General features: G+C 59.5%; 48 protein-coding genes, 1 tRNA gene, 1 pseudogene and 1 riboswitch (1 of these 51 running past the window's edge). Of the genes and pseudogenes, 28 read left to right on the top strand and 22 right to left on the bottom strand.

Going from position 1 to position 57,671, the window contains the following annotated elements; translation table 11 throughout:
• The 6 genes from GOB85_RS10750 to GOB85_RS10725 form a co-directional block, all read right to left on the bottom strand.
• Positions 1–448 carry the 5' portion of a M20 family metallo-hydrolase gene (locus GOB85_RS10750; protein ID WP_173577488.1) on the bottom strand. Its footprint begins 845 nt before the window's first position, so 448 of the gene's 1,293 nt are visible here — the first part of the coding sequence; the start codon lies at positions 446–448; the stop codon falls past the left edge of the window.
• 47 nt (positions 449–495) lie between these two features.
• Entirely contained in the window at positions 496–1,773 is a 1,278-nt protein-coding gene (gene preA / locus GOB85_RS10745; RefSeq protein WP_173577487.1) for an NAD-dependent dihydropyrimidine dehydrogenase subunit PreA, read from the bottom strand.
• A gap of 11 nt (positions 1,774–1,784) precedes the next feature.
• Entirely contained in the window at positions 1,785–3,152 is a 1,368-nt protein-coding gene (locus GOB85_RS10740; protein WP_173577486.1) for an NAD(P)-dependent oxidoreductase, read from the bottom strand.
• 128 nt (positions 3,153–3,280) lie between these two features.
• Positions 3,281–3,910, bottom strand: coding sequence for an NUDIX hydrolase (locus tag GOB85_RS10735; protein WP_173577485.1), 630 nt, complete (start codon positions 3,908–3,910; stop codon positions 3,281–3,283).
• A 436-nt stretch (positions 3,911–4,346) separates the two neighbouring features.
• Positions 4,347–4,910, bottom strand: a complete 564-nt coding sequence (locus tag GOB85_RS10730; protein ID WP_173577484.1) for a DsbA family protein — start codon at positions 4,908–4,910, stop codon at positions 4,347–4,349.
• Between the two features lie 147 nt (positions 4,911–5,057).
• Positions 5,058–5,729 carry a hypothetical protein gene (locus GOB85_RS10725; protein WP_173577483.1) on the bottom strand — a complete coding sequence of 224 codons (672 nt, stop codon included), beginning with the start codon at positions 5,727–5,729 and terminating at the stop codon, positions 5,058–5,060.
• A gap of 330 nt (positions 5,730–6,059) precedes the next feature.
• Between GOB85_RS10725 and GOB85_RS10720 the strand changes: the two genes are divergently transcribed.
• Positions 6,060–6,287 (top strand): DUF3126 family protein, encoded by a 228-nt coding sequence (locus GOB85_RS10720; protein ID WP_173577482.1) that lies wholly within the window; start codon positions 6,060–6,062, stop codon positions 6,285–6,287.
• A 67-nt stretch (positions 6,288–6,354) separates the two neighbouring features.
• On the opposite strand, the gene GOB85_RS10715 is transcribed toward GOB85_RS10720, so the two are convergent.
• Positions 6,355–6,966 (bottom strand): DUF2939 domain-containing protein, encoded by a 612-nt coding sequence (locus GOB85_RS10715; protein WP_173577481.1) that lies wholly within the window; start codon positions 6,964–6,966, stop codon positions 6,355–6,357.
• Between the two features lie 154 nt (positions 6,967–7,120).
• Here GOB85_RS10715 and GOB85_RS10710 point away from each other — a divergent pair, with 154 nt between their 5' ends.
• From GOB85_RS10710 to thiD, 6 genes are all read left to right on the top strand, one after another.
• Entirely contained in the window at positions 7,121–7,900 is a 780-nt protein-coding gene (locus GOB85_RS10710) for a molybdopterin-synthase adenylyltransferase MoeB (RefSeq protein ID WP_173577480.1), read from the top strand.
• The gene (locus GOB85_RS10705; RefSeq protein ID WP_173577479.1) at positions 7,897–8,292 is read left to right on the top strand and encodes a DsrE family protein; all 396 of its coding nucleotides are present in this window, start codon (positions 7,897–7,899) and stop codon (positions 8,290–8,292) included. The genes GOB85_RS10710 and GOB85_RS10705 overlap by 4 nt, the downstream gene beginning before the upstream one ends.
• 77 nt (positions 8,293–8,369) lie before the next feature.
• Positions 8,370–9,392 (top strand): SH3 domain-containing protein, encoded by a 1,023-nt coding sequence (locus GOB85_RS10700; protein ID WP_173577478.1) that lies wholly within the window; start codon positions 8,370–8,372, stop codon positions 9,390–9,392.
• A 188-nt stretch (positions 9,393–9,580) separates the two neighbouring features.
• Positions 9,581–11,014 carry a pyruvate kinase gene (gene pyk, locus GOB85_RS10695; RefSeq protein ID WP_173577500.1) on the top strand — a complete coding sequence of 478 codons (1,434 nt, stop codon included), beginning with the start codon at positions 9,581–9,583 and terminating at the stop codon, positions 11,012–11,014.
• A 112-nt stretch (positions 11,015–11,126) separates the two neighbouring features.
• Positions 11,127–12,485 (top strand): phosphoglucosamine mutase, encoded by a 1,359-nt coding sequence (glmM, locus tag GOB85_RS10690; protein WP_173577477.1) that lies wholly within the window; start codon positions 11,127–11,129, stop codon positions 12,483–12,485.
• A gap of 3 nt (positions 12,486–12,488) precedes the next feature.
• Entirely contained in the window at positions 12,489–13,304 is an 816-nt protein-coding gene (thiD, locus tag GOB85_RS10685; RefSeq protein ID WP_173577476.1) for a bifunctional hydroxymethylpyrimidine kinase/phosphomethylpyrimidine kinase, read from the top strand.
• A gap of 5 nt (positions 13,305–13,309) precedes the next feature.
• Here thiD and ctrA read toward each other — a convergent pair whose 3' ends face one another.
• A complete protein-coding gene (ctrA, locus tag GOB85_RS10680; RefSeq protein WP_242011448.1) occupies positions 13,310–14,071 on the bottom strand; it encodes a response regulator transcription factor CtrA in 762 nt (253 codons plus the stop codon).
• A 171-nt stretch (positions 14,072–14,242) separates the two neighbouring features.
• Here ctrA and fliI point away from each other — a divergent pair, with 171 nt between their 5' ends.
• From fliI to addA, 5 genes are all read left to right on the top strand, one after another.
• Complete coding sequence (gene fliI / locus GOB85_RS10675) at positions 14,243–15,640, top strand: flagellar protein export ATPase FliI (protein ID WP_173577475.1); 1,398 nt, start codon at positions 14,243–14,245, stop codon at positions 15,638–15,640.
• A gap of 60 nt (positions 15,641–15,700) precedes the next feature.
• Complete coding sequence (locus GOB85_RS10670; RefSeq protein WP_173577474.1) at positions 15,701–16,129, top strand: flagellar FliJ family protein; 429 nt, start codon at positions 15,701–15,703, stop codon at positions 16,127–16,129.
• Between the two features lie 96 nt (positions 16,130–16,225).
• Entirely contained in the window at positions 16,226–16,726 is a 501-nt protein-coding gene (tsaE, locus tag GOB85_RS10665; protein ID WP_173577473.1) for a tRNA (adenosine(37)-N6)-threonylcarbamoyltransferase complex ATPase subunit type 1 TsaE, read from the top strand.
• Complete coding sequence (gene addB, locus GOB85_RS10660; protein ID WP_194298752.1) at positions 16,723–19,800, top strand: double-strand break repair protein AddB; 3,078 nt, start codon at positions 16,723–16,725, stop codon at positions 19,798–19,800. The genes tsaE and addB overlap by 4 nt, the downstream gene beginning before the upstream one ends.
• Positions 19,797–23,336: a double-strand break repair helicase AddA gene (addA, locus tag GOB85_RS10655; protein ID WP_173577472.1), complete on the top strand. Its 3,540-nt coding sequence runs from the start codon at positions 19,797–19,799 to the stop codon at positions 23,334–23,336. The genes addB and addA overlap by 4 nt, the downstream gene beginning before the upstream one ends.
• Positions 23,337–24,105: 769 nt before the next feature.
• Here the strand turns inward: addA and GOB85_RS10650 are convergent.
• A complete protein-coding gene (locus GOB85_RS10650; RefSeq protein ID WP_173577471.1) occupies positions 24,106–25,059 on the bottom strand; it encodes an ArsR/SmtB family transcription factor in 954 nt (317 codons plus the stop codon).
• 65 nt (positions 25,060–25,124) lie between these two features.
• A riboswitch (cobalamin riboswitch) is annotated at positions 25,125–25,324 on the top strand.
• Between the two features lie 129 nt (positions 25,325–25,453).
• Between GOB85_RS10650 and metE the strand changes: the two genes are divergently transcribed.
• Both metE and metF read left to right on the top strand, forming a co-directional pair.
• Positions 25,454–27,715, top strand: a complete 2,262-nt coding sequence (metE, locus tag GOB85_RS10645) for a 5-methyltetrahydropteroyltriglutamate--homocysteine S-methyltransferase (protein ID WP_456304244.1) — start codon at positions 25,454–25,456, stop codon at positions 27,713–27,715.
• A 101-nt stretch (positions 27,716–27,816) separates the two neighbouring features.
• Complete coding sequence (gene metF / locus GOB85_RS10640) at positions 27,817–28,743, top strand: methylenetetrahydrofolate reductase [NAD(P)H] (protein ID WP_173577469.1); 927 nt, start codon at positions 27,817–27,819, stop codon at positions 28,741–28,743.
• A 5-nt stretch (positions 28,744–28,748) separates the two neighbouring features.
• Here the strand turns inward: metF and GOB85_RS10635 are convergent, their stop codons facing one another.
• The 5 genes from GOB85_RS10635 to GOB85_RS10615 form a co-directional block, all read right to left on the bottom strand.
• Positions 28,749–28,841, bottom strand: a complete 93-nt coding sequence (locus GOB85_RS10635; RefSeq protein WP_173577498.1) for a helix-turn-helix domain-containing protein — start codon at positions 28,839–28,841, stop codon at positions 28,749–28,751.
• Between the two features lie 97 nt (positions 28,842–28,938).
• Positions 28,939–29,832, bottom strand: a complete 894-nt coding sequence (locus GOB85_RS10630; RefSeq protein WP_173577468.1) for a transporter — start codon at positions 29,830–29,832, stop codon at positions 28,939–28,941.
• A 62-nt stretch (positions 29,833–29,894) separates the two neighbouring features.
• Positions 29,895–32,351, bottom strand: a complete 2,457-nt coding sequence (locus GOB85_RS10625; RefSeq protein WP_173577467.1) for a membrane-bound PQQ-dependent dehydrogenase, glucose/quinate/shikimate family — start codon at positions 32,349–32,351, stop codon at positions 29,895–29,897.
• A 641-nt stretch (positions 32,352–32,992) separates the two neighbouring features.
• A complete protein-coding gene (gene glnA / locus GOB85_RS10620; protein WP_173577466.1) occupies positions 32,993–34,438 on the bottom strand; it encodes a type I glutamate--ammonia ligase in 1,446 nt (481 codons plus the stop codon).
• Between the two features lie 163 nt (positions 34,439–34,601).
• The gene (locus GOB85_RS10615; protein ID WP_173577465.1) at positions 34,602–34,940 is read right to left on the bottom strand and encodes a P-II family nitrogen regulator; all 339 of its coding nucleotides are present in this window, start codon (positions 34,938–34,940) and stop codon (positions 34,602–34,604) included.
• Between the two features lie 303 nt (positions 34,941–35,243).
• On the opposite strand from GOB85_RS10615, the gene GOB85_RS10610 reads away from it, so the two are divergent.
• Positions 35,244–36,443 (top strand): aminotransferase, encoded by a 1,200-nt coding sequence (locus tag GOB85_RS10610; RefSeq protein ID WP_173577464.1) that lies wholly within the window; start codon positions 35,244–35,246, stop codon positions 36,441–36,443.
• A 79-nt stretch (positions 36,444–36,522) separates the two neighbouring features.
• A tRNA-His gene (locus tag GOB85_RS10605) sits at positions 36,523–36,599 on the top strand.
• Positions 36,600–36,799: 200 nt separating this feature from the next.
• Here the strand turns inward: GOB85_RS10605 and GOB85_RS10600 are convergent.
• Positions 36,800–36,973, bottom strand: a complete 174-nt coding sequence (locus tag GOB85_RS10600) for a hypothetical protein (protein WP_173577463.1) — start codon at positions 36,971–36,973, stop codon at positions 36,800–36,802.
• A gap of 419 nt (positions 36,974–37,392) precedes the next feature.
• On the opposite strand from GOB85_RS10600, the gene GOB85_RS10595 reads away from it, so the two are divergent.
• From GOB85_RS10595 to GOB85_RS10570, 6 genes are all read left to right on the top strand, one after another.
• A complete protein-coding gene (locus GOB85_RS10595) occupies positions 37,393–37,866 on the top strand; it encodes a hypothetical protein (RefSeq protein WP_173577462.1) in 474 nt (157 codons plus the stop codon).
• Between the two features lie 106 nt (positions 37,867–37,972).
• Positions 37,973–38,830 (top strand): KPN_02809 family neutral zinc metallopeptidase, encoded by an 858-nt coding sequence (ypfJ, locus tag GOB85_RS10590; RefSeq protein ID WP_173577461.1) that lies wholly within the window; start codon positions 37,973–37,975, stop codon positions 38,828–38,830.
• Between the two features lie 180 nt (positions 38,831–39,010).
• A complete protein-coding gene (locus GOB85_RS10585) occupies positions 39,011–40,336 on the top strand; it encodes an MFS transporter (protein ID WP_173577460.1) in 1,326 nt (441 codons plus the stop codon).
• A gap of 165 nt (positions 40,337–40,501) precedes the next feature.
• Positions 40,502–41,155, top strand: a complete 654-nt coding sequence (tmpT, locus tag GOB85_RS10580) for a thiopurine S-methyltransferase (protein WP_173577459.1) — start codon at positions 40,502–40,504, stop codon at positions 41,153–41,155.
• A 161-nt stretch (positions 41,156–41,316) separates the two neighbouring features.
• Positions 41,317–41,565: a hypothetical protein gene (locus tag GOB85_RS10575; protein WP_173577447.1), complete on the top strand. Its 249-nt coding sequence runs from the start codon at positions 41,317–41,319 to the stop codon at positions 41,563–41,565.
• A gap of 19 nt (positions 41,566–41,584) precedes the next feature.
• Entirely contained in the window at positions 41,585–41,914 is a 330-nt protein-coding gene (locus tag GOB85_RS10570) for a transposase (RefSeq protein ID WP_242011446.1), read from the top strand.
• Between the two features lie 100 nt (positions 41,915–42,014).
• On the opposite strand, the gene GOB85_RS10565 is transcribed toward GOB85_RS10570, so the two are convergent.
• Both GOB85_RS10565 and GOB85_RS10560 read right to left on the bottom strand, forming a co-directional pair.
• Positions 42,015–42,896 carry an NUDIX hydrolase gene (locus GOB85_RS10565; RefSeq protein ID WP_173577457.1) on the bottom strand — a complete coding sequence of 294 codons (882 nt, stop codon included), beginning with the start codon at positions 42,894–42,896 and terminating at the stop codon, positions 42,015–42,017.
• Between the two features lie 600 nt (positions 42,897–43,496).
• Positions 43,497–45,752, bottom strand: coding sequence for an amylo-alpha-1,6-glucosidase (locus tag GOB85_RS10560; protein ID WP_173577456.1), 2,256 nt, complete (start codon positions 45,750–45,752; stop codon positions 43,497–43,499).
• 231 nt (positions 45,753–45,983) lie between these two features.
• On the opposite strand from GOB85_RS10560, the gene GOB85_RS10555 reads away from it, so the two are divergent.
• Positions 45,984–46,370, top strand: coding sequence for a glycerol dehydrogenase (locus tag GOB85_RS10555; RefSeq protein WP_173577455.1), 387 nt, complete (start codon positions 45,984–45,986; stop codon positions 46,368–46,370).
• Positions 46,370–48,568, top strand: coding sequence for a pyrroloquinoline quinone-dependent dehydrogenase (locus GOB85_RS10550; RefSeq protein ID WP_173577497.1), 2,199 nt, complete (start codon positions 46,370–46,372; stop codon positions 48,566–48,568). Before GOB85_RS10555 ends, GOB85_RS10550 begins: the two co-directional genes overlap by 1 nt.
• 377 nt (positions 48,569–48,945) lie before the next feature.
• Here GOB85_RS10550 and GOB85_RS10545 read toward each other — a convergent pair whose 3' ends face one another.
• The 5 genes and pseudogenes from GOB85_RS10545 to GOB85_RS10525 all read right to left on the bottom strand — a co-directional run bounded on the left by GOB85_RS10545 (position 48,946) and on the right by GOB85_RS10525 (position 53,907).
• Entirely contained in the window at positions 48,946–49,566 is a 621-nt protein-coding gene (locus GOB85_RS10545) for an endonuclease/exonuclease/phosphatase family protein (RefSeq protein WP_173577454.1), read from the bottom strand.
• A gap of 150 nt (positions 49,567–49,716) precedes the next feature.
• Positions 49,717–50,247, bottom strand: coding sequence for a type 1 glutamine amidotransferase domain-containing protein (locus tag GOB85_RS10540; RefSeq protein ID WP_173577453.1), 531 nt, complete (start codon positions 50,245–50,247; stop codon positions 49,717–49,719).
• A gap of 266 nt (positions 50,248–50,513) precedes the next feature.
• On the bottom strand, positions 50,514–51,731 hold the full coding sequence (locus GOB85_RS10535) for an NADP-dependent isocitrate dehydrogenase (RefSeq protein WP_173577452.1): 1,218 nt from the start codon (positions 51,729–51,731) through the stop codon (positions 50,514–50,516).
• Between the two features lie 616 nt (positions 51,732–52,347).
• A pseudogene (locus tag GOB85_RS10530) lies at positions 52,348–52,690 on the bottom strand (transposase); the annotation flags it as partial.
• Between the two features lie 158 nt (positions 52,691–52,848).
• A complete protein-coding gene (locus GOB85_RS10525) occupies positions 52,849–53,907 on the bottom strand; it encodes a glycosyltransferase (protein WP_173577451.1) in 1,059 nt (352 codons plus the stop codon).
• 102 nt (positions 53,908–54,009) lie between these two features.
• On the opposite strand from GOB85_RS10525, the gene flgF reads away from it, so the two are divergent.
• The 4 genes from flgF to flgH are packed head-to-tail and all read left to right on the top strand — an operon-like array spanning position 54,010 to position 57,312.
• Positions 54,010–54,750, top strand: coding sequence for a flagellar basal-body rod protein FlgF (gene flgF / locus GOB85_RS10520; protein WP_173577450.1), 741 nt, complete (start codon positions 54,010–54,012; stop codon positions 54,748–54,750).
• Positions 54,751–54,779: 29 nt separating this feature from the next.
• The gene (gene flgG, locus GOB85_RS10515) at positions 54,780–55,565 is read left to right on the top strand and encodes a flagellar basal-body rod protein FlgG (protein WP_173577496.1); all 786 of its coding nucleotides are present in this window, start codon (positions 54,780–54,782) and stop codon (positions 55,563–55,565) included.
• Entirely contained in the window at positions 55,562–56,560 is a 999-nt protein-coding gene (gene flgA, locus GOB85_RS10510; protein WP_173577449.1) for a flagellar basal body P-ring formation chaperone FlgA, read from the top strand. Before flgG ends, flgA begins: the two co-directional genes overlap by 4 nt.
• A gap of 29 nt (positions 56,561–56,589) precedes the next feature.
• Positions 56,590–57,312 carry a flagellar basal body L-ring protein FlgH gene (flgH, locus tag GOB85_RS10505; RefSeq protein WP_173577448.1) on the top strand — a complete coding sequence of 241 codons (723 nt, stop codon included), beginning with the start codon at positions 56,590–56,592 and terminating at the stop codon, positions 57,310–57,312.
• Positions 57,313–57,671 lie beyond the last annotated feature (359 nt).

Genomic DNA, 57,671 nt, shown 5'->3' with positions numbered 1-57,671 from the left:
GGGTGAAACGCGCCCCCTCCTCGTTGGTCCAGTTGATGAGTTCGATCGGGTGGCGGGTGGTGTAGCCGGATGCGTGCAGGGCGCGGAGGACGGAGAGGCCACCGATTACGCCGAGGATTCCGTCGAATTTGCCGCCAGTAGGCTGGGTATCGAGATGGCTGCCCATCGTAATGGGCGGCAGGGTGTTGTCCTGGCCGGGGCGGCGGGCGAAGAGGTTGCCCATGGAGTCAAAGGTGATGGTGCAGCCGAGGCTTTCGCAGGTGCGTGCGAACCAGTCCCGCACTTGCCGGTCTTCGTCGGTCAGGGTCAGGCGTTTGATTCCGCCTTTTGCGGTAGCGCCAAACCGGGCGGTTTCCATCAGATCCGACCAGAGCGCCTGTCCGTCTATCCGCAGATTGCCGCCACTACTCTTGCTGCCACTCCCGGAGATATCGGTCTGTTTTGTCATTCGTGTCTCTTTTACATCTGAACTGGCCGAAGACGCGGGCCGGCGTATCAGGAAACAGCGGCCACCACCCTGTTCGGGTTATTGGGATGCTCCGGCCAGGTCAGTTCACCGTCAACAGGCTGTGGCTGCATTGTGATGCAATCATCGACGGGGCAGACATGCGCGCAGAGGTTGCAGCCGACGCATTCCTCTTCGATGATTTCGTAACGACGTTCGTTCCCGACGAGAGATTTCGAGATCGATTGATGCGACGTATCCTCGCAGGCGATGTAGCACAGGCCGCATCTGACGCAGGCTTCCTGGTCGATATTCGCGATGGTCCTGAACTTCAGGTTCAGTTTATTCCACGGAACGAAGTTCGGGATGGCGCGACCGGTGACGTCTTCGAGTGTGGCGTAGCCTTTTTCATCCATCCAGGCGGACAGGCCGTCGATCATGTCGTCCACGATACGGAAGCCGTAATGCATGGCGGCGGTGCAGACCTGAAGGGTGGACGAACCCATCGCAAGGAATTCGGCGGCGTCACGCCAGGTGGAGATACCGCCGATGCCGGAGATGGGGATGCCGCACAGTTCCGGATCGCGGGCGATGTCACCGATCATGCGCAGGGCGATGGGTTTCACGGCGGGGCCGCAATAGCCGCCATGGGTGCCTTTGCCGCCGACGACGGGCATGGGGACCATCCGGTCGAGATCGACACCGATGACGGACTGGATTGTGTTGATCAGTGAGACGGCGTCCGCGCCGCCGCGCAGGGCAGCGTGAGCGGGCATCAGGATGTTCGTGATATTGGGGGTCAGTTTCACGATGACCGGCATGCGGGTGTTCTGTTTGCACCAGCGGGTCACCATCTCGACATATTCGGGAACCTGGCCGACGGCGGCACCCATGTTCCGTTCGGACATGCCGTGCGGGCAGCCAAAATTCAGCTCGATTCCGTCGGCGCCGGTGTCCTCGACGATGGGGAGGATGGCTTTCCAGCTTTCTTCCTCGCAGGGCACCATGAGGCTGACGACGACGGCGCGATCAGGATAGTCTCTTTTGACGTCTTTTATTTCCGCGATATTGGTCGCCAGAGGGCGGTCGGAAATCAGCTCAATATTATTGAGGCCGATCATCCGCGTGCCGTTATAGTTCAGCGAGCCGTAGCGGGAGCTGACGTTGACGACCGGCGGATCTTCACCAAGGGTTTTCCAGACGACACCACCCCAGCCGGCCTCGAAGGCGCGGCGGACATTATATTCCTTATCCGTGGGCGGGGCGGATGCCAGCCAGAACGGATTTGGCGATTTGATACCGACGAAATTACTGCGCAGATCGGCCATTTTCCGTTCTCCTATTGCCCGGACGTCTCAGACTGATCTGGCGTGGACAGAGCCAGATGCATGGCCTCGGCGGCGTCCCGTCCATCACGGACAGCAGCGACGGTCAGATCTTCACCGACGGTGCAGTCGCCCCCCGCGTACACGCCTTCCATGGTTGTGCGGTAAGACCTGTCCACGACAATCCGGCCATTTTCAACGAGGATCGACTCTCCGCTGATCGGATCGGTCACGAAGAGTTGTCCGACGGCTTTCAGCACCATATCCGCCGGGACGATGAAGGTGTCCTTCGGATCGTAGGTGGCGCGGCCGTCGGCGGTTGCTTTGCCACGGGAGAATTCGACACCGGCCAGCACGCCGTCTTCCGTCACCATGCGGGACGGGGAGGACCAGAGGCGGACGGTGACGCCGTTGGTCTGCGCCCATTCACGCTCGGACGACGTTGCGGACATCTGTTCATGGCCGCGGCGATAAACGAGCGTGACGTCATCGGCACCGAGACGGCGGGCCTGAACAGCGGCATCGACGGCTGTGTTGCCGCCGCCGATCACGACGACCTGCCTCCCGACCGGGACGGCCTTTTTATCACGGGAGCGCAGGGCTTCAATGAAAGTGACGGCATCCTGCACGCCATCCAGAGCTTCGCCTTCGATGCCCATGGCCCGGACGCCGGCCAGGCCCATGCTGAGAAACACGGCGTCGTAGTCCCGGCGCAGTTCGGTCAGAGAAAAATCCTGTCCGAGTTTGCGGTTTCCTTCAAAGCTGATGCCTCCGATTTTCATCAGGAAATCGACTTCGCGCTGTGCGAAATCGTCGGCCAGCTTATAGGCGGCGACGCCGTATTCGTTCAGTCCGCCTGGCTGTGCATGGGCGTCGATCAGCATGACGTCATGACCATGCATGGCCAGCCGGTGCGCGCAGGCAAGACCCGCCGGGCCGGCGCCCACAATGGCGATCCGCCGTCCGGTTTCCGGCGCGCGGGTGAAGGGCTGACCACCATGATCCATCTGCCAGTCCGTTGCGTGACGCTGGAGCGCGCCGATCCTGATCGGATGACCCTCTTCACGTGCGTTATGCACGCATTTTTCTTCGCAGAGAATTTCTGTCGGACACACACGGGCGCAGGAGCCGCCGAGAATATTGGACTCCAGGATCGTCCTTGCGGAGCCTTTCATATTGCCGGTTGCGATCGCCCGGATGAATTTCGGGATGTCGATGCCGGTCGGGCAGGCTTCGGTGCAGGGGGCATCGTAACAGAAGAAGCAGCGCTCGGCTTCGACGACCGCCTGTTCCTTTGTCAGGGGCGGATGGGCATCGGAGAAATTGACAACCAGTTCGGCGTCACTCAGCCGGCTACTGGCGATGTCGGGCGTTCGCGTCATGACAGCTCCTGTCATATGTCCTGTGATGATCCTAGGCCGTATCAATCCGACTTCGCAACATGATTCCTGACTATCGGGTCAGGTTTTTTGCAGTGCGGTGGCAGGACGCATTTTGTCTGATGACATGATTATTCAAAATCCGTGGGGAGAGCCGGGTTCCGGCGATGATCGAACATGCGGCTGATCTGCGCGGGCAGGACACGGCCGGTTGAAAGATCCTGCGGGACGTCGTTCTCCGCAAACCATCCGGCGCCGGATGTTTCGATGCTGGTGGTGGCTGATCCGCCGGTGAGTTCGCAGATGAAGAATAGCTTGCAGCAGGAAAAAACACCGTTCGGGTGCGACTGCCGGGTTCGGTCCCACAGCGCTGCGAGCTTTGTGACAGTCACCAGATAACCGCTCTCTTCCGCCACCTCCTTTACGGCGTTCTCTGCCGCCGTCACGTTGACGTCCGCCCAGCCGCCAGGAAGTGTCCAGCGATCCTCGTCGATCGTCTCACGCACCATGAGCAGGCGATTCCGGGAATCAAAGACGGCGGCCCGGACATCGATTTTCGGCGTGGCGTAACCGGACTCGCCTGCGAACAGGCTGGCAATCCGGTCTGCGGGCGTGTCGGTATGGGCTGCGAAGATGCGGGCTGAAAGATCGCGCAGCGCGACGTATCGCTCCCGATCATATGGATCGCGGGTGAAGGCGAGGCCAGTCTGGGCGATGGCCTGCAATTCTCTGGCCCAGACGAGCCAGTCCGGTTCGCTCATGGCTGTTTCTTTTTCATGTACCGCGTACTCTCCAGGCGAAGTTGCTGCCGTGATCGGGGCTTTGTTGTTGTTTGGTGCTGATCTGTTTTTCAGAAGGTTGGCGGAAGATCGGGCTCTGCCCGAACCCGGCAGGGACCGCAGACCTTTGGAAAGACTCTGTTGTCATTAAGTGTTGGCTTCTTCCCGGGCTTTGCCCTGGAACCCACCAAAGGTCACAGACCTTTGGAAACCATTTTATTATTAATCAATCGGGGTGCAGGGACCTGCGGTCCCTGCCGGGTTCGGGCAGAGCCCGGATTCTGCCAACCCTTTGAAAAATCACAGATCAACACCTAACGACAACAGAACCTTTGCAAACCGGCCTGTTGATCAACGGATTGGGGTAAAGGGGTCTGCAACCCCTTACGGGTGCAGGCAGAGCCCGGACTGCGCCTGTTCAGCCTGAAATTTTTCCGATCCAGTCTTTGACGGAGTCTCCGCTGCTGATTGAGGGATTGATGAGTCCATCGACCATGAAGGTCGGTGACACATGAATACCGTTCTGCCGGGCATATTTGCAGTGCCATTTGATGACCGTCTGAAGTTCCGGGATGGCGAAGGCACTGGCCAGTCTGACGCCACTATATCTCTCAAGCCGGGCGATAATATCGGCTGGCGTGGCGTCCATATTGGGGCCGGAGCAGTGGTTGATGAACTCGAATTCCTCACGATGGGCTCCGACGGTGGCCATCACGGTTTTCGCGGTTTCTTTTCCGCCTTCCAGTGTGGACGCGGCCAGGATGCACCGGATGATGACCCCGGAGAACATGTGCCATGGCTGTGACTGAAACCGGATTTTGACTGTGAGGTGGTCTTCGCCCGCTGTCTGCAACAGTTCGTCGAGCTTATTGAAAGCCCGCACGGAAAAGGGACAGGTTGGCTCAAGAAAAGCCTCGAAGACCACAGGTCCGTGTCCCCAGCAGAGCGGGTCAGCATGAGGGGGTGATGATGGATGAGACATGATGGCCGGTCCTCCCGTTTTGTCGTGGGAGGCTAACAGCAATCCGGCACCACCGAAAACGCCGCATCCGTGCCGGTGGCCGTCATGCGGCCGACCGGGGGAAGAATGTCGTCCGGGCGACTGGCGCACCGGACGGCGATGGTTGTGTTACTGCGCGGAGCCGGATGTTGCCGCCGTGCGGTTGATGATCGCTGTTCCGTTGCCTGCTGCCGTAGCGGCGGTGGATGCACCGGAGAGCGTCGGCATTGTGGACGTGGTCGTGGCCGCGCCGGCTGCGCCCGGCACTGCTGTCGCGGGCAGCGCCACGGCCGGACCGTTCCAGACCGCGCTCTGGCTCTGGGCCGGAATTGCGGGCGCACTGAAGGCCGACACAGGCCCGAACGGACCACCGTTGACCTTTTGCATTGTCGACTCAGGCTGACGCATGCAGCCGCGGACCAGCGGCTCGCAAACACCATCGTTGCCGATCGTCCGGTCGTCATCGCCGGTGTAATGCACTTCTGTGACCTGATCATGGTCAAGGCGCATGAGTGCCGTGCAGGAGCTGCCGTTTCCGGTGAAGCTGATCGCCCCGAAACCCAGCGGGTTGAATGAGAACGCGCCCGTTGCGGAGGGCTTGTAGCTGTATTGGTAGAGCTGCGTCGTTCCATTCAGCTTTGTGACTTTGTCCGGAGTGCCGGCACAGGACTGCAGATCGTTCGATGTCATTCCGATCATCGCCATCTGCGCTTTATGCACAGTTCGTGAGTTAAAATAACCACACCCGCTCAGGCTTAATGCGGCACCTGTCAGCACCACACATGACGCGATTCTGGACATAACTTCTCCGTAACCAGACTTCAGGGGAGACAGCTACGGAGCCGCCTCATTTACAGACCTGTACACTATCGATTTCCTGGCGAAACAAGACAAGGTGGCGTCTGGTGTCAATCCGGATGTCTGATTTTTGTCCGGAATGTGTCCGAAGCGGAATCGTTCAGGCGATCGGTTTATCGGAGGAACAGAGGTGTTGCAGCCCTCGTCAGCAATGCCTATTAGCCAACGCCATGCGTCCTGACGGATGCGCTGTTATTTATGTATGCAGGGCAGACCGGAGACTTCCGGCGACCGCTGGTCGGAGCCTCTGCCTCTTCTCCGGAGAGACTATCAATGAGCACGATTTCGCCGAACGAGATTGCCCGCCTGCAGGTTTGCCTGCGCCGCCTGCTTGGATCACAGGGCCTGACTGTTAACCCGCCCCCACGGGCAGGGCTTTCTGTCGAACTGGCCGTGAATGGTGAAGTGATCGGCACCCTGCACCGTGATGAGGAGGAAGGCGAAGTGTCCTACAACCTCAACATTGTTCTTCTGGAAGAAGACCTGCCGCCTAAAGCATAAAAAAAGCTGGCTGCTGTCTCTGATGACAGCAGCCAGCCCTCTGAAAACCGGTGTGACGAGCCTGATTTCAGGCGCGACGTCGGGTGATGGATGCCTCCATGACCGGATGGCTGGCCGGAGCCGGCAGATCGACCCGTGTCAGTTTCCAGCGCCAGCCTTCGATCCGCAGTTGCACGCGTAGTGGTGTTTCTTTTTCATGGCCGGGCAGAGCAACCTGCGCCTCAAACGAGTTCGCACTGGTAAATCTGACGACAGCATGTGTGAGGGCCGAGACCACTGCGCTGCCGGCCCTCGGTGAGGCGGCCATGGCCTGATCCACCACATTCCCGAGATTTTGCTGGTTCACTGTCAGATCAACCGCGTTCGATACGGCATTCGTCGCGAAGGACGATCCGAACTCCGGCAGTTCATCGGCGGCTTCCGTCGCCGGACCGAGATGAAGGCCGCCCAGAACCTGTTCCTTCAGGGACGCATCGAGCGAAGACCAGTTAATGGTCTGCCCCAGCGACGTCATATCGTGAGTGGAAACCGAGGATGCGATTGTCCACAGCGTCACGAAGGGGGAAGCGGCATAGAGGGCGAAGGACATCATGAATGCCGCGACGCAGACCACACGTGCCCGCTTCCTGGCGGGGCAGGCCCATGCGTCGGAGGAGGGAGTGACTGGTGCGGAATACATGACTTAACCCTGATTTCTGTCCTGACGTGATACCACATGCAACGCAGTTATGCATTTACGGGATCACTGATTCGCGATCACATCACGGAAATGTGATTTCCATCCCGTTATATCGTGTCCTCTGGCTCTATGCCCTGCCTGTCCGGAGATCCGCGTGCGTTCTGAGCTTACGGAAAACGAAATCCAGCGCTATTCCCGCCACATTCTTCTTCCTGAAGTTGGCGGCACGGGACAGATACGTCTGCGGCGCGCATCGGTTCTGATTATTGGCGCGGGCGGCCTTGGGTCGCCTGTGGCCCATTATCTTGCGGCGGCGGGCGTGGGCCGGATCGGCATTGTCGATGACGACCGGGTCGAGCTTTCGAACCTTCAGCGGCAGATTCTCCACACGACCGGACGAGTTGGTCTGCCGAAGGTGGATTCAGCCCGGGAAGCGCTTGCCGCACTCAATCCTGAAATCCTGATCGAGACTCATAACACGCGTTTTACACAGGATAACGCGGCGGACCTGGTTCGGGCCTATGATATTATTTGTGATGGCAGCGACAATTTCGAGACCCGCTACCTCGTCAATGCCACATGTGTGAGAGAACGGCGCACGCTCATCTCGGCGGCTGTAACCCGGTTCGACGGGCAGCTTTCAACATTTCGTCCTCATATCGGAGGCCCCTGTTATGAGTGTCTGTTCCCGAGGACCGATGGTGTTGCCGACGCGCCGTCCTGTGGCGAGGCCGGGATTTTCGGGGCTGTCACAGGCGTGCTCGGCACGTTGCAGGCCACTGAGGCGCTGAAGGAAATTCTTGATCTCGGGGAGACCCTCGCGGGTCGTCTGCTGCTGTGGGACGCTCTGGCCACGCGTTTCACCACGATTTCCATTGCGCGGGATCCTGATTGCCCGACCTGCGGCCATCAGGCGCGGGAGCAGATGCGATGATTTCGTCCACACCGAACCGGCAGGGTTTTGCGCTGATGCTGTGCGATGACAGTTTCGATCGTCTGCATGCGGCGTTCATGCTGGCCACCAGTGCGCTGGCGCTTGATCGTCCGGTGATCATTTTCGCGACGGGTCCTGGCGTGCTGGCGCTGAGCCGGGAGGCGCCGTCGCTCGCTTTTGCGGAAGACGCCGCCGGGCTGGCTGGCCGCGGGGTCGTGTCGCTGTTTGCGCTTCGTGAGGCGCTGGTGGCCATGGAGGCCAGGCTGCTGGTCTGCGAATCGGGGCTGCGCAGAACTGGTCTCCAGGCCTCCGACCTGATTGATGGCACCCGTGTTGCGGGTCTTCCGACCTTTCTGGACCTCGCCGCAGGGCACCAGATCGTGACATTCTGAGCGATGTTGCCGTCAGGAGGCGCACGAATGCACGAAGCGTCTTGCCGACGGGCTCATAACCTGGCACGGATGCGGCCATGATCGCTCCCCGCTCCCTGTGCGCGGCTACGCTGCTGGCCGCGACCGCTTCCGTGTTACTCGCCGGCGCTGCTCATGCGGCCACGCAGAGCGAGTCCCCGCATCATCACCATCACCACAAGGCTGAAGGGAAGGCCGGGGCGGGCACTGCGCAGTCGAAGAAAGTCGCGGCGCATCATCACAAGTCTCCGGCCACTGAAAAAGCGGCGAAGCCGCATGGCGCAAAACACCATGTTGCTAAGAAAGACGACGCGCATGAGGAGAAACCTCATCACAAAGCGCACACTGCGAAACACGCTCATCATCCTGAGTCGACAGGCGCCGCGCCCGGTCATCCGGTAGCGGTTCCACTGCCGGAAGATGGCGCGCCGGCGGGTTCGGACAACGGACCGGACGGCTCCGCGCAGTCTGCGGTGCCAGATGCGCCAAAAGGCACCAATACCGGCCTGCCGCTTCCGCGCTTCGCCTCCTTGCGGGCTGACAAAGTGAACATGCGGGCGGGGCCTGGCGAGCGTTATCCGATTCAGTGGGTTTACCATCGTCGCGGTCTGCCGGTGCAGATTGAACGTGAGTTTGATGTCTGGCGGCTGGTTGAGGACGCCGATGGCGTTAAGGGCTGGGTGCATCAGGCTACCCTGGCGGGGGCACGCGATTTCGTTGTTCCCTCTCCCGCCGGGGTCGCGCCCGTTACGGCATCATCAGCGCCGGCTCCTGCGGCCAAAACGGCGGCGGGCGGGACGGACGCCGATCAGCAGGCGGCGCGCCATACGGAATCACAGGTCATCGGTCATATCGCCACGATCTCTGATGCTGCCGGCATTCCTGGCGCTGTGATTCTGCGCGCATCAGGTGACAATGACGCTGCCCCTGTTGCCGTGCTGGAACCCGGCACTGTGGGGACGATCAAAACCTGCGCCTCCGGAACGACCTGGTGCCGGGTCTCGGTGAGACAGTATGACGGGTGGCTGAAACGTGGTTCGATCTGGGGGCTTTCTGCTGATGAGGCCCTGCCGCCCTCCTGACGCGGAGACGGCAGGCAACGCTCCCGGCGACCATGCGTTCAGCAGAGGGTCGACCCTGCTGAGCCAGGGTTATCGTACCGGGTCACAGTGTCCGTTCTGACGGGACGCCCGGGTGTGATCTGCCTGGGTTAACGGGCTTTCACGCGTGGACGGGGCTCCATCCGGTGCCGCAGGGAGAAAGCATGTCCATGGTAGCCTCGCATTGCCGAACAAAAATCATCGCCACTCTGGGACCAGCCTCGTCTGATCTGGACACGATACGAGATCTCGCCCGCGCCGGGGCTGATGTTTTTCGCTTCAATTTTTCCCACGGCACCCATGAGGATCACGCGGCGCGTCATCGCATCGTGCGTCAGGTTGAAAAAGAGATCGGGCGGCCGATTGGTATTCTGGCCGATGTTCAGGGCCCCAAGCTGCGCGTTGGCCGCTTCGCTGACGGCAGGGTCCTGCTGGAGACGGGAAGCAGGTTCCGGCTTGATCTCGATGACGATCCTGGCGACGCGACGCGCGTCAGTCTGCCGCATCATGAAATTATTTCCGTTGCGAAACCCGGCAGCATCCTCCTGCTGGACGATGGCAAGCTGAAGCTCTGCGTGACGGCGGTCGGCAAGGATTTTCTCGATACGGATGTGATCGTGGGGGGCGTGCTCAGCAACCACAAGGGCGTTAATGTCCCGGATCTGGTTCTGCCCATTCCGGCACTGACGCAGAAGGATCGCGATGACCTTGATTTTGCTCTGAATCTTGGGGTCGATTTTGTCGCCCTGTCGTTCGTTCAGCGTGCCGAGGATGTTGTTGAGGCCCGCACGCTTACGAACGGGAGGGCCTGGATTGTGGCCAAGCTCGAAAAACCGCAGGCGATGGACAATCTGGAAGCGATTCTGGAGGTGACCGATGCTGTCATGGTGGCACGCGGCGATCTTGGCGTGGAGTTGCCGCCTGAAAACGTGCCGCTGGCACAGAAGCGGATCACCCGTCTGGCACGCACGCTGGGCAAACCTGTCATTATTGCCACGCAGATGCTGGAGAGCATGATTTCCGCACCGACACCGACCCGCGCCGAAGCTTCGGATGTGGCGACCGCCGTTTTTGACGGGGCTGATGCTGTCATGTTGTCGGCGGAATCGGCGGCCGGGAAATATCCGCGCGAGGCGGTGACGATCATGAACCGGATTGTCGAGCGCGTTGAGTCGGATTCCGGCTGGCAGGCGATGATGAAGGCGGGTCGCCCCGAACCCGAGCATTATGTCGCCGATGCCATCGCGGGCGCGGCTGAACAGATTGCCGGGACGCTCGGGGCCAGCGCGATCGTCGCTTATACCCATGCGGGGCCAACGGCTCTGCGGCTGGCGCGCGAGCGGCCATTTTCGCCCATTCTGGGCGTGACGCCGACCGAGACGACCGCACGACGACTCGCACTTGTGTGGGGCGTGCGGGCATTTGTGACGGACCCGGACAATCCGGTTTACAACACAGAATCGATGGTCACGACGGCAATCGACATCGCGACACGCAGTGGTGTCGCCAGGGAAGGCGACACGATTGTGATCGCGGCTGGCATGCCATTTGGGGTCAGTGGCTCGACAAATACTCTCCGTGTTGCCCGCATTCCCGGAGGGTGACGGGCACGCCGGCTCTGGAATGCCGCGCGCCGGGCGGCTATGAGGGGCGTTACAGGCAAAGTGCGCGGAACAGTCTTTTTGTTTCCGTGCACGAACAATTATCAGGCGCGACATGAGCACGACACGGCATTTTTTCGGGACAGATGGCATACGCGGGACGGCCAACGCTCACCCCATGACGGTCGAGGTCTCGCAGAAACTCGGACAGGCTGCCGGTCTCCATTTTATGCGCGGCAATCACCGGCACAAGGTTCTGGTTGGCAAGGACACACGCCTCTCCGGCTACATGATTGAATGTGCGCTTGTTGCCGGCTTTCTCTCCGCGGGAATGGATGTGACTCTTGTCGGCCCCATGCCGACGCCTGCGATCGCGATGCTGACCCGCTCTCTTCGGGCCGATCTCGGCGTAATGATTTCAGCGTCCCACAATCCGTTCAGCGATAACGGGATTAAACTTTTCGGCCCCGATGGCTTTAAGCTTTCCGATCAGGAAGAAGCCTCGATCGAGGGCCTGATGATGGCCGATCTGTCGGGGCGCCTCGCGGCGCCAGCCGAAATTGGCCGGGCGACGCGGCTGAATGACGCGGCCGGGCGCTATGTCGAACATGCCAAGGCGTCCTTTCCGCGCGGGTGCCGTCTCGACGGGCTGAAAATTGTCATCGACTGCGCAAATGGCGCGGCCTATCGGGTTGCGCCGACGGCGTTGTGGGAGCTTGGCGCGGAGGTCATCCGTCTCGGCTGCGAGCCCGATGGCGTTAATATCAATGAGAATTGCGGCTCGACTCACCCGGAGGCGCTTTGCCGGGCGGTGGTGGAGCATGGCGCTCATCTGGGCATTGCTCTTGATGGCGATGCGGACCGGATGCTGCTGGCTGACGAGACGGGCAAGCTCATTGATGGCGACCAGATCATCGGCCTGATTGCCCGTTCATGGGCGGCGAGCGGTCGTCTCGCGACATCGTCGATTGTGACGACGGTCATGTCCAATATGGGGCTTGAGCGCTTTCTGGCCTCACTTGACCTCACGCTGGAGCGGACCGCCGTCGGGGACCGCTATGTTGTGGAGCGCATGCGTGAAAACGGTGCCAATGTTGGTGGCGAGCAGTCCGGGCATGTGGTGTTGTCGGATTTTGCCACGACAGGAGACGGTCTGCTCGCCGCATTGCAGGTTCTTGCCGTTCTGATCGGAGATGGCCGGCCGGCAAGCGAAGTGTGCAGCGTGTTTTCGCCTTATCCGCAGACACTCCGGAATATCCGTTTTTCCGGACCGAGCCCGCTGCGGGTACCGGCCGTTTCGACCGCCCGCGCGGAAATTGAGGCGCGGCTTGGCAAGCGCGGGCGGCTGGTGTTGCGGGAGAGCGGGACTGAGCCGCTCGTGCGCGTGATGGTTGAAGCCGAAGATCCGGACACGGTTGAAAATGCTGTCGAGGACATGTGTGCGGCCATCCGTGCTGTTCACGAGCCGGCCTGATCCGTGCGCGGACGGGTGCTCAGCATTGCTGGCAGCGATTCCGGCGGAGGCGCCGGCATTCAGGCTGACATCAAAACCATTACGGTGCTGGGCGGATTCGCGACGACGGCGATCACTGCGGTAACGGCGCAGAACACGCTGGGTGTGTTCGGTGTGCTGGATATTCCGGCGGAGTTTCTGCGCAGCCAGATCCGGTGTGTTCTTGAAGACATCGGGACAGATGCCTTTAAAACCGGCATGCTTGGGCACGCGGATAATATCGCGGTGGTAGCAGAAGAAATTTCCGGCTACCGGAAAGTACCGTTTGTGCTTGATCCGGTGATGGTCGCGAAAGGCGGGGCGCTTCTTCTGAAACCGGACGCGATTGCGGCGCTGTCGGAGATATTAATTCCCGTCAGCACGCTTCTCACACCGAATCTGCCTGAAGCGGAGGCCCTGCTGGGTAGTCGGATTTCCGGTGAAGACGAGATGATCGCGGCGGCGAAAGCCTTGCATCAGAACGGTGCGCCGGCGGTCCTGCTAAAGGGGGGGCATCTGCCGGGCTCGCGCCTGACTGATGTTCTCGTTACCTGTGACAGCGTTGAGACCTTTACGGCTGAACGCATTGAGACGCGGCATACGCATGGCACCGGATGCACCTTGTCCGGCGCGATCGCGACCCTGCTGGCTCAGGGGCGGCCATTACGGGATGCTGTGATGGAGGCCCGTCTCTATCTCAGAGCTGCCATTGTGGCGGCTCCTGGATTTGGAGCGGGGGCCGGCCCGCTGAATCACACCGTGACGATGCCTTCAGACGGACCGGAACAACAGACGCTCTGACGCTCTCAGGCAGCGACCTGTGAGTGAGCGGCCCGGACAGCTTTGACCGGAGCCTCTTCCGCGACCTCATCAGCGACAGACACATCCGCACGCTGGATCTGCTCGCGCAGCATGTAACCGCGGCCCCAGACGGTCGTGATCAGGTTTCCGGCTCCGACGACCTGCAGTTTCTTACGCAGTTTGCAGATGAAAACGTCGATGATCTTCATCTCCGGTTCATCCATACCGCCATATAGATGGTTCAGGAACGCATCCTTGGTCAGGACCATCCCCTTGCGCAGCACGAGCAGTTCAAGAATTGCATATTCCTTGCCCGTCAGATGAACGGGGACGTTGCTGACCGTCACCTCGCGGCTGTCGAGGCTCAGTTCGAGCGGACCGACCCGCAATGTCGGCTCACTGAAACCTTTGGAACGACGCAGGATCGCCTGCATGCGCGCCACCAGTTCCTCGGGATCGAAGGGCTTGGTCAGATAATCGTCCGCGCCGACGGAGAATGCCTTCACCTTGGCCTGCGGGCGGGTCAGACCGGAGAGAACGACGATCGGTGTCGAAACGCGGGCCGCACGGACGCGGCGGACCACCTCGTATCCCTCCAGATCCGGAAGCATCAGCTCCAGGACAGCGAGATCGTAATCATAATGGCGGAGCATCTCGACCGCCTCTTCGCCACTGCCAACGTGATCGACAGTAAATCCGGCGCCTTTCATGATCTGGGTGATTTCATTCACCGCTGCCATATCATCTTCGACGAGCAGAACACGCATCTGAGTAACCCCCGGTTTGTTGTTGACCATTAGTTACCACCTTGGGTTGTAAGCGTCTACGAAAATATCACGTAAAGCGTGTATAAAGAATTTTTAAACTCGTTATTAAAACGGAAAATGTATGATTTTTGATCTTACGCGCGCAATAATCTTATTTATTCAGGGATTGTGATGGCTCTCGACCTTATGGAACAGCTTTCAGCAACCTGTGCGTGTATTCCCGCCGCGACCGCGACTGCACGTATTACGGGTGTATCGGGGCTTGCCGTGACGGTTTCCGGGCTCGGCGGACTCGCATCGGTTGGCGACCGCATTACGCTGATGAAACGGGATGGCACGGAGGTTCCGGCGGAAATCATCGGATTTTCCGGCACGGTTGCCCGTGCCATGACATTTGGCAGCCTTGACGGGATCGGCAGCGGCAGCGAGGTGCGGTTTCCGCTCTTTATTGGTCCTTCCGCGCCAAAACCTGGTGGTAGTCTGCGGGTTTCCGATGCATGGGTCGGGCGTATCATTGACCCGCTCGGCCGCCCGATTGATGGGAAAGGGCCGCTGCCGCAGGGCGATAGGACCCGGTCTGTCCGCTCGTCGCCCCCGGAGGCGACCCTGCGCGGTCGCCTGGGTCCGCGCATTGATCTTGGCGTGCGGGCCATGAATCTTTTCACGACCTGCCGCGAAGGCCAGAGACTCGGGCTGTTCGCCGGATCCGGCGTAGGGAAATCCACCCTGATGTCGATGCTGGCCCGGAATACGGCCTGCGATGTCGCTGTGATCTCGCTGGTGGGTGAGCGGGGACGCGAGGTCCGGGAGTTTGTCGAGGATGACCTCGGACCGGAAGGGCTTGCGCGTTCCGTTGTGGTGGTGGCGACGTCTGACTCTCCGCCGCTGATGCGACGGGAAGCGGCTTACGCGGCGCTGACCGTGGCCGAATATTTCAGTGACCAGGGCAAATCGGCGCTGCTTCTCATGGACAGTGTCACACGCTTCTGCCAGGCGCTGCGCGAAATTGGTCTTTCCATGGGCGAACCGCCTGCCACGCGGGGTTATCCGCCTTCGGTGTTCGCTGAACTTCCGCGACTGCTTGAACGGGCAGGCCCGGGTCTTGTCAGGCCGGATGGTTCGGCTGGTCAGATTTCCGCGCTTTTCTCGGTACTGGTGGAGGGTGACGACCAGAACGAGCCCATCGCCGATGCCGTAAGAGGCATTCTTGATGGTCACGTTGTGATGGACCGGCGTATCGCGGAAGGAGGACGGTATCCGGCGATTGATGTTCTCCGCTCGCTGTCACGCACCGTGCCTGGCTGTAATTCCGCCGATGAAAATGCCCTCACCCGCCGTTCCCGCGCCATTCTCGCCACGTATGCCGATATGGCCGACATGATCCGCCTCGGCGCTTATCGCGCCGGCGCTGATCCCAAAGTCGACGAGGCCATCCGGTTGCAGCCTGCCATCGAAGCGGTCCTGTCGCAGGGCAAGCATGACTGCGCCCGGCTGCCGGAAAGTTTTGCGGCACTCAGAGACGCACTCGATGAGACACCGATCCCTGAAGATCCATCAGCCACCGGATAATTTTTCGCCTGACCTTTTTCCGGCCCCGGACCCGAATTATTTCCTGACAGGACAGACATCATGCCTCGTTCCCCTCTCGACTCGCTTCTTCGTCTGAGACGTCAGGAACTCGACGAAGCGAAACGCCTGCTTTCCGAAGCGCTCGCGCAGGCCATGATGGCGGCGGAGGCGGTGAAAACCGCGGAACAGAATATGGTCAATGAGCGTGATATCGCTCTCGATCTTTCGGCGGATGACCGGACGGTGGAGACGTATTCCCGCTGGCTCCCTATCGGGCGTGCCGCGCTCGAACGGGCCAGAAAGCTTGAGCAGGATGCGGCCACCGGCGTTCAGTCTTCCCGCACCCGCGTGAACATGGCCCGTGCGGCGCTGGAAGTCGCGGAGAAGCTGGCTGAGGCCCGCGCTCAGGAAGAACAGGCGCGGCGGGACAGGCAGGAACAGAACGCGCTGGACGATCTTTCCGCCCGTCGCTTTCACAAGCAGGAATAGCTGGTCCTCATAATCATCCTGTCAAACTCGCTCGTGACAGCTAACAGGGGTAAACGTAACAACTTCTGACACAGGCCCGACCGGGACAGACCGCGCATGACCGCCATCACATTAAGGCTTCAGACCCGCGCCGATACGGAATGCCTTGCCGCCACCGTCGCACGGGCCACCCGGCCGGGAGATGCGATTCTCCTCTCGGGACCACTCGGCGCGGGAAAGAGTGTATTCGCGCGCGCGTTTCTTCGCCGGCTTTGTCTGGACCCCGCGCTGGATGTGCCCAGCCCTACCTTCACGCTCGTGCAGACCTACGACGCACCTGTTGCGCCGGTGGCTCATTTCGATCTCTGGCGCCTTGATGGTCCCGGGGCGCTGGAAGAACTGGGCTGGGATGATGCCAGGAACGGGGTGGTGCTGGTGGAATGGCCTGAGCGGCTTGAGGATATGACGCCGCCGGATGCCCTGTGTATTGCCCTCGCGACGGATGCCTTCGTCGCAGAGGATCATCATGACAGAGACGATGTGCCCCGGATCGCCACTCTGAGCGGCTGGCCGGACCGGCTTGGTGGCCTGCTGACAGACGGAGTGTCCACGATATGAGCCATGTGATCCCTCTGGCGACGATCCCCGCCCATCTTTGCTTTCTTGACGAAATTGCCGCCCGCTGGACTGCCGGTGTGGAAGACGATCCGGAGCGGACGGGTGATGGCACACTTGTACTGCCTGGCCGGCGTGCCGCGCGGGCACTGACTGAGGCTTTTCTTCGTCATGCCGATGGTCGCGCCATTCTGTTGCCACGCATTGTTCCCATCGGGGGCCTCGATGAGGCGGAAACGGCACTCGCCAGCCCTGAAAGCCTGTTGCTGCCCCCTGCTGTTCCGCCGATGCGGCGTCTGGCCGTGCTGACATGCCTGGTGTTGCAGGCCGGGGAAGCTTTTGGCACGCGCCCCATGCTCGATCAGGCCTGGCCGCTGGCGCGGGCGCTGGCGGATCTGATGGATGAAGCGGAGTGGGCGGGTGTTGATCTCAGGACGGTGCTGCCGGATGCCGTGGATGAGGGGTTCGCGGCGCACTGGCAGGTGACGCTGCGATTCCTGGGCATTGTTACCGCCGTGTGGCCGGACTGGCTGCGCGAACAGGGACTGATGAACCCTGTCGCGCGCCAGGTCGCGCTGCTGAAAGCGCAGGGCGATTACTGGGCGCAAAACGCGACGGATGCCACCAGCCGTCTCTGGGCGGTGGGTTTCACGGACGCTTTGCCGGCAACAGTGGAGGCGCTTCGCGGCATTCTCAGACACCCGAACGGACTCCTTGTTCTTCCCGGTCTCGATCTTTCAATGGATGAGGACACCTTCGCCGGATTGCCGGATGGCCACCCGCAGGCCGGGCTCTCCCGGTTGCTGGCCAGCCTTGACGCGCGGCGGGACGACGTGGCGCTGTGGCCCTCGGTTCTGCCGGGCGCGGGCGCCACGCGCGCGGCGCTGGCGGACCGCGCCAGGATGATAGCCCGCACTCTTTTGCCGGCGAGCGCGCTCGGTGACTGGGCGCAGGATCAGGACCGTGTGAACTGTGCCGGTCTGACGCGTCTGACGGCCACAGATCAGCAGGAGGAAGCGGCAGCCATTGCGCTCGCGCTCCGTGCCGCGATCGGACAGGAGGGCGTGCGTGTCGCGCTGGTGACGCCTGATCGCGGACTGGCTGGTCGGGTTTCAGCCGAACTTGCCCGGTGGGATATTCTTGCTGACGACAGTGCCGGTGAGCTTCTGATTGCGACGCCTCCGGCTGTTCTGGTGCGTCTTCTTGCTCAGGCGATCGATCAGGCGCTCGCACCGGTCGCGCTGCTGGCGTTGCTGAAACATCCTCTGGTGGCGTGCGGCACGACTCCCGGCGCCTGTCGTGCTTCCGCCCGGCTTCTGGAACGTCTGCTGCTGCGCGGGCCGGCTCCGGCGCCCGGTTTTGACGGTCTGCGTGCGCGGGTCGCGGACATGCGGGCTGACAGTGCCGGGCTGCGTCCTGGCGCTTCGGCGGATCGCCCGGATGAACCGCAGCCGGTCGATATTTTTCTCGATCGTCTTGAAGGCTGCCTGGCTCCGGCTCTGGCCGCGGCGCGCGATGCGCGACCGTTGCCAGATCTGCTGACCGCTCTGCTGACGGCCGCGGAGGCTCTGACCGCCACCGATGACATGTCGGGCGCTGATCGTCTCTGGCGTGGAGAGGACGGCAATGCACTGGCGCATCAGCTTTCCGACCTGCTGGCCTCGGGCGATGTGCTGCCTGCGCAGCCATGGACGGTGCTGGATGGCCTGCTCTGCGCCGTGCTGACCGAGGAACGTATTCAGACCCGTCATGCACTGCGCGGACGTGGCGAGACGATGCTCACGCTGCATCCGCGCGTGTTTATCTGGGGGCTCACGGAAGCGCGGCTGCAAACGGTTGATCTGATGATTCTCGGGGGGCTTGTCGAAAGTGTCTGGCCGCCTGCGACCGATCCGGGGCCGTGGCTGAGTCGCCCGATGCGTGCCCGCGTCGGGTTGCCCTCTCCGGAGCTGGCAATCGGGCAGGCTGCACATGATTTCGCGTCCTGCATTGCGGCGGCAGGCGAGGTTGTTCTGTCGGCTCCGGGGCGGCTTGAGGGGGCGCCGGCTGTTCCGGCGCGCTGGCTTGTCCGGCTTGATGCGTTCCTTGCCGGGCGCGACCAGAGCCTGCCGGAGCATCCGGCGCTTTCCTGGCTGAAACAGCTTGATCGCCCGGATGGCGCGCCCGTTGCCGCGACGCCGCCCTCACCGCGCCCGCCGGTCGCCAGACGCCCGCGCAGGCTGAGTGTCACGGAAATCGAGACGTGGATGCGTGATCCTTATGCGATCTATGCCCGTCATGTTCTGAAGCTGAAACCGCTTGATCCTCTCGAACAGTCGGTTGACGCGTCGGATTATGGCAGCCTTGTCCACGGGGCGCTCGATGTCTGGTTTCGCGAGCACGGCACGAACTGGCCGGCGAATGCCGCGAGCCGGTTGCGGGACGTGTTTCTGGCCAGTCTTGAGGATGCCGGCCTGCGCCCTGCCCTCGCCGCCTGGTGGCGTCCCCGTCTGATCCGTATTGCGGGCTGGGTCGCTGAGGCTGAGGCGGTGCGCCGCCGGGAGGCTGTGCCACGGACCATCATGACGGAAGCGAAGGGTCGGGCGACGATAACCGATATGCCGGGCGGTCCGTTTTCCCTGACCGGCCGTGCTGACCGCATTGATATCTTTGACGATGGCAGCACATCCATTCTCGATTACAAAACGGGAAGCGTGCCGTCGAACACCGCCGTCGTGGCGGGCTGGAACCCGCAGCTTCCGCTTGAAGCGGCCATGCTCGCGGCGGGCGGGTTTGCCGGGGTGACGGCCGGGCCGGACGGCGCGGCGCCGCTCACGGTTACGGAACTGCTTTACTGGCGTCTTACCGGCGGGGCCGAACCCGGCGAGCAGGCAGCAGTGACAGTGAAAGACGGCACCATCGCGGAACTCGCCACGGAGGCCTGGGAGAATCTTCGGGCGCGGGTCACGGCTTATGATCAGCCGGATCAGCCTTATCTCTCGCACCCTCATCCGGGGAATGAGCCCCGCTTTGCGGATTATGCCCAGCTTGCGCGTGTTGCCGAGTGGAGCACGGCGCGAGAGGACGGAGCCGAATGATGAACGCCATCGACCTGGCATGCGCCCAGCAGAACATCGCCTCCGACCCGAATGCGTCCGTTTTTGTGTCAGCCTCCGCCGGCAGCGGCAAAACCAAGCTGCTCATCGACCGGCTGCTGCGTCTGATGCTGCCCCGTCCGAACCCTCACGATCCTGCCGCTCCCCTTATTCCGGGCACTGATCCCGCGCGTATTCTGTGTCTGACCTTCACGAAAGCGGCGGCGGCGGAGATGGCGATCCGTCTGCAACGGACGCTTGGCCGATGGGTCACGCTGCCGGATGCGGAACTGGATCATGCCCTGCGCGATCTGCATGTTCCGACATCCGCGCGCGTGCCGGCACGCGCGCTGTTCGCCCGTGTGCTTGATCTGCCGGGCGGTATGCGGATTGGCACGATTCACGCTTTCTGTCAGTCGCTGCTGCGGCGTTTCCCTCTGGAAGCCGCTATCAATCCGCATTTCACGTTGCTGGAAGATACGGATGCGTCGCTTGCGTTGCAGGATGCGACGGAAACCGAGCTGGGCCGCCTGCCATCGGGCCAGATCGCGCCACTGGCCGCACAAATTACGCTGACTGATTTTACCGGGCTTCTTGCCGAACTTCGCAGTGGCGGAAAGGCACATAACGTTCTGGATCTTGCCCGTTCCGATCCGGAAAGTCTGCGTGCAAGGCTACTGCGCGGCCTTGGAGTGGCGAAGGCTGAAACGACTGATCCGGTGCGGGACGCGTGCGCGAATATTCCGGATGAAAAACAGCTTCGGGATGCGCTGCGGCAGGTTGCCGGGGGCGCTTCGGAGAGTGTGAAGCGCATGGCCGTTGCGATGCTCGACTGGCTTGCGCAGCAGGATGATGCCCGTGCGGAGAACTGGGCGACATGGTGCGGGCTTTTTCTCACGACAAAGGGAGAGCCACGGAAAAAAGCTGGTCTGAACAAGAAATTTTCAGATGGACATGAGGATGTTGTCGCAACGCTGGAGAATGAGGCGGCCCGTATTCTTGCCGTTGAGGAAACCCGGCGCGCCCTGGCGCTTGCGACGCTGACGCTGGCGCTGCTGCGGACTGCCGCGCCTGTTCTGGACACCTATGCGACGGGGAAAGGTCTGCGCGGTCAGGTCGAGTATGACGATCTGATCATCCGCACGCTTGGTCTTCTGCGCGATCCGGGTGCGGCATGGGTTCTCTACAAGCTTGATGGCGGCATCGATCATTTGCTGCTCGATGAAGTTCAGGACACATCCCGTGCGCAATGGCGCATTGCCGGCGGTCTGACGGAAGAGTTTTTCACTGGCGAAGGCGCTCATGAGCGGGCTCAGGGGCCGCGCACTGTCTTTGCCGTGGGTGACTACAAACAGTCCATCTACGGGTTTCAGGGCGCTGATCCCGATGCTTTTCATGAGTGGCGGCGGCGCTTCGAGCGGCGCGTGCGGGATGCGGGCGAAGTGTGGGAAGAGCCTTCGCTCACCGTGTCTTTTCGCTCCACGGCCCCTGTGCTTTCTCTTGTCGATGCTGTGTTCGGCAATCCGCTGGCCGCACGCGGCGTCAGCGAACCTGGTCAGCCGATGCCGCGTCATGAAAGTGCACGGCCCGGTCAGGGTGGATGCGCTGAACTCTGGCCGCTTGTCCCGAAGGACGACGGAAAGGAAGACGATGCGGAGACACCGGCTTCGGCTGGTCCGTGGGCGGCGCCGACTGAAAATGCAGGGCAGGTTTCACCTCAGCAGCGCCTGGCGGACACGCTTGCCCGCCGGATTGCCGCTGAACTGCTCAAACCTGCCGGGCCGGGTGAGCGGCCTCTGACACCGGGTGACGTGCTGGTTCTGGTTCCACGCCGCTCCGCTTTTGTTCGCGCGCTGATCCGGGCGCTGAAATCTGTTGATGTGCCAGTCGCCACGCTTGTTCGCACCGGACTTGCCGACCAGACTGTCGTGCAGGATCTTATGGCGCTGTGTGATGCTCTGCTGCTTCCGCAGGATGATCTCACGCTCGCCTGCGTGCTGACCTCGCCGCTCGGTGGTCTCACGGATGACAGTCTGATGGCGCTTGCACTCGACCGCCAGCCCCGGGATGACCCGGAAGGCCGCCCGGAGCCACTCTGGACAGTTCTGCGCGAGCGTCATGCCGGGCGTCCGGACTGGTCGGCGGCATGGACGTTCCTTTCGGCGCTGTTTCGCCGGGTGGATTATGCCTCGCCTTACAGGCTGTTATCTGAAGCGCTTGGCACGCATGGTGGCCGCGCCCGGATTCTTGCCCGGCTTGGCCCAGAGGCAGCAGAGCCGATTGATGATCTCCTGTCCGCCGCTCTTCGTTTTGAGGAAGCCCATGCAACATCTTTGCAGGGTTTCCTTCACTGGTTACGACACTCGAATGAGACGGTGAAACGTGAACCGGACGCCTCCGGCAACGCTGTGCGTGTGATGACGGCCCATGGCGCGAAGGGCTTGCAGGCGCGGCTGGTCATTCTGCCTGACACTGTTGGCATGCCCCGTTCGGACTCCCGTCTTCTCTGGCTACCGAAAGAGAAAGGCGAGCCGGCCTTGCCGCTGTTTGTGCCGCGGAGTGATGCATCGACGGACACGACGCGTGTGCTGCGCGAGAAACTCCGCGTTCGGGCGGCTGAGGAATATAACCGTCTGCTTTATGTCGCTCTGACCCGTGCGAGTGACAGGCTTATTATTTGCGGGTGGGAGCCGCGAAAGCTCAGCGAGGAAAGCTGGTATGCCCGCTGCGTGGATGGTTTTTCTGCCGCTGGTGCGGTTTCAGAGTCCTTTGATCAGGACTGGGCGGGCGAGCGCCTTGTGATTGAGGAACGAAGCAGCGCTCCTCCGAAAGCCAGCGCGGAAATAGTCCTTCCGTCTCCGCCGCCTCTGCCTGTCTGGATGGGTCAGGCGCCTGACTGGACGCCGGCGCCACTGCCTGCCGAGCCTGCGCTGGCGCGGCCACTCTCGCCCAGCCGGCCCGATGAGGCGATGCTGGGTGAGCGGCCCGCCACCCGCTCACCACTGGATCTGGCGGCGCTCACGCCCAATGCTGCTCGTGAAGCGGCTTTCCGGCGTGGCACGCTGGTTCATGCTCTGCTCCAGTTCCTGCCTGACAGACCACCGGCAGACCGCACGGACATCGCGTATCACTGGCTGCTGCGGCCGGGAAACGGTCTCGATGAACAGGAATCGGCCCGTCTGGTCGCGCGGGTGATTGCGGTGATGGAAAACCCGGTTCTGGCGCCGTTATTCGCTGCGGGCAGCCGGGCTGAGCAACGCCTCGCCGGGATTGTGGGCGATAGCGTCATCGTGGGCCAGGTTGACCGCATGCAGGTTCTGAAAGACCGTGTTCTGATCTGTGATTTTAAGACAAACCGTCGCCCACCCGCCTCAGTTGACCGTATCCCGGTTCTCTATCTGCGCCAGATGGCGGCTTACCGTGCATTGCTCAGCAGTCTGTATCCGGGGCGTTCAGTGGAATGCAGCCTCGTCTGGACTGAAACACCGGTGGTCATGGTCATTCCGGGCGCGGTTCTGGATGAGCATGAGATCGGCTGAGATCTGATATGTCTGAAATACCGGTTCAGGACATATTTGGAAATCCGGGAGACACCGAAAGACAGAAAAAATCATGTAATGGATGAGACATGTTCTGAGGGCTGGCCGGGCATGTTTGACGTCTTTATCGATCTGTTTGCGATTATCGGGCTTTTTGGACTGGTTATGACTGTTGTGGACCGCAAGACGGAAGAGTGAGGCGTTCTGAGATCTGGCCCTGACCGGGGCCGTGTTTCAGGGGCCTTGCAGACGTCTGATAGTACTTATTGCAGGTGATAGCGGCTTCGGGTTTTTGGCTGATGTCTTATGCTGACAGTGTCTCATCGGCCTGGATGTTCAGGAGCAGGGCGTCACAGGTCCAGGCGCCGCACGTTATTGCGGATTATTCTGGAATGAGCGGCATCTGTGCGACCAGCAGGTCCCCCTGGAGCGCCCGGTTCACTCGTCGGAAAATGCGTTACGCGATTTGAAGCCGTAGATGCGCTTGTTCAGGGGTCCTTAACTGTCGGGAGCCATCCGCTTTCTACAGGCCGGGTTTTATAAATTTTCCACGCTTCGTGATGTTGTTATGCCAGAGGTTGTGAAGACTGACCTGTCGATGAGAGTATCCGGGCTCAGCCCGGACCCGGCAGGGACCGCAGGCCCCTGCACCCCGATTGATTAATAATAAAATGGTTTCCAAAGGTCTGCGACCTTTGGTGGGTTCCAGGGCAAAGCCCTGCCCCACCCGGTCGCACACAGGTCAAAGGCCAGATCCTCTGGTATTACGTTAGCCGGAAATGACGTTGAAAAAATCAGGTGATTTAGCCAGCCAGAGCCGGACGGTGAGTTTATCTTCCAGTGTGACGACTTCAGTGATTTCCAGGCCCGCCGTGGTGAGCCAGAAGCGCATTCGCTCGTCGGGAAAACCGAGCCAGGCATGGGCATCTTTCTCTCTGAGGTCACGCCGGTCGTGGACGGCGAAATCGACAATCAGCAGCAGACCACCGGGGGCGAGGACGCGGGCGGCCTCGGTGATCGCAGCTCCCGGATGCTGCGCGTAGTGCAGGACCTGATGCATGATGGCGGTGTCGATGCTGCCGGCGGAGACGGGCAGTGCGTAGAGATCGCCCTGACGGAGTTCGATACGGGGCATGCCGTCCAGTTTGCTTCGGGCAAGGCGCAGCATGGCGGGGCTGCGATCGATGCCTGTGGCATTGTCAGCGGTCGGGCCGAGAAGTTCGATCATACGGCCTGTGCCGGTGCCGATATCGAGCAGGCGACCGATGGGGCGGCCAGGCGGATTCTGTGACAGCAGGCGCAGGATTGCGGTTTCGACTTCCTGTTCTGCAACATGCAGGGAGCGGATGGCATCCCACTCGGCGGCATGGTTTTCAAAGTAATCCCCGGCTTCTGTCGCGCGCACTGAGCGGACGGCGACCAGGCGGGCGCGATCGGCCTCCATTTCGGGGTCTGGCGTGGTCTGCCAGCTTTCCATGGCCAGCAGGACAGGTTCGACGATGTGGGTTTCACCGAGTGTGAGAAAGACCCAGTTTCCCTCCTTGCGGCGCGCGATCAGCAGGGCCTGCGTCATGATTTTGAGGTGACGGGAAACACGGGGCTGGCTCTGGCCCAGGACCTGCGCGAGTTCCCCAACGGAGAGTTCCATACGGTGCAGAAGGGCAAGGATGCGCAGGCGTGTCGGATCTGCGAGGGCCTGGAAAATGGAGAGTGCAGTCGTCATTTCCAATTCTATATAATAATATCTTTATGTAAGCAAATAATTTGACAGCGTTGCCAGTCTGGCCGTATGGCCGGAACTGTCATGGTTCTCCGGCATTGCGATGATATGCCGGAGCTAAGAGGGAAGCCGGTGTGAGACCGGCGCTGCCCCCGCAACTGTCAGCGACGAGCCGCGAGCCAGTACGTCACTGGGCATTACGCCCGGGAAGACGGCTCACCGGTGAGGACCCGTGAGCCAGGAGACCTGCCAGGACACATCAAATCCTCCGGCGGGGTGTCCCGGGCGGGTCGTTCGTCTCCGGCTGCGCTGCTTCTGGCATCGTGGCTATGCGCCCGGCTGCCCACAGCTTTCCTGTCGCTAACATTGGAGAACCTTCATGGGTGCTTTCAGGAGCGTGAGTGTTGCCACTCTCGGCTTTCCGCGCATTGGTCCGCGTCGTGAACTGAAGACGGCGCTTGAGACATACTGGTCAGGTGCGAGTGAACTGACGACGCTGCTTGGCACGGCGGCCGGGCTGCGGGAGAGCACCTGGCTGTGCCAGCGCGATCTGGGTGCGGATATTGTGCCGTCCGGCGATTTTTCATTTTATGATCATGTGCTTGACACCAGCGTGATGGTTGGCGCTGTCCCGGCGCGTTATGACTGGAACGGCGGCGCGGTCGATCACGCGACGTATTTCGCCATGGCTCGCGGCGCGCCGGGGGTGACTGCGGGTGAAATGACGAAATGGTTCGACACGAACTATCATTATCTCGTTCCTGAATTCACTCCCGATCAGTATTTCACCCTCGCCGGCACGAAAGCGCTGGATGAATATCAGGAAGCGAAGCGACTGGGAATCGACACGCGGCCTGTTCTGCTCGGGCCGGTGACCTTTCTCCTGCTTGGCAAGATGAGTCATGGCGGCGGTGACCCGCTGGCGCTGCTTCCGCGACTATTGCCTGTGTATGCTGAGATTTTATCCCGGTTTGCCGCGATGGGCGTGTCCTGGGTGCAGATGGATGAACCGGCGCTCGTGCTGGATCTCTCCGATGCGGCCCGTGCGGCGTTTGCGGAGGCTTACACATATCTGACGCAGGCTGTACCGGCTGTGCAACTGATGCTCACGACGTATTTCGGGGCGCTGGCGGACAATCTCGCCACGGCGCTGGCGTTGCCGGTGCACGGGCTGCATGTCGATCTGGTCCGGGCGCCGGAGCAGCTTGCTCAGGTTCTGGAAGGAGCACGTCCGGATCTGGTTCTTTCACTTGGCGTGATTGACGGACGCAATGTCTGGCGGGCCGATCTGAGTAAGCTTCTGGATCATCTGGAGCCTGTCTCCCTTGCGCGTCGCGAGATCGTGCTGGCCCCGTCCTGCTCGCTGCTGCATGTGCCGGTTGATCTGGAACGTGAGACGGCCCTGGATCCTGATGTCGCAAGCTGGCTGGCTTTTGCTGTGCAGAAGGTGACGGAACTCAAAGTTCTGGCTGTGGCGCTTACGGACGGTCGTGATGCTGTCCGGGGTGCGCTGGAAGCTTCTGACCGGGCTGCGGCGTCACGCCAGGTGCATGAGAAAATTCATGATCAGACGGTCAGGGCACGTGTCGCGGGCATGAACCAGACGCAGGCCCGTCGGTCTTCTTCATTTGAAACGCGGCGTGTTCAGCAGCATGAGTCTCTGAATCTTCCGCCTTTTCCGACCACTACGATCGGGTCTTTTCCGCAGACCCCGGAAGTGCGCAGAGCACGCGCCGGTCATGCCCGGGGCACATTGTCAGATGCTGGCTACACGGAGTTTCTGCGGGAAGAAACGGCCCGGACGGTGCGCTGGCAGGAAGAGGCCGGGCTGGATGTACTGGTGCATGGCGAATTCGAGCGCAATGACATGGTGCAGTATTTCGGTGAGCAGCTCTCAGGTTTTGCATTCACAAAATATGGCTGGGTGCAGTCTTACGGCTCTCGTTGTGTGCGGCCACCGATCATTTTCGGCGATGTTTCGCGTCCGGTGCCGATGACGGTGGAATGGTGGCAGTATGCTCAGTCGCTGACGAAGCGTCCGATGAAAGGCATGCTGACAGGGCCGGTGACGATCCTGAACTGGTCCTTCGTGCGCGATGACCAGCCACGCAGCGAAACCTGTTTTCAGATTGCTTTCGCGATTCGCGACGAAGTTCTCGATCTGGAGAAGGCCGGCGCGGCCATGATCCAGATTGATGAGGCTGCGCTGCGTGAAGGGCTGCCGCTGCGTCGTGCCGGCTGGGGGCGATATCTGCAGTGGGCCGTTGAGGCGTTCCGCATTGCGTCTTCGGGAGTCGCGGATGTGACGCAGATTCATACGCATATGTGCTACTCGGAGTTCAACGACATCATTGCGGCGATCGGCGCAATGGATGCTGATGTCATTTCCATTGAGACGGCGCGCTCGAAAATGGAACTTCTCGATGCCTTCGCAGGATATGCTTATCCGGCGGAGATCGGGCCGGGTGTTTATGACATCCATTCGCCGCGCACGCCGGCCGTCGGCGAAATGGTGACGCTTCTGGAAGCGGCACGGACGCGTCTGAAAGACGACCAGATCTGGGTTAATCCGGATTGCGGGCTCAAGACGCGGAAATGGGACGAAGTTGAACCGGCGATTGCGAACATGGTTGCCGCGGCCCGCGCATTGCGTGGCTGAAGAGGCACTTTAACCCGCGTTCTGTCCGTGATGACCGTCAGGTGTCACGGACAGAAGACCAGAACCAGTAGTATTGCCCATGGCATTGAGGGATGATTACGATGTTATCTGAAACGTTCCGCACAAGTCCTGTCAGTTCGTCTGGTGTGGACGTCTCATTTGAATTCTTTCCGCCAAAAACGGACAGGGCGGCGGAGGCTCTTTTTCAGAGTGCTGACAATCTGGCCCGGTTTCGGCCGCGCTTTTTGTCGATGACTTACGGCGCGGGCGGGACGACGCGGGATCGGAGCATTGAGGCCGCGGCAACGCTGGTCCGACGCACGGATGTGCCGGTTGCGGGGCATCTGACATGTGTGGGTGCCTCGAAACAGGACGTTGATTCTGTTGCAAAAGAATACTGGAACTCCGGCATTCGCAGCATTGTGGCGCTCCGTGGTGATCCGGCGGTTCCGGGAACACCGTTCGAGGCGCACCCGGAGGGATATCGGAGTGCCGTGGAGCTGGTGACAGGGCTGAAGGCTGTTGCGCCCTTCGATATTTCGGTTGCGGCTTATCCTGAGGTGCATCCTGAAGCGCTCAGTGCGCAGAGTGATCTGGACAATCTGAAGGCGAAGATTGATGCCGGAGCGGACCGGGCTATCACACAGTTTTTCTTTGACCCTGATGCTTTCCTGCATTTTCGGGACCGCGCAGTGGCGCAGGGGATCACGGCGGAGATTGTACCAGGGATTCTGCCTGTGACCGGCGTTGCTCAGGCGTATAAATTCGCGACGATGTGCGGTGCGCATGTTCCTGAGCGGATCAGGGCGCTTTTTGACGGGCTGGATGAGCAGCCGGAGACGCGGGGGCTGGTGACGACGGCGTTTGCGGCGATGATGTGTCGCACGTTACGGGAGCATGGGGTTCGGGCATTTCATTTCTATACGCTGAACCGCTCGGCACAAAGTGCTGCGCTCTGTCGGCTGCTGGGGTGTGAGCAGGAGACAATGGTTTCAGAGCAGAGCCCTGAAACCAGCCTTACACAGTAACGATCTCATCTGAGTCCGAAGGTTTTCATTTTACGATAGAGCGTTGCGCGGCCGATCCCGAGGATGCGAACGGTCGCGCTGGTATTTCCCTGTAACAGGACAAGAGCGCATCAGATTGATGCTGAACAGGACAAAATTTTTCATGATGCCCGGTTGCGGTCGGGCTGCCGGCAGGAAGAACAGGCGCCCCGGAAGCTACCAGAGATAGACGAACTTACCGTAATACGCGTTGCTTTCCGGGATATTGCGTCCTTCGACGGAGTGGGAATAGCGCGCCGTGAAGGAGAGGTTTTTCGCGATGTTGAACATGATGCCGACGCCGAGAGCGACTTCCCGGCTGCCGGAGTTATCGACGTACTGACTGATGGTCCGGTCGTAGGTTCCTTTGACGTTCTGCCAGTCAAAGGCGAAGAACGGTTCGATGAGTTTCGTGGCTTTCCAGCTGAAACGCAGATTGGTGACGAAGATGACGCCGGGTGAATAGGTGTGCTCTCCCTGTTTGTGTTTTTCGACACCCGCGATTGCGCCGGCATCACCGTCGAAGCTGAAATGCTCCCACTCGTAATCGAAGATAAATGTTGAGATATTCGCCCAGTATCCGGTGGAGAGGGCGTCTCTTGTTCCGGATGGAGTCTGCACGAAGGTCTGGATTCCGAAAGTGCTGTGTTTGTTCGGCTTGAACCAGGCGGCAGGGCCAATGATGGTGGCGCCGAGGCCGCCGAAATTTTTTCCGTTCGCCAGTGTGAAGCTTTCCGCCTGGAGGACTTCGAAGGCGAAACCGACATGCGGGATGGCGTCGAAACTGCGGAAATGAACGTATTTTGACAGGCCTGACCAGGTGTGGCTGCCGCCTCCCGGATTTCGGTTTCCGAGACTATTGTAGGAATTATCGGCAACATTACCGTTTCCATACTGGACGAATACGTTGAAGGGTTTGAAATCGACTGGCAGGTCGTATTCGTGCGGCCCTATGATTGCGAGATTGATGTCGGCGGCTCGGGTCGCTGTTGTGCTGAGGAGCGCAACGACACCGGTCGCAGCGAGAGTCTGTATGGCGCGCAGCCATTCCGGCCTTTCTGTCAGGCACATGGGTTGCTTCCCGTGGAAAGCAGCAGACAATCCGATGAAAAACTGCCTGCTGGTTATTATTGTTATTGGGCCGCAGTATTCTGCGTACCATCGAGTGTGTAGGCGATGATGTAGTCACCGCTTCTTGTTTCAAGACCGCCGTGACCGCCGGCTGCAATAACGACATATTGTTTGCCACCAGTCTCGTAGGACATCGGTGTGGCCTGACCGCCTGCGGGGAGACGGTCGCTCCACAGAACCCTGCCCGTGGCGAGGTCGAAGGCCCGCAGGTAATCGTCGGCGGTTGCGCCCATGAACACCACGCCACCTTTGGTCACGATGTTGCCGCCGATATTATACATGCCGGTAGGCAGCGGAATGTTGTTGTGGGTCCGGAAAGGTCCGTTATCGCGTGTCGTGCCGACCGGGTGCTGCCAGATAATTTTCTTCGTGACGAGGTCGATCGCCGTCAGCGTGCCCCAGACAGGGCCTTTGCAGGGGATCTGCAGCGGGTTCAGCCATGGGCTGGTCAGAGCGATATAAGGCGTGCCGTAATTCGGGGAAATGGACAGGGCGTCGCCCTTTGCATCAGGTTTTTCGCCCTGGCCGTCCCATTTCGGCAGTGTTCCGGAGGCTTCATAGGGGCCGCGTTTGTCGAGTTTAATGCGGAACGGGATATAGCTTGCGTTCGCCAGCATGATTTTGCGCTGCGGGTCGATGGTGATGCCCTGCCAGTCAACAATACCGTAGAAGGCCGGATAGACGATCGTCGTCTGGCCGACATGTGGTGGTGTGAACTGACCCTCATAAGCGGACTGACGATACTCGATGCGGCAGATCATCTGATCGAGTAGCGTCGCGCCCCACATGTCGCTTTCCTTCAGATCGGGAGGCGTCAGGCTGGGCATTGCTGTGGGGTAAGGCTGGGTCGGGGAGACGCGATCGTCCGGCGCGTGACCCGCTGTCGGGACGGGGCGCTCTTCGACGGGATAGCCGGGGACGGGCTGGCCGGTACGACGGTCGAGGACGAAAAATTCGCCGCGTTTGGTGCTCTGGACGAGCGACGGAATCATTGCGCCGTCAGGACCGGGAAGGTCGACCATGGAGGGGCCGGACGGGATGTCCATGTCCCACAGATCGTGATGGACCGTCTGGTAGGTCCAGCGGCGTTCACCCGTGACGATATCCAGAGCGATGGTTGCCGATGAGGTGGCGTCGTCGAACGGACGGCGTGTGCCGCCCCAGTTGTCGGGCGTGGCATTGCCTGTCGGGATATAGACCAGTCCGAGGTTGAGGTCGGCGGTATAGACGCCCCAGCCATTCGGTGTGTTGCGGGTCAGGACATCATCGGGTCCTGGCTTCCAGGTTTCCGGATCGTGGCCTGCATCCCAGGCCCAGGCGAGTTCTCCGGTCGTGGCATCGAAGCCGCGAATGGCGCCGGAGGGTTCGAAATTGGCCTGGTTGTCGAAGATCCAGCCGCCGGTGATCAGGCGGTTTTGCGCGACCATTGGCGGTGAAGTGACGAAGTGGAAACCATGAGGCACATGACCGAGATATTGCCGGAGGGAGATGTAGCCATGGTCTCCGAAATCGTCACAGGGCTGACCGGTTTCGGCGTTGAGGGCGACCATGCGGACGTCGGCGACCGGCGAGTAGATGCGAGTACGGCAGCTTGTCCGGATCTCATCCGGGATTTTGTAATAGGTGACGCCGCGGCAGGAGAGATAGACGTTCTTTGCCTGGTCTGCAGCATCAGGCCGGGGATCGAACTTCCACCTGACCTTGCCGGTCGCGGCATCGAGAGCCATCACCCAGCTATGGGGTGTGCACATATAGAGCGTGTTGTCGACTTTGATGGGTGTGACTTCAAGGTTGAATTCGTGGCCCTGATCCGGGCCGGCGGCTCCGCCTTCGTCCACCCGTCTGACGTCTCCGGTGCGTGTGACCCAGGCACGCTTCAGATGGCTGATATTGGCGCGGGTAATCTGGTTCAGCGGTGAATAACGATCGCCGCCGACGGTGCGGCCGTAGGCGGCCCAGTCACCGTCGGGGATGCTGTCCGGGGTCGGGTCGGGCTGGCCCTGAGCAGTCATGCGATCATCGGGGACGGTGCCGTCGATGGAGTAGGACGTGAAGCAGCTGATGAGCAGGGCGAGACAGGAAACGGCGAGTGCGCCGAGCACTTCACGCTTGTCGGTGAGCCAGCGCTGGCCGGAGCGCCAGACCCACGGGAGGAGGAGCCAGACTCCGAAGCCGATCAGGGTCAGCAGGCGGACTTCGAGGCCCCAGATGTTGAAGCCTGTTTCAAACAAGGCCCATAGCGTTGCCACCACGAGCAGGCTTGCATAGAGCCGTGTGGCCAGTTCCGGCTTTTTAAAGCCGCTGACCGCGGCGCCCAGCATGACGCCGCCGGCCAGAATGTAGAACCATGAACCGCCCAGAAAGAGGAGCTGCCCCCCGCCAAAAATCAGAAAAAGCCCTGTCAGGCCGAGCAGAACCGAGGTTGCTGCTGACCATAACCTCCCACTGTTTTCTTGCATGCCGTCTTACTCTCTTATTGTTTTTATTGGCCGCTCGGTGCGTAAGGCAGGTTACGTTCTGATATCCGGGGGCCAGCGCATGTGCTCAGCCCGAAGAAACGAGCGTGCGTCATGCTTCGCCGGTACTGCCTCACACATCTGTGTTCAGCCACGGCGAAACTGTCTCATAAGCGCGACAGTCCGGATGGTTCCGGCCCTGTTCGCATTACGTGCCAGGGCTTTCTCAGGCGTTGCCCGTGATGACCACAAAAAGCTCGCTGATCTCCGGAGATCAGCTTGTTTTATCAACAGATCAGGTGAAGGGGTCTGCAGTCCCTACCGGGTTCAGGCAGAGCCCGGATTCTGCTAACCCTTTGAAAAATCACAGATCAACACGTAACAACAACAAGGCCTAACGAAACCCTGGTTTTGCTCTGCTCGCGGGCAGGAGCGGCGATATCGCCGTGGACGCCATTGCATTTCTGCTGAGAAAAGACACGGTCGGAAGCGTGGAGGAATCACCGTCTCCGGCGCGGCGCTTTTCCGGAGAAGGTCCGTGACCAGGTTCGCGCCACCAGATTGATGAGCCCTGACTGGTTCTGAAAACAAAAAACGCGGCCCGAAGGCCGCGTTTCTGTCTGTTCTGAAGCTTTTGAAAGCGATCAGACGGAGTAGTACATTTCGAACTCGACCGGGTGCGGCGTGTGTTCGAAGCGGTACACATCCTGCCATTTGATGGCGATGTAGCTCTCGATCTGGTCCTTCGTGAACACGTTGCCTGCGAGCAGGAACTCGTGATCGGCCTGGAGGGAATCCAGCGCTTCACGCAGCGAACCAGCCACAGTCGGGATCTGCTTCAGCTCTTCCGGCGGCAGGTCGTAGAGATCCTTGTCCATGGCGTCGCCTGGGTGGATCTTGTTCTTGATGCCGTCGAGGCCGGCCATCAGCATGGCGGCGAAAGCGAGGTAGGGATTTGCTGTCGGGTCCGGGAAGCGGACTTCAACGCGCTTGGCTTTCGGGCTCGTCGCATACGGAATGCGGCAGGAGGCTGATCGGTTGCGGGCGGAGTAAGCCAGCAGCACAGGGGCTTCGAATCCCGGAATCAGGCGCTTGTAGGAGTTGGTCGACGGATTGGTGAAGGCGTTCAGCGCCTTCGCATGCTTGATGATGCCGCCGATGTAATACAGCGCCGTGTCGGACAGGTCGGCATAACCGTTACCGGCGAAGGTTGGCTTGCCGGCTTTCCAGATCGACTGGTGAACGTGCATGCCCGAACCGTTATCGCCATAGATCGGCTTCGGCATGAATGTTGCGGTCTTACCATAAGACACCGCGACGTTGTGGATACAGTATTTGTAGATCTGCATGAAGTCGGCTGAGCGAACCAGCGTGTCGAACTTCGTGCCGAGTTCGTGCTGTGACTGTGCGACTTCATGGTGATGCTTTTCGATCGGCAGGCCCATCTCACCCATGGTGGTGAGCATTTCGGCGCGCAGATCGCTCTCGCTGTCGACCGGGGCGCAGGGGAAGTATCCGCCTTTGACGCCCGGACGGTGACCGAGATTGCCTTCGGGGTATTCCTTCAGGGAAGCGCCGGGGCCTTCGATGCTGTCGAGCTGGTATTTGCCGTAGTTCGGGCCGGTGCCGAACTGGACATTGTCGAAGATGAAGAATTCGGCTTCAGGGCCGAAGAACGCGGTGTCACCGAGACCGGTGGACTGGAGGTATTTCTCAGCGAGTTTGGCGGTCGAGCGCGGGTCACGGTTGTAGAACTGTCCGGTGGCCGGGTCGATGATGTCGCAGATCAGGATGAGCTGCGGCTTGGCCGAGAACGGGTCCATGACAGCGGTTGCGGGATCAGGGAGCAGAACCATGTCGCTCTCGTTGATCGCTTTCCAGCCTGCGATGGACGAGCCGTCGAACATGAAGCCTTCGGTGAAGGTGTCGTCTTCGATGGTCGTGATATACTGGGTGGTGTGATGCCATGTGCCACGTGGATCGGTGAAGCGCAGATCCACCAGCTCGACGGAGTTTTCCTTGATAAGGTCGAAGACCCTGGCAACCGCAACAGCCGACGCGCTGGTCGACCCGGATTCTTTCTTCGCCATAATGCCCTTACCTGCCTTTTAGACGCCGCCGCGCGGCTCTCATGTTTTCAATATCACCGATCGGGAAATGAGTTTTCCGCTGTGACATTGATCCTGAACTTTTTTGTCCCATGTTGTCCGGCTTCGCAAGTCTGTGACGCTGCGTAGTTTTCGGGCAAATGGCTCAGATTGCATCTCCTCCGCGCTCTCCGGTTCTGATCCGGATGGCGTCTTCCACAGGAAGAACGAAGATCTTGCCATCACCGATACGCCCGGTACGGGCCGCGTTCGTGATTGCCTCGACCGCGCGTTCCGCGAGTTCATCGGCGCAGACGACTTCAATTTTCATCTTGGGAAGGAAATCGACGATATATTCCGCGCCACGATAGAGCTCGGTATGGCCTTTCTGGCGCCCGAATCCTTTCGCTTCGATCACGGTGATGCCCTGCAGGCCGAGCTCGTGGAGCGCGTCCTTCACTTCATCAAGCTTGAACGGCTTTATGATGGCCTCGATCTTTTTCATTCCGCGTCGTCACACTACCATGTTGGCACAGCGCACTCCGGAGGCGCCTCCGGAGGTCTTACAGGAACCACGTTTCACAAGGAAGAACACGGCCACCATCTGACTGTCCTCAGGTTTGCACGGGCGGGCTCCCGGGGCAATCGGGTTGAGAGCGAAATAATTTTTCACCGGGTGCCGGCTCCTGCCGAACATGAGGACGATTGACGGGCGGGCTGAGCCGGAGCTTATCCTCCCGCTGTTTTTCGTCCTCCCCTGTCCGGTCCCGGTTACCACCCCGGATCTGGTCGGGGAGGCGCCAACGGGATGCCGACCGGAGACGCCGTGAAACCGCTCAACCATCAGATTGCCAGTCAGCCGACGACGATCTTTACGGTCATGTCTGCTCTTGCCGCTCAGCATGGCGCCATCAATCTCGGGCAGGGGTTTCCTGATACGGAGGGACCGGCGCATCTGACGGAAACGGCGGCGGCGGCTCTGCATGACGGACGGAACCAGTATGCGCCTCTGACAGGTCTTCCTGAGTTACGGGAGGCGGTGGCGCGGTCCAATGCGCGATTTTATGGTCTTGATGTCGACCCGGCGACGGAGGTTGTCGTGACCTCCGGCGCGACTGAGGCGCTGGCGGTTTCACTGGCGGCTCTGCTCAATCCGGGTGACGAGGTCGTGGTGATTGAACCGGCCTATGACACCTATCTTCCCGTGATCCGGCTTCTGGGGGCGATTCCGAAACTGGTCCGGCTGACGCCGCCGGAGTGGTCGGTGCCGCGTGATGCTCTTGCGGCGGCGTTCGGGCCGAAGACGAAGGCGATTCTGCTGAACTCCCCGATGAATCCGACCGGCAAGGTGTTTACGTCGGAGGAACTGGGGTTTGTGGCCGGATTGCTGCAACAGCACGATGCCTATGCGATCTGTGATGAGGTGTATGAGCATCTCACCTTCGGCGTGCCGCATGTGCCGCTGATGACGTTGCCCGGGATGCGTGATCGTTGTCTGCGGATTGGCAGCGCGGGGAAGAGTTTCTCGCTGACGGGCTGGAAAGTCGGCTATGTCACCGCCCCAGCCCGGCTGGCGGCTGTTGTGGCGAAAGCGCATCAGAATCTGGTGTTTGCGACGGCGCCGAATCTGCAGCGCGCGGTGGCTGTCGGGCTGGATCAGGACACCGCGTATTTCACCACGCTGGCGCAGGACATGACGTTGCGGCGCGATATTCTGGCCGCAGGGTTGCGGGAGATCGGATTCGGGGTGCTGCCCTGTGACGGGACATATTTTCTGACTGCCGACATTCGCACGCTGGGATCGGTTGTGCGGAATGGCGAGGATGATCAGGCCTGGTGCAGACGGATGACGGCGGAGGCGGGCGTGGCGCTGATTCCGGTGTCTGCTTTTTACGATCCCTCGGGCGGCGAGGCACCGGGATATCTGGTGCGTTTTGCCTTCTGCAAGCAGCCCCTGGTTCTTGAGCAGGCTCTGACGCGGTTCCGGGATCGGGTGGAGCGGGGCTGAAAGCAGTCGGGCAGTTATTAACAGTATCAAAGCTGTTGACGGGCGATGCGGCATTGTCTAATCACGGGACCGCTGTGTGGCGGACGTAGCTCAGCTGGTTAGAGCGCCGGTTTGTGGTACCGGAGGTCGCGGGTTCGAGCCCCGTCTTCCGCCCCAGCATGTATTTTCCCAAAGAAATCAGCCGGTTATCCTGAGGTCTCCGTCAGGCTTCTGTGATGCTGCGTTATACGCTCACCGTTACACATCTTATGATGGAGCGGAAACAGGTGCATCAGTTTGTCCTGAGGCGACGGTGTTATTCAGTTCAGGTGAGTATTCCCTGGAGCCGCTGGACAGATTCCGGAAAGGCCCCTGGGTCATCCAATGGACTGTGCAGAGAAATCGTCCCCTCCCCTGGCACCAGAGATCACCGTGAGGCCATCCAGCGCCGTGATGCAGCAATCGCAGCCATCCGCCAAAGCCTCAATGCGGCTTTCAGGAAGCGCCGACCCGCTCCACAGCAACAGCAGCGGATCAGCAGAAGGGAGCATTGGGGCCTTTTCCGGATCGCTGGCAGCGAGAGCAGAAGGGCCGCTTAACGCCCCTTCTGCACACCTTCAAAGCTCAGAGGTGTCCGGAAGGGATGCAACGGGGTTTCGTGAATGGCTCATCCACAGCAAGGGACTGCACGCCAAAAAGTATTGACCCGCCTCTCATGCCTCCGGTCCTTCCGGGACTGGTCTGCTGACTCCGGCTTCTCATCAGATACAGGCGGTCGTTCCGGGCAAACCTTTGAAGCCGTTACGTAAGTGTGTTGGCCTGATGAATTAATAATAGAGTAAAGCGGATGGGGCGCATTGTCCGGCACCGAAAATCGTCTACGAAAGGAGACGATTTTCGATCATTCTGGCCTGTGATGTGCGGGCTGGCGTGCCTGGAACGCCTCTGGAGAGAAGTCTGTTCAGCTGACATGACGCATGAGAGCCAAAAATCTGATGTTGCTCCGGTCGTTTCTGACGGCACGCCTCCCTCTTTGCCGCTTCAGACGGTTGCATGGCGGGTGACGCCGCCAGTCGGAAAAAGCTGGGTCACGGATGATAATCCCGAGCGGTATCGCGCCCTGGGCTATAAAATTGTGCCGCTTGTTCCGGAGACTGAAGCCTGTGAAGCGATTTCTTCGGCGGTGGAAACCGAACACCGGGCTGGCGCGGAACAGCATGCTGACGACCTGATTGCACTGGCGCGGATCATCGGCCGGCTGAAAATCATCATTGAGAATGACTACGACTACGACAACAGGAAGATCCTGGAGGATCTGATGAAATGGGGCTTTGTTGAGCCGCATGCCGGATCGCCATTGCTGCCGACGGCGGAGGGCCGGCGCCTGGACAACATTCTGGAGCTGGAGTGGCTACGGACCAGAGCGCGCCGGGGAATGCGGTAGGGCTCACTGAGCCGGCGGGGAACCTGCGGGCTTTGTCAGATGTTTGAGCCACACACCATGCAACGATCACTGAGCGAACGATCACTGAGCGACAGGGCGGGACGATATGCGTCTGGATGATGAAAGAGAAAGCAGCAACATCGAGGACCGGCGCGGGTCTGGTGGAGGGCGGGTCCGCATCGGGATTGGCGGTGTGATCCTCGTTCTCGGGGCGTTGTATTTCGGGGTCGATCCTCAGGTGGTGCTGAATCTGCTCAATAATGCTCCGACGTCGGGAAGTTCCGCGCCGGTTGTGGCGCAGGCCCCTTCCGCCGGTGATGATGCAGGCAAAATTTTTATCTCCCGGATTCTGGCATCCACCGAGGATGTATGGACCTCTTACTTTCAGCAGATGGGGCGGACGTATCATGATCCGCATCTGGTGCTGTTTACGGGGGGTGTGCAATCAGCCTGTGGTTTTGCTCAGACATCGGTCGGACCATTTTACTGTCCGTCTGATCGCAAGGTTTATCTGGATCTGGCGTTCTTTAAGGAATTGCGGGACCGGCTTGGCGCTGGCGGCGACTTCGCGCAGGCCTATGTGGTGGCGCATGAAGTGGGCCACCATGTTCAGAATGAACTGGGAACCATGGAGCAGGTAGATGCGAAACGGCGTGCTGGCCTGACGGGAGACGGGGCTTCCGGGCTGTCTGTACGGACGGAGTTGCAGGCAGACTGTTTTGCTGGCGTGTGGGCGAAACGGGCTGATGAAGCGAAGAAAATTTTGCAGACGGGCGACGTGGAACAGGGCCTGAACGCGGCCGCGGCTGTGGGGGACGACAGGCTGCAGAAAGAAACCCAGGGTTATGTGGTTCCGGATAGCTTTACGCATGGAACATCGGCGCAACGGGTGGGGTGGTTCAGACGCGGGCTGGAGTCCGGGGATGTGAAGCAGTGCGATACATTTGGAGCGCCGTCGCTCTGAAGGTGGACTTTATCCGCGTTTGGTCACGTCTTCGTTGCTGTGCTGTCATTTCATTAAGCACTGTCGCCCGCGCTCTGTTGTTTTTGATGGATTTCCGGGCTGAAGCCTGAGTTTTTCCTGTTCTTGTGCCGTGACGCTCTATAAGCGTCCGCTTTTTCAGACACAGGCGGATCGCGGTTCATGTCTTCGTCCCCGGGCGCCCTGCCCGCTTCTTCCGGTTCGCTGCTCTCGCAGTTACGTATTTTTGCCCTGGCCTCGCTGGGCGGGGCGCTGGAATTCTATGATTTCGTCATCTTTGCCTTTCTGGCGAAAGTGATTGCGGCGCAGTTTTTCCCGGCGAGCCAGGCTGAATGGTTGCGGCAGGCTGAAACATTCGGGCTGTTTGGCGCAGGGTATCTGGCACGGCCCCTGGGTGGCCTGGTAATGGCGCATTATGGTGATGTGTCGGGCCGGAAGAAAGTTTTTACTTTCAGCGTATTGCTCATGGCGGTGCCGACGCTGCTGATGGGGCTTCTGCCGGGATATGACGTGCTTGGGGTCGGGGCGCCACTGACTTTGCTGGCTTTGCGGATGATGCAGGGAGCAGCAATTGGTGGTGAGGCCCCCGGCGGCTGGGTTTTCGTCTCAGAACATGCTCCGCCAGGACGAGCGGGATTTGCAACCGGGCTGCTGACCGGGGGGCTGACAGGCGGAATTCTGCTGGGGTCTGTTGTGATTCTGGTGCTGCATGCGGTGATGACTGTGGCGGCTGTTGCGGACTGGGGGTGGCGGATTCCGTTTCTTCTGGGGGGTGTATTTGGGCTCGGGGCGATGGTGTTGCGACGCTGGCTGGATGAAACGCCGGTATTTCGGGAGATGCACTCCCGGGCTGAAATTGCGGAGACATTACCGGTCGGGATTTTGCTGCGGCTGCATCGGCGGGCCGTGCTGTGTTCGATGGCGACGACCTGGACACTGACGGCGGCGATTGTCGTTCTGGTGCTGATGATGCCGCCATTGATGCAGACACTGCATCATGTGTCGGCAGAGGAAACAATGCGGGCCAGTCTTGTAGCCACATTCTGTCTGACCCTTTCTGTTGTTGGCGTCGGGGCACTGTCGGATGTGCTGTCGTTGCGCGGACTGGCGGTCCTGTGCGGGACATTGCTCGCGGGTGGAGCGTTTGCGCTGTACGGGCTGGCACCTTACTGGCCAGGAACGCTTGTGGGATGGGCGGCAGTAAGCGGGCTCTGTTCCGGATTTGTGGGGCTAGTTCCGGTGGGAATGTTACGGGCATTTCCGGCTGCGGTTCGGTTTTCGGGATTGTCCCTGTCTTACAATATCTCTTACGCAATTTTCGGAGGACTGACGCCGGCTGTGATTTCCGTGCTTGTGCCGCAGACGCCGCTGGCACCGGCAGTGTATGTGGCAGTGATAGCCGTTGTCGGAGTGGTGGGGATGTGGTTTTCACCGGAGGAATTGAAGGCTGGTTCATTTCTACATTCTTCCAGCGACTATCCCGATTGATCGAAGGGAAGAACGTCCGGCTGCGTTTCGCATCGGACAGGCAGGTTTCATCTGGTCCATGATGGGAAAATGACTTCAGTATAAAAGATTTTTTTACAGGCCGCAGACTGGCGAGCAGAATTCATTATGTTCTGAACACGAATAACGTGAAAGAAGGTGTGGGTCATGGAACGGGATTTCTGGCTTTCCCGCTGGCAGAACAATCGGATCGGCTTTCATGAGCCCACACCCAATGCGTTCCTGACGGCACATTTTTCTGCTCTGGATATCAGGCCGGGTGGACGGATTTTTCTTCCGCTCTGTGGCAAAAGCCGGGACGCTGCATGGCTTTGTGAGCAGGGCTTCACTGTCGTCGGGGTTGAACTGAGCCGGCTTGCGGTCACGCAGTTTTTTGCTGAATCCGGTCTGGTGCCGGAGATCAGTTCCACAGGATCGTTCGAACGGTTTGAAGCCGGTGGCGTGACACTGTTTGCAGGCGATATTTTTGATCTCGATCCGGAAACACTGGGAAGGGTGGATGCTGTTTATGATCGGGCAGCACTGGTGGCGCTGCCTGAAACGATGCGGCGTCGTTATGCTCCGCATCTGATTGCGCTGACGAAGGCAGCACCACAATTGCTCGTGACATTAGAATATGAGCAATCACATGCAGAAGGCCCGCCTTTTTCCGTTCCGGAGACGGAATTACTCGTTTTGTATGATAGCGCTTATCGACCGGAGTCTGTTGAGGTCCGGGATATTACCGGCGGCTTTAAAGGACGTTGTCCGGCCCGTGAGCGCGTATGGGTGATGCCTCGGCGCTGGCCAGGACCGGATTAATACCAGAGGGTCTGACCTTTGACCTGTGTAAGACTGGCAGGTGCAGGACGGCCGGGCTCTGCCCTGGAACCCGGCAAAGGCTCGCCTTTGCAAACCATTTTATGATCAGCAAACCGGGGTGCAGGGGCCTGTGGTCCCTGCCGGGTCCGGGCAGAGCCCGGATGCCCCGGCCACAGGTCAATCCTCCCAACCTCTGGTATAAGTCATTTCCGGCTTCCCATATCGGCCAGGATCTGTTTCGTCTTGGTTACCGGGATGGAGGCCGGCGACCATGCCCTGAGCATTATCGTCTGATCTGCGGTGCAACCGCTGTCTCGACGAAGACGACCCGCTTGCAGGGACAGTCACGACGCGGCATGCGCTCGGATATCCATTCCTCATGGGCACTGGAAAACCGCGGCCTTCGTTGACGAGCTGCGCCTGTCCGGCATGACAGCACCGATGATACCGGATGGCCCAATGACCGGGGAATGGTTCGCTGCTTATGCCCGCAAGATACGCGCTCCCACACTATCGGCGGAAGACGCCGTCATCCCGGATAATCTTCCGGCCCATAAGGGTGCTGCAGCGCAGGAAGCCATGGAGGCAGTCGGCACCCGACTGCTGTTTCTGCCGCCCTGTAGTCCCGACTTCAGCCTTGTCGAGAACATCTTCGCCAGGATGAAGGCAATGGAGCAGACGGGTGACGCCGCGAACCCTCGAGACGCTGCAGGATGCGGTGTGCGGTGTGCCTGCCGGAAGGTGGCGATCGTGTCGTGATCCGTTCGAAAGTCATCACTCAACGCACGCCCATCATCATTTCCATAAATGAAAATGATGAATCACGAATCACAGAAAACATCGCCAGAAGATTCAGGGTTCAGGGGAGATGCTCCAGCGGGAGTTTAGCGCCAGCGAGATAGCAGTTTTCCGCGCCTGCGGGATCAAAGCGGTAGAGACGAGCGGGTCTCCCCTGCCCCGCCTGCTCGTAGCTGCCGGTTTCACTGACAAGATGCTGGCTGAGCACAAGGCGGCGAAAGTTTTGTTTGTGCATCGGGCGACCTGCAAGGCCTTCCATAGTCTGCTGCAACTGAAGGAGAGTGAAATGTGCAGGCAAAAGGTCGAAGACGGCCGGAGTATAGCGGATACGGGCACGGATGCGGGACATGGCGGTGGCAAGCACGCGGCGATAATCATCATCCATGCAGGCACTGTCCAGGATCATGCTGCCAGGTGTGCGGGATTCCGTGACCATACCGGCTTCCCACAGGAGTTCGTAGCGCTGGAGGACAAGTTCGTCGTTCCAAAGATGTCCATCGAGGCCGAAAGCGACGGCGCAGCGGCGGCGGCGATGAGTATGGGCATCAGCCCATGCACGGATATGCGTGATGATACGGGACAGAAGAGGACAGACCTCACTGGCGCGACGATCTTCCCAGGGAAAATAATCGTAGACCGGTCGCCAGTCGCCTTCGGCGCTCCAGGTGTTGGTGAGAGCCATATAAGAGATGCGGACAAGGCGACCGTCGTCGTCGTTCAGGCCATCGGCAAACGTGTAGAGCTGTTCGATATGGCCGAGATGAAAGCCGGTTTGTTGTTCGACCCAGGCGCGGAGACCTTTCTGAAGTGAACGGTGACCCGATTTCAGAGGCCCGGAAGGGAGAGACGCACCGCTTCGAAGTGTCAGAATATGGGGATCACCGTTTTTGACGGTCATGAGAACCGCGACAAGGTCAGTTCTGCACAGGCCTGGGTCGGTCATAAGGTGTCGGGGTCACTCGGTCGGCTGGTTGCGGAATGCGGGGTTTGTATCGTGGGGGTGAGACCACGGCAACCAGTGACAGAAAGTGCATTCCTTTAAGAGGCTGTTTCAAAAGCCTCATTGCCGGGCGAGAATGCCCCCTGAGGAGAATGACCGGCGTGTGTTTTGAGCACAGAAACGGAGCGGTCGCGCGGGCCGTGAGCATCGAAACGCAGAAAACGCGCGTCGGATCGCCGGCAGAGGGGCTTTTGAAAGGATCTGTTGTCGTTGCGTGCTGGCTCCTTCCCAGGGCTTTGCCCTGGAACCCACCAAAGGTCACAGACCTTTGGAAACCATTTTATTATAAATCAATCGGGGTGCAGGGGCCGTCGTGCGCAGCACGCCTTCGCGTGACGGTCCCTGCCGGGTCCGGGCTGAGCCCGGTCTTCCGCCAGCTCGTTGAAAAACCACAGATCAACACGCAACGCTAACAGAGCCTCTTGAAACAGCCTCTGAGAACCATCGAGCTACGCTACGTCTGTGTGGCCATCGTGGCAGCAGGTCCGACAAATCATTGCCAGTCCGAAGGGGCAACTATGACCGGCTGACTTTATCCCGGATTTAACTGACGATCTGCATTCTGATGGAAGCGGAGCGTTTGACGACATTGATGGCCACTTCCTCACCAGTGCGGACGATATGAACGGACAGCGATTCCCCGCCAACGGCGAGGTTGAACAGTGTCATGGAGTCTATGGATTCCGGCAGTCGTGGACGTGTGAATTCGACAGTGACGGTTCCCGGATCATAGCGCAGGCCGAGGACAGCCTGAAGCAGGGCGGGCAGGGTTGCGGCGGCCCAGGCCTGGGGCGAGCAGGCAACAGGATAGCGAACCGGCCCTTCAGAGCGGGATCTTGAAAAACCACAGAACAGCTCAGGAAGCCTGCGGAGATCGGTGTAGAGAGCGGCATCGAAGAGAGCCTGGAATACGCGGATGGCTTCCCGGCGATATCCATGACGAGCGAAGCCCATAGCGATCAGGGCATTGTCGTGAGGCCAGACGGAACCATTGTGATAGGCCATAGGGTTATAACGAGCTTCTCCTTCGGGAATAGTGCGAATACCCCACCCTGAGAAAGAGCTGCGGTGCATCAGCCCCTCGACCACTTTCGAGGCGCGTGCGGCCGGAGCGATATTGGTGAGCAGAACATGGCCGGCATTTGATGAGCGGACGGCGCATTGCTGTTTTTTTCCGTCCAGAGCAATGACGTACGTGCCGATATCGTTATTCCAGAAGGTAAGATTAAAGGCGACACGCAGGGCATCGGCTTTCTCATCCTGGTGAGCGGCATAAGCAGTCTGACCAAGACGACGGCCAATCTGTGCGGCGGCACGGCGAGCTGCGTAGACATAAGCCTGGACCTCGCACAGAGCGATGGGTCCTTCCGCGAGGGTTCCGTCTGCATGGAAGATACTGTCGTAGCTGTCTTTCCAGCCCTGGTTTGCCAGACCGTCCTTGTTGCGCCGGTTATATTCCACAAAACCGTCGCCATCACGATCTCCGAAGCGTTCGATCCAGTCGATGGCGCGGGTAACATGAGGCCAGAGTTCACTGAGGGTCCCAACATCGCCTGTGCGTTCGAGATATTCGCCTGCCAGCATGACGAAAAGCGGGGTGGAATCGACAGAGCCGTAATAGCGACGGAAGGGGATCTCTCCCAGTTCGGCCATTTCACCAAGACGCACTTCATGCAGGATTTTCCCCGGTTCGGCGTCAGCCTGGGGATCTTCTTTATCAGCCTGGTTGAGGGCGAGATATTTCAGCACACCCTTTGCAATCAGCGGATCGAGCCACAGGGTCTGCATGGCAGTGACGAGGGCATCCCGACCGAAGACGGTGCTGTACCAGGGAACGCCGGCATAGGGGTATGGGCCGGTCTTTTTCTCAGTCAGCAACATATAGATGTCGCAGATGCAGCGGCGGATAGCCTCATTGAAGATTTCGTTCGACGTTGCAATAGCTGTGGCGCGTGATGAGGCGAGACGCAGAGAGCGACGGGCGGCGACGGCGCCCACCAGGAAGGCACGATTGGGCGGCAGGGTGCTGCAACTTGTGGGATCACACTGGACTTCGATATGAATAAGGATTTTCTCGCCCGGAGCTATGGAGAAATCGTACGTTGCGTGATCTGAAGAAAGGGTTTTCGGTTTTGGTGAAAAGAGTATCCGGGTTGTGCGGATACGGTCATCCAGCCCCCGATAGGAAAGATTGACGTCACATTCGCCAACCGCAGGTTCGAGGTTTTCACCGCGTTTCTTCCGCTTCATGCCCCGGGCTTCGAACAGGTCCGCAAAATCCGCGAAGAAACGCAGGTCACAGGAAATATCGTGTGGTCTGACATCGAAATTTCTGATTTCGATACGCTCAAAACATTTACCCTCCCACAGGAAGCGGGAGCGCAGGACGTGCAGAAGATCATGGGTCAGGCGTGTGCCGTCGTCCAGGGTGAGCGTTTCATTGGTGAGGTTGACCGACAGCATCACATTGTTTTCGCGCACGACGGAGGAAAGCAGCACGGGGCGCTGTTCTCCTATACGAAACGTGAGACCGGAGAGATAACGTGTATCGCGGTAATACAGCCCGTCTGCGATATCCTGCCCCCAGAGAATGTCGCCGGTCTGATCGAAAACACCGAACAGATCCCCCTGCTTGAGTGCGTGGATGCGACGGCTGGAAAGCAGGGAGCTTCCGGCTGGCGAGAACTCGTCAAGCTCCGACGGCACAGGTTGCGTGGAAGTGACAGGACCTTTTGACGGAGGGGCAGCAATAGATATCACATCGCCCTGCAGGGGCGCCGCGTCCTGGAATTCTGTCATGGGGCCGTGTCTCCCTGTTATCTTCCTGAGGAATGCTGCCCACGGGGTCTGCTGCGGGATTATCCTTGTGGCCGATTGTCGTTGAGCACCCGGGAGCGGATGACCGCAGTCATGAACCTGAACGCCCGACGGCGATCACAGTACCCTGCCATCACGAAAATTTTTCTTTAAATTTCCGTACCTGACAGGCTGTTCATACGTTTCTGAAAAGTTGTTTTCCGGAGACGCCTTATGGCAAGCATTCACAAACCGCAGAGCGCAGCGGAGTGGGCTACGGTTCTTGTAGCCGTTCTGCTCGTTCTGCTCGGACTTCCGCTTCTGATCATGGGCGCGCAGCTCGCAATGATTGGCGGTTCCTTTTACTATGTTCTTTTTGGTGCGGCGCTGATTGCGGCGGGCGGGCTGATGCTTACGGGCTCGGTGAACGGGGCTCTCCTTTATCTGGTCGCCTGGGCGCTGACCTGGCCCTGGGCGTTCTGGGAGGTCGGTCTGGATGGCTGGGGGCTGCTGCCGCGCCTGTTCGGTCCAACACTGGTGGCCATTGCTGTTGCTCTGACTGTTCCGGTTCTGCGCCGCATTGGCGGCACCACGATATCGTCCGGTCGGAGCATGGCATGATGCGCAGGATACCACTTCTGACGGCGACGATCCTGTGTGGACTTGGCGCTGTTTCTCTGGTGACAGATGACGCGGCATTTGCACAGACTCCTCCAAGCGAAAGCGCACCGGGGCCGGGCAATGCGACAACCGGTCGTGATTCGGAGAAGAGTTCCGACAAATTCGCGGCCCCCTCCCCTGATGCGCCTCAGGCGCCAGGCGTCAATGCAGCGAATATTCCGGATGGACCGCCTGCGGAGCCGGGTGAAGCCACGCCTGCTGTGGAGCAGGTCACCGGCAATCCTGTACATGATGACTGGCCGGCTTATGGCCGTGACACCAGCGCCACACGCTATTCCCCGCTGGATCAGATTACACCGGAAAATGTCGGACGCCTGAAACGGGCTTTCGTGTATCATACCGGCAGTAAGCCGGCGCCGGGGCAGCTCAACAAATGGGCAGCGGAAACAACGCCGATCAAGGTAGGTGACGGACTCTATACCTGCTCCGCGATGGACGACATCATCAAGCTCGATCCGGGCACCGGAAAAGAGATCTGGCGCCATAATTCCGGTGTGAAATACGATAGCATTCCGTATACGGCGGCCTGTAAGGGCGTGGTGTATTATACGTCTTCGACGGTACCGGAAGGACAGCCCTGTCATAATCGGATTCTTGCTGCGACTCTCGACATGCGCCTGATTCAGGTTGATGCCGCGGATGGCAGGCTCTGTGAGGGCTTTGGCTATCACGGGCAGGTTAATCTGATGAAAGGCATGGGCGAGTCTGTTCCGGGATTTGTCTCCGTAACCGCACCTCCGCCGATCGTGAATGGCGCAATCGTGGTCAACCATGAAGTTCTGGACGGGCAGCGGCGCTGGGCGCCTTCGGGTGTGATCCGGGGGTATGATGCCGAGACGGGACGTTTTCTGTGGGCCTGGGATGTGAACCGTCCTGACCAGCACGGCGAGCCGCAGCCAGGAGAACATTACAGCCGTGGCACCCCGAATTCCTGGGCGACGATGACGGGCGATAACGAGCTTGGTCTGGTTTATGTTCCGACCGGCAATTCAGCGGCGGATTACTATAGCGCGCTCCGATCTCCGGAGGAGAACAGGGTTTCGTCATCCGTTGTTGCGATCGACGTCAAAACGGGTTCACCGCGATGGGTCTTTCAGACTGTGCATAAGGACGTCTGGGACTATGATATCGGATCACAACCCACATTGCTGGACTTCCCGGGGAAAGACGGACCGATACCAGCCCTGATCATGCCAACGAAACGGGGACAGACATTTGTTCTGGATCGCCGGGATGGTAAACCGATCCTTCCGGTGGAAGAGCGACCGGCTCCGACGGCAACAGACGTGCCGAATGATCCGCGTTCACCCACTCAGCCCTGGTCCCCGGGGATGCCGCGGCTTGGCGTGCCGGAGCTCAAAGAGACCGATATGTGGGGCATGTCGCCGATCGACCAGCTCTACTGTCGTCTGAAATATCGCCGGGCGAAATATCAGGGTGAGTTCACCGCTCCCGAAATCAGTCGGCCCTGGCTGGAATATCCTGGTTATAACGGCGGCAGTGACTGGGGCAGCATGGCCTATGACCCGAAGGCCGGAGTGCTGATTGCGAACTGGAACATCACACCGATGTATGACCAGCTTGTAACTCGCAAGAAGGCGGATGAACTGGGTCTCATGCCGGTGGACGATCCGCACTTCAGTCCCTCAGGCGGCGGAGCGGAAGGTGCCGGTGCGATGGCGGACACGCCTTATGGTATTGTCGTTTCTCCGTTCTGGAACGAGTTCACGCACATGATGTGCAACAAACCGCCTTACGGGATGATCACGGCCATTGACATACACACGCAGAAAGTTCTGTGGCAGCATCCGCTGGGCAGTGCGCGGGCAAACGGGCCATGGGGTCTGCCGACACATCTGCCGCTTACCATTGGGACACCGAACAATGGTGGTCCGGTCATAACCGCCGGAGGCGTGATCTTTGTTGCTGCGACGACTGACAATCTGATCCACGCCTTCGACGCAAAGACAGGGAAAGAACTATGGAGCGATGTTCTGCCAGGCGGAGGACAGGCAACGCCGATGACATACGAGTATAACGGCAAACAGTATGTCGCCATCATGGCGGGCGGGCATCATTTCATGATGACACCGGTCAGTGATGCGCTGGTGGTCTACGCCCTGCCTGATGGGGGATAGTTTCCGGCTTTCAGTTATCAGCCCTCTCTGGTCTTCTCGGCCGGAGAGGGTTTTTTTTGACGGCCGTTCAGGAGGACGCGGCAAACAGGATCTGTCGGTCCGATACGTCCGACGGCGTGAAAAGAGAGTCCAGGGGCCTGCGGTCTTTTCCGGGCACACAGTCCGCACGTACGACAACATTAATTTCGTGATGGATAATGTCTTCGATACGAAGCCACAGTTTCCCGATACAGATGACACTACGCGATATTGGAAAGTCACAGAAATCATCAGCTTTGACAGTCACGCAACCTGCGTTCCACCGTCGCTTAGTCTATTGCAGAATCAAGCCCCTGTTACTGTTGCCGGGGCTGCTCACTGTCACACGCATCCGCATGTCACAGATCGGTGAGATCGACACAGATCGGGCGGTGATCGGAAGGACCGTATGCGAAGGTGCAGGCCCCGGTCGCAGCCATATTGCGCACGAGGCAGCGGTCGATCCTCAGGGGTGCGAGGCCATACATCCGGTGTGTTGAGCGGCGCGGGCCGACATCGTGAAAGCCAGGCAAACGGACTGGTCCGAGGGCATTGTAATCCCCCATGATGATTTTCAGATCCGGATACGCCCTGAGGAGAGAACGGAGCTGGCGGCGATTGGCGAACTGGCCGTGATCGAGATGGACATTGGCGATTTCGAGACCGTTCTGATGGATGATCAGGGCGCCCCGCAGGGCGATCTTGCGGAGAATTGCGATGGGGACATCCAGCTGTTTTCCGAGCGGCAGAATAAACTCGTCTGACTCAAAGGGTGCAGGACTCCAGGCCGCGGGACCATTGTTCCGCTCCGGAGCTGTGATTCGCCTGTAATGACCGCCGGCCAGCTGAGGAAGCGCATCCATCACCGACGTGGCTTCCTGGAGGAGAACGAGATCCGGCTGGAGGGCAGTGATGAGTCGACTGACATTCCCCGGGCGCGCATGACCATGCGCCCAGACATTCCAGCTTAGTATGCGCAAGACTCCACCTTTCATATGGCATGATGGCCAGAGCAGGGTCGCTGATTTGCTGATTTTGTAAAGAGGCCCGAAGTCCGAAGCCCTGACCGTGCCGGCCCTCGCCACGTGAGAATGGCCGGGGAATCCACCAGCCTGACAGGTCTGTGGCCGTCAGGTGATTCGAAAATGCGTTATCGTAGCAGGATTGAAAGCATCAAGATCGTCTGGACAGCGTGAGAAGAGAAACTGGCCATCGGTGACGACTGGCTGATCGACCCAGGTCGCCCCGGCGTTTTTGAGGTCGGTCCGGATTGCGGGCCATGATGTGACCGTAAGCCCGCGCAGTGCACCGGTTTCAATCAGGGTCTGCGATCCGTGGCAGATCGTGGCGACAGGTTTTCCGGCATCAATGATATCCCGGACGAATTGCACGGCCGTTTCATTAACACGCAGTTTGTCCGGAGACGCGACACCGCCGGGCAGAAGCAGGGCGTCGTAATCGCTGGCAACAGCATCTTTGACAGCCAGATCGGCTTTCAGTTTCCCTGATGGATAGATATCGCTTTTGACTGCCTGAAATTCTCCCTTTTCGAGAGAAATAACGATAATTTCGGCACCCGCTTTTTTCAGCGCCTCCACGGGGGACGTCAGTTCGATTTCTTCGGTACCGTCAGTGGCGAGAACAGCTATTTTTCTGGTCATGACATCACTCCTTTATCGACCATGGCGGTCGGTGTTGTGACCCGCATTCAGTATTTTGCGGGATGCATGTCGGGACACAACGCAGCGTGACACGGGATGGTTCGTGCAGGGCAGCATTTAGCAGCGTGCAGATGAAGCGTTTCAGGAGGTCGTTCTGCTGGTCGGGCGGCACGATGTGCAACGGGACGACCGAGTTGATCCTGGATGTCGCGTGGATCAGCTTCTACCTGCGCGAAAGTCGTTTCTTCCGCGCAGGAACGCCGTTTTCAGGCTTTGAGCGCTTTTTTCAGACGGGTGTCGATTGTGTCGAGGAAGGGCTGCGTGTCGAGCCACTTCGTGCCGTTGCCGACAAGACCGGCCAGATCTTTCGTCATCTCACCGGCTTCGACGGCTTCGACGCAGACGCGTTCGAGGGTGTCTGCGAAGTTGACGACCTGGGGGGTGTCGTCGAAGCGTCCGCGATAGGCCAGACCGCGCGTCCAGGCGTAGATTGAGGCGATCGGGTTGGTGCTGGTCGGACGACCTTTCTGGTGCTCGCGGTAATGGCGGGTCACGGTGCCGTGAGCAGCTTCTGATTCGACGATGGTACCGGTCGGGTCGAGCAGGACAGAAGTCATGAGACCCAGACTGCCGAAACCCTGCGCGACAATATCGCTCTCGACGTCGCCATCATAGTTTTTGCAGGCCCAGACATAGCCGCCGTCCCATTTCAGGGCGGAAGCGACCATGTCGTCGATCAGACGGTGTTCGTAGGTCAGGCCGAGTTTATCGAAATCGGCTTTGAACTCTTTCTCGTAGATCGCCTGGAACACATCCTTGAACATGCCGTCATAGGCTTTCAGGATTGTGTTCTTGGTTGAGAGATAAACAGGCAACCTGCGGTCGCGGCCGTAGCTGAGCGAGGCGCGGGCGAAGCCTTCGATGGATGCGAGGGTGTTGTGCATGCCGAGCGCGACGCCGGGGCCTTTGAAGTCATGCACGTCGAGCGTGATGGGTTCACCGCCACCGTCGGGCACGTAATTCAGAGTCACCTTGCCGGGGCCGGGGATTTTTGTCTCGGCGGCGCGGTAGATATCGCCATAGGCATGACGACCGATGACGATGGGTTTGCTCCAGTGTGGCACCAGACGAGGCACGTTGGAGCAGATGATCGGCTCGCGGAAAATGGTGCCGTCGAGGATATTGCGAATGGTACCGTTGGGCGAGCGCCACATCTTTTTGAGGCCAAACTCTTCGACACGGGCCTCGTCGGGGGTGATGGTCGCGCATTTGACGCCGACGCGATATTTTCTGATCGCTTCGGCGGCTTCGACGGTGACTTTGTCATCTGTCGCATCGCGATGTTCGATGCCAAGATCGTAATATTTCAGATCGATGTCGAGGTAGGGAAGGATCAGGCTGTCCTTGATAAAGTGCCAGATGATCCGGGTCATTTCATCGCCATCGAGTTCGACGACCGGGTTTTTTACTTTGATTTTTGCCATGGGCGGAACTGGCTCCCCGTTTTTTGTTGTTGTCGCGAACATCTCATGGTGTCGCGGGAAAGGTCTCTGGCACTAGCACGGAGGAACAGGGAGGCCCTATGGTGTACCTGCCGTTATCTGTTCACGATTACGATAGGAGTCATGCGGCAGTTGAATAGGAATTACCCATCAATAAAATTTGAGAAACATAAATTACATCACAACTAAAATTTACAGGGTGCGAGATTTTTTAGGATTAATAGTAAAAATTTTATTCAGATTAATAACCTCATCTCGTATATAGATAAAAATTATTGTACATTTATATGATTTTGTATTTTTTATTTACAATATTTCCCGGCATTGTAATACTAACCAGCGTTGAGGCTGATACACTGAAAAAGAGTCCTGGAGCTCCGCCAAAGGTCGCAGACCTTTAGAGTCCGCTTTATTAGTCAACAGATCGGGGTAAAGGGGTCTGCGGTCCTTTCCGGATGCGGGCCAAAGCCTGGACTTCTTTATGACGGTCAATCTTTATGCCAGAGCATGCCCCCTTAATCCGGTTCATAACCTGCGGCTGCGCAGAAGCCGGAGCGTGGCCCCGGCCAGTTGATCACCTTTCCTGCACCAGGCCTGTGTGTGTAGGAAGATTATCCATCACGACGATATCACCCGGTGTCAGCGTCGGTATGAGAACCTGTTCGACACAGATCTGAAAGATTGCGCCGTTATGAGACCATTATGCACGAAGGGCGCGGTCATGCCTGTCAGACGCAGCCCACCGGTGAAGGTCGTGGTTTTCCAGTGGCCGTGCGGCATACCGGCCCGACACCGTTCCCCGCGTAAAGCGCGACCGCGCAAGCTGGCCATGTTCGCGGAGAGGCTGGTTTCGTCGATGAACACAGGCGCTGCGGATCTGGGTCGGGCTGGAGATCAGACCAGTCCTGCCGTCGAAATCCCCACCCCGAACCGGGCCGCCACCGAACGGGTGGACGCGCCCGAAGGTCATCACTCAATGCTCGCGCCATCACCGTCTCCATCAATGAAAACGGTGAATCACAATTCGCTTTCAGTGTCACCACAACGATCCGGAGTTCAGTGGAGACGCTCTGGCTGAAACCATCCGACCGGAACGACCCTATCGGTATGTCCTCTCTTTCCAGGCCATACAATGCCGGTAGAAGGCCTCAGTCCTGGCAACCTGCCCGCGGGGATCGAAGGACGCCAGATCCCAGATCTGCTTTGGGCGGCGCCGCAACATCTCCAGCCCGGCAGCCATGACAGCCGGCTCATCCGGCGGCACCATGCACTCCGGATGTGCTCCCAGAATGTCCGGCACCCCACCCGCGTTCGTGGCGAGCACCGGCAGACCGGCCGCCATCGCCTCCAGAAGAACAAGACCAAACGGTTCACGGCGAGACGGAAGAACAAATGCATCGAGCCCCGCCAGATCAGACCGCAATGCGGTGCGAAAACCAGTAAAGATGACATTCGGGCCAGCTTTGACCTGAAGCGCTGCCCTGGAGGGACCGTCTCCAAACAGAATAAGTGCAGTATCCGGCAAATCCGCACGGGAAAAAGCATCAAGCAGCGTATCGAAGCCCTTTTCCGGGATCATCCGCCCGGCGGCACCGAGAAGAAATGTGTCCGGACCCAGACCGGTTTCCGAGAGAAGTCGCTCTCTGGCGCCCTCCGCCGGACCCGCCGGACACGTCCAGTTGGCGATCGTCTCAACAGGCCCGGGAAAGCTGGCGGGAATGCCGGCCCTCTGCCAGTTCGCGATACAGATCAGACCGTCATGCCCGCCATAGGCACGGCGCGCGAACCCACGATGGAGCGTTGCCACAACCGCCGGCCCGGCACCACCCGGAAGAAATCGCCGGAGCGGTCCCCTGTGCAGCCGGTTCAGCACACCGGCCCGAAAACTGGCAGCCCCGACGTGAGTATGAATGACATCCGGACGCCAGCGTCGTGACAGACCGATCAATGCGGAAAGATATCCGCCCCGCCCCGCCCGGATAACCCGAACCGGCGGAGCGAGATGCGGCACCAGATCTCCTCCGGTCAGCGAGTCGCGGGTCTGACGGGCAACGAGGACAGTGACCTCGTGATGTTCTGCCTGCATGCGGGCGAGTTCGCTGAGATAGCGCTCCGTACCGGCAAATTCGTGGGTCAGAATGCAGTGAAGGATACGCAACGAACAGGAACCTTTCCTGAGTCGCCCGCCGCCGGAAGACGCAAAGCAACCCTTTATCAATCTTTGACCGGCAGTCTGCCCGTGAAGGGAGCGCCTCGCCAAATGGACAATACGACCTATATCGCGCTGTCACGCATGGACACGCAAATGCGTGCGATGAGCGTTCTGGCCAATAATCTCTCCAATGCGGACACGCCCGGCTACAAAGCCAGCCATGTCCTCTTTTCAGACTATCTCGTCACGCAGAAGGGCGATCACACGGCGGCAGGAAGCTCCACGGAGGCCTATAATCAGGACCGGGCGACCTGGCGGGATTTCACCCAGGGCACCCTGCAGCAAACGGGCAATCCGCTTGATATCGCCATTACCGGAGAAGGCTTCTTCTCGGTGATGACTGCTCAGGGCGTGCGGCTCACCCGCAACGGCCGGTTCCAGCGCCTTGCGGATGGTCGTATCACCGACGGCGCCGGCAACACGCTCCTGGATCGCACTGGCCAGCCCGTGCAGCTTCGCCCGGAGGACCGGACGATCAATCTCGCTTCCGACGGAACGCTTTCAACGGAAAACGGCGTGGCAGCAGAAATCGGCCTTGTCACGGTAGACAACCCCTACACTCTGTCCGGTGAAGGTAATCAGGTTTTTCGCGCGACCACGCCAACACGCCAGATGGACACCAAGGAACTGCGCCAGGGCATGGTCGAGGGCAGTAATGTCAACGCCATGACCGAGATGACGCAGCTCGTCCAGTTGCAGCGCGACTTCGAGGTCGCATCCAATCTTGTGGAAAGCGAGTCGACGCGTCGTCAGAACGCAATCGACAAGATCACACAGCTCCAGTCCTGAACTGATACAGACGGAAATTCACCGATATGATGCGTTCTCTCGACATCGCCGGCACCGGCATGCAGGCCCAGCAGACGAATGTTGAGGTCATTTCAAATAATATCGCAAACATGACCACGACAGGCTTCAAACGCCGCCGTCCCGAATTTCAGGATCTGATTTATCAGGACATGCGCCGCGCCGGCACCATGAGTTCCGACAGCGGCACACTCGTTCCCGCCGGAGCTCAGGTCGGTCTCGGTGTCCGGACCGCGGGCATCTACCGGATCAACGAACAGGGCACGCTGGAGCAGACAAGCAACAGCCTTGATCTCGCAATTGAAGGGACCGGCTACTTTCAGGTTACACTGCCTTCCGGTGAATATGCCTATACGCGTGACGGCACATTTTCTATGTCTGACACGGGACAGCTCGTCACGGCGGACGGATATCCGGTAAGCCCCGGCATCACGATTCCGAACAACGCCCAGACCATCACAATCGACCAGACCGGTCAGGTGCAGGTCACGATCTCGGGCCAGACGACCTCAACGGTCGTCGGGCAGCTTCAGATGGCGACATTCCAGAACGAGAACGGTCTGGCGGCAATGGGTCAGAACCTTTTTACCGAGACACAGTCTTCCGGAAACGCCATCACCGGAACCGGACAGAGCGTTGGCTTCGGCAGTATCCGCCAGGGCTATGTCGAGGAATCCAACGTCAATGTCGTGACGGAAATTACCGATCTCATCACCGCCCAGCGGGCCTATGAGATGAACAGCAAGGTGATTACAGCCTCCGACGAGATGCTGCAGACGCTGACAGGATTGAAATGAGCCGTCTGCCGCAGTATTTCCTGCCGGTTTTTGCTCTCGGCCTCTGCCTGGCAGCTTTGCCATCGGATGCTGCAACGCTTCGTAAAGCGGCGATCCTGCACCGCGCGCAGGTGCGCCTCTCCGATCTTTTCGCCGACCTCGCTCCGGGGCAGGACTGCGACCTTGGGCCGGCCCCGGCACCCGGGCAAAGCCAGATCATCGACGGAGCACAGCTTGAAGCGATCGCGACCCAGTTCGGCATCGACTGGCCTGATGCGTCTGACACGGCACGCGTCAGGCTCACCCGCGCCGCGCGGACCATTACCCGCGATGACATCATGCCACTCATCACGGCAGAACTGAGAAAACGCGGCGCTCCCGAAAACGCCATACTCGATATCCCGAATTTTTCCGGTCCGACCATTGCCGCCAGCCAGGACGAGACACCGCACTTAGCAAATGTCGTCTACGATGCCTCGCATGGACGATTTTCAGCCTACTTCACCGTCCCCTCCGACGAGGGAATATCGTCCTCTTTCCGCGCAGATGGCACGGTCAGCGCGCAGATCGACGTGGTGACAGCGCTTCATGACCTGTCACCTGGCCAGATCATAAGCCGTAACGATCTTGATGTGATCAATGAAGATTCCCGCACACTCCCGGCGCGGACGATCAGTGATCCAGCTGCTGTCGTCGGCCAGACCGCACGTCACACCATCTCCGCCGGCAGCCCGCTGACACCTGATCAGATCATTCACGTTGATCTCGTCGAAAAAGGCGCGCCCGTCATTCTCGATATTTCATCCACAGGACTCCATCTGACAGCCAGCGGCATTGCCGTCGATTCAGGGGCCTTAGGAGAACGTATTCATGTTCTCAATCCCACATCACGCATGATCGTGGTCGGTCAGATCATTGACCGCACGCGCGTGGAAGTCCTGCCAGGCAGCACACCGATGCCGGCAGACCAGCGCGTTCTGCGGGTTGCGGGAGTCAGGTCACAACGAAACATCTGAAATTTCCATTTCCGGATATTACATAGTTAATGAAAAAATCTTCTGTTATTCTAAGCGTTCTTTTTTTATCGGGCTGTAACAGCTTCGGAAGCATGACTGAGATTGGTCATCCCCCCAGCCTCACCCGCACGCAGGACCCGACGCGTGATACCAGCTATCGCCCGGTTACAATGCCGATGCCGCCACTCCAGCCGCCACCAGCCGAAGTCGCAAGCCTGTGGCGACCAGGCAGTCGGGCATTCTTTAAGGATCAGCGCGCATCACAGGTCGGAGACCTCGTGACCGTCATTGTCGATATTACCGACAATGCCACAATGATCGACAATACGAGCGCCACCGGTTCCGGCAGCGAGGCGATGGGGATGCCAAATATTTTAGGCTTTCATGGAAAGGCAATTTCGCGTCTGACCAGCTCAAGCGCGTTGTCAACGTCAAGCAGCAGCGGCAATACCGCCGCCGGCCGGATCAGCCGGAACGAAACGGTGACCGTTCGTGTCGCAGGAACGATCACACAGGTTCTGCCGAACGGAAATTTCGTCGTGGTCGCCCGACAGGAAGTCCGTGTGAACAGTGAATTGCGCGAATTACAGGTGACAGGCGTCGTGCGCCCGCAGGACATCACCGCCGACAATACCGTCACGCACGATCGAATGGCCGAAGCCCGCATTTCTTATGGCGGTCGTGGACAGCTGACAATCCTGCAAACACCGCGCTACGGCCAGCAGATTCTGAACTCGATCGCACCTTTCTGATGTGTGATTTCTCAGAGACTCATATCAGGAACAACCTTTGCCCGGTGAGAGACTGGCGGGGCTCTGCCCTGGAACCCGGCAAAGGCGAGCCTTTGCAAACCATTTGATTATCAACAAATCAGGGTGCAGGGACCTGTTGTCCCTGCCGGGTCCGGGCTGAACCCGGATGCTCTCATCCACAGGTCAGTCTTCACAGCCTCCGGTATAAGGGATTTCTCACTATACCGTTCGGTCTGCAAAGGTTCTGTTAGAGCATAATCCGATCAGTCTGGTTCATATCCGGCGGCGGTGAAGCACGCTGCGGCCTGGCGATGAGAGATATCGTCAATTGCTCCACAGACGGTATTTTGAAGAGCGTC

Source organism: Acetobacter fallax, assembly GCF_011516735.1.
Classification (GTDB): Bacteria; Pseudomonadota; Alphaproteobacteria; order Acetobacterales; family Acetobacteraceae; genus Acetobacter; species Acetobacter fallax.
This window is presented reverse-complemented; position numbering and strand designations above follow the sequence as displayed.

Bases quoted from the DNA above. Each gene is read 5' to 3' on its own strand.
- tsaE (WP_173577473.1), top strand. From the start codon at position 16,226: ATGACCGCCATCACATTAAGGCTTCAGACCCGCGCCGATACGGAATGC.
- GOB85_RS10540 (WP_173577453.1), bottom strand. From the start codon at position 50,247: ATGACCAGAAAAATAGCTGTTCTCGCCACTGACGGTACCGAAGAAATC.
- flgA (WP_173577449.1), top strand. From the start codon at position 55,562: ATGAGCCGTCTGCCGCAGTATTTCCTGCCGGTTTTTGCTCTCGGCCTC.
- GOB85_RS10705 (WP_173577479.1), top strand. From the start codon at position 7,897: ATGATTTCGTCCACACCGAACCGGCAGGGTTTTGCGCTGATGCTGTGC.
- flgG (WP_173577496.1), top strand. From the start codon at position 54,780: ATGCGTTCTCTCGACATCGCCGGCACCGGCATGCAGGCCCAGCAGACG.
- GOB85_RS10650 (WP_173577471.1), bottom strand. From the start codon at position 25,059: ATGACGACTGCACTCTCCATTTTCCAGGCCCTCGCAGATCCGACACGC.
- GOB85_RS10585 (WP_173577460.1), top strand. From the start codon at position 39,011: ATGTCTTCGTCCCCGGGCGCCCTGCCCGCTTCTTCCGGTTCGCTGCTC.
- GOB85_RS10535 (WP_173577452.1), bottom strand. From the start codon at position 51,731: ATGGCAAAAATCAAAGTAAAAAACCCGGTCGTCGAACTCGATGGCGAT.
- GOB85_RS10630 (WP_173577468.1), bottom strand. From the start codon at position 29,832: ATGTGCCTGACAGAAAGGCCGGAATGGCTGCGCGCCATACAGACTCTC.
- glmM (WP_173577477.1), top strand. From the start codon at position 11,127: ATGAGCACGACACGGCATTTTTTCGGGACAGATGGCATACGCGGGACG.
- GOB85_RS10560 (WP_173577456.1), bottom strand. From the start codon at position 45,752: ATGACAGAATTCCAGGACGCGGCGCCCCTGCAGGGCGATGTGATATCT.
- addA (WP_173577472.1), top strand. From the start codon at position 19,797: ATGATGAACGCCATCGACCTGGCATGCGCCCAGCAGAACATCGCCTCC.
- GOB85_RS10600 (WP_173577463.1), bottom strand. From the start codon at position 36,973: ATGCTCCCTTCTGCTGATCCGCTGCTGTTGCTGTGGAGCGGGTCGGCG.
- GOB85_RS10715 (WP_173577481.1), bottom strand. From the start codon at position 6,966: ATGTATTCCGCACCAGTCACTCCCTCCTCCGACGCATGGGCCTGCCCC.
- flgH (WP_173577448.1), top strand. From the start codon at position 56,590: ATGAAAAAATCTTCTGTTATTCTAAGCGTTCTTTTTTTATCGGGCTGT.
- GOB85_RS10570 (WP_242011446.1), top strand. From the start codon at position 41,585: ATGACAGCACCGATGATACCGGATGGCCCAATGACCGGGGAATGGTTC.
- GOB85_RS10575 (WP_173577447.1), top strand. From the start codon at position 41,317: ATGCCCCGGCCACAGGTCAATCCTCCCAACCTCTGGTATAAGTCATTT.
- GOB85_RS10595 (WP_173577462.1), top strand. From the start codon at position 37,393: ATGACGCATGAGAGCCAAAAATCTGATGTTGCTCCGGTCGTTTCTGAC.
- GOB85_RS10610 (WP_173577464.1), top strand. From the start codon at position 35,244: ATGCCGACCGGAGACGCCGTGAAACCGCTCAACCATCAGATTGCCAGT.
- GOB85_RS10720 (WP_173577482.1), top strand. From the start codon at position 6,060: ATGAGCACGATTTCGCCGAACGAGATTGCCCGCCTGCAGGTTTGCCTG.
- ypfJ (WP_173577461.1), top strand. From the start codon at position 37,973: ATGCGTCTGGATGATGAAAGAGAAAGCAGCAACATCGAGGACCGGCGC.
- metF (WP_173577469.1), top strand. From the start codon at position 27,817: ATGTTATCTGAAACGTTCCGCACAAGTCCTGTCAGTTCGTCTGGTGTG.
- fliI (WP_173577475.1), top strand. From the start codon at position 14,243: ATGGCTCTCGACCTTATGGAACAGCTTTCAGCAACCTGTGCGTGTATT.
- GOB85_RS10670 (WP_173577474.1), top strand. From the start codon at position 15,701: ATGCCTCGTTCCCCTCTCGACTCGCTTCTTCGTCTGAGACGTCAGGAA.
- preA (WP_173577487.1), bottom strand. From the start codon at position 1,773: ATGGCCGATCTGCGCAGTAATTTCGTCGGTATCAAATCGCCAAATCCG.
- GOB85_RS10730 (WP_173577484.1), bottom strand. From the start codon at position 4,910: ATGTCTCATCCATCATCACCCCCTCATGCTGACCCGCTCTGCTGGGGA.
- flgF (WP_173577450.1), top strand. From the start codon at position 54,010: ATGGACAATACGACCTATATCGCGCTGTCACGCATGGACACGCAAATG.
- ctrA (WP_242011448.1), bottom strand. From the start codon at position 14,071: ATGCGTGTTCTGCTCGTCGAAGATGATATGGCAGCGGTGAATGAAATC.
- GOB85_RS10735 (WP_173577485.1), bottom strand. From the start codon at position 3,910: ATGAGCGAACCGGACTGGCTCGTCTGGGCCAGAGAATTGCAGGCCATC.
- GOB85_RS10625 (WP_173577467.1), bottom strand. From the start codon at position 32,351: ATGCAAGAAAACAGTGGGAGGTTATGGTCAGCAGCAACCTCGGTTCTG.
- addB (WP_194298752.1), top strand. From the start codon at position 16,723: ATGAGCCATGTGATCCCTCTGGCGACGATCCCCGCCCATCTTTGCTTT.
- GOB85_RS10565 (WP_173577457.1), bottom strand. From the start codon at position 42,896: ATGACCGACCCAGGCCTGTGCAGAACTGACCTTGTCGCGGTTCTCATG.
- GOB85_RS10555 (WP_173577455.1), top strand. From the start codon at position 45,984: ATGGCAAGCATTCACAAACCGCAGAGCGCAGCGGAGTGGGCTACGGTT.
- GOB85_RS10700 (WP_173577478.1), top strand. From the start codon at position 8,370: ATGATCGCTCCCCGCTCCCTGTGCGCGGCTACGCTGCTGGCCGCGACC.
- GOB85_RS10725 (WP_173577483.1), bottom strand. From the start codon at position 5,729: ATGTCCAGAATCGCGTCATGTGTGGTGCTGACAGGTGCCGCATTAAGC.
- pyk (WP_173577500.1), top strand. From the start codon at position 9,581: ATGGTAGCCTCGCATTGCCGAACAAAAATCATCGCCACTCTGGGACCA.
- glnA (WP_173577466.1), bottom strand. From the start codon at position 34,438: ATGGCGAAGAAAGAATCCGGGTCGACCAGCGCGTCGGCTGTTGCGGTT.
- GOB85_RS10615 (WP_173577465.1), bottom strand. From the start codon at position 34,940: ATGAAAAAGATCGAGGCCATCATAAAGCCGTTCAAGCTTGATGAAGTG.
- GOB85_RS10740 (WP_173577486.1), bottom strand. From the start codon at position 3,152: ATGACGCGAACGCCCGACATCGCCAGTAGCCGGCTGAGTGACGCCGAA.
- tmpT (WP_173577459.1), top strand. From the start codon at position 40,502: ATGGAACGGGATTTCTGGCTTTCCCGCTGGCAGAACAATCGGATCGGC.
- GOB85_RS10550 (WP_173577497.1), top strand. From the start codon at position 46,370: ATGCGCAGGATACCACTTCTGACGGCGACGATCCTGTGTGGACTTGGC.